General features: G+C 69.1%; 55 protein-coding genes and 1 tRNA gene (1 of these 56 running past the window's edge). 39 read left to right on the forward strand and 17 right to left on the reverse strand.

Annotated features, from left to right (window positions below; translation table 11 throughout):
- Window positions 1–270: 270 nt before the first annotated feature.
- The 6 genes from ACSVC7_RS23920 (at window position 271) to ACSVC7_RS23945 (ending at window position 6,114) form a co-directional block, all read left to right on the forward strand.
- Window positions 271–1,161, forward strand: coding sequence for a peptidylprolyl isomerase (locus tag ACSVC7_RS23920; protein ID WP_448207257.1), 891 nt, complete (start codon window positions 271–273; stop codon window positions 1,159–1,161).
- Window positions 1,162–1,294: 133 nt separating this feature from the next.
- Window positions 1,295–2,533: a bifunctional glutamate N-acetyltransferase/amino-acid acetyltransferase ArgJ gene (argJ, locus tag ACSVC7_RS23925; RefSeq protein ID WP_448207258.1), complete on the forward strand. Its 1,239-nt coding sequence runs from the start codon at window positions 1,295–1,297 to the stop codon at window positions 2,531–2,533.
- A gap of 22 nt (window positions 2,534–2,555) precedes the next feature.
- Entirely contained in the window at window positions 2,556–3,071 is a 516-nt protein-coding gene (locus ACSVC7_RS23930; RefSeq protein ID WP_448207259.1) for a GNAT family N-acetyltransferase, read from the forward strand.
- On the forward strand, window positions 3,071–3,514 hold the full coding sequence (locus tag ACSVC7_RS23935) for a (deoxy)nucleoside triphosphate pyrophosphohydrolase (protein ID WP_448207260.1): 444 nt from the start codon (window positions 3,071–3,073) through the stop codon (window positions 3,512–3,514). The genes ACSVC7_RS23930 and ACSVC7_RS23935 overlap by 1 nt, the downstream gene beginning before the upstream one ends.
- Before the next feature lie 523 nt (window positions 3,515–4,037).
- Window positions 4,038–5,954: a DNA helicase RecQ gene (recQ, locus tag ACSVC7_RS23940; RefSeq protein ID WP_448207320.1), complete on the forward strand. Its 1,917-nt coding sequence runs from the start codon at window positions 4,038–4,040 to the stop codon at window positions 5,952–5,954.
- A gap of 85 nt (window positions 5,955–6,039) precedes the next feature.
- Window positions 6,040–6,114, forward strand: a tRNA-Thr gene (locus ACSVC7_RS23945).
- Between the two features lie 84 nt (window positions 6,115–6,198).
- Here the strand turns inward: ACSVC7_RS23945 and ACSVC7_RS23950 are convergent.
- The 7 genes from ACSVC7_RS23950 to ACSVC7_RS23980 all read right to left on the reverse strand — a co-directional run bounded on the left by ACSVC7_RS23950 (window position 6,199) and on the right by ACSVC7_RS23980 (window position 11,836).
- A complete protein-coding gene (locus tag ACSVC7_RS23950; RefSeq protein WP_448207261.1) occupies window positions 6,199–6,459 on the reverse strand; it encodes a hypothetical protein in 261 nt (86 codons plus the stop codon).
- Between the two features lie 3 nt (window positions 6,460–6,462).
- Window positions 6,463–7,821 (reverse strand): helix-turn-helix domain-containing protein, encoded by a 1,359-nt coding sequence (locus tag ACSVC7_RS23955; protein WP_448207262.1) that lies wholly within the window; start codon window positions 7,819–7,821, stop codon window positions 6,463–6,465.
- A 565-nt stretch (window positions 7,822–8,386) separates the two neighbouring features.
- Entirely contained in the window at window positions 8,387–8,713 is a 327-nt protein-coding gene (locus ACSVC7_RS23960) for a hypothetical protein (protein ID WP_483508749.1), read from the reverse strand.
- 84 nt (window positions 8,714–8,797) lie between these two features.
- Complete coding sequence (locus tag ACSVC7_RS23965; protein WP_448207264.1) at window positions 8,798–10,903, reverse strand: ParB/RepB/Spo0J family partition protein; 2,106 nt, start codon at window positions 10,901–10,903, stop codon at window positions 8,798–8,800.
- Window positions 10,904–10,905: 2 nt separating this feature from the next.
- Window positions 10,906–11,088: a phage regulatory CII family protein gene (locus ACSVC7_RS23970; RefSeq protein WP_448207265.1), complete on the reverse strand. Its 183-nt coding sequence runs from the start codon at window positions 11,086–11,088 to the stop codon at window positions 10,906–10,908.
- 6 nt (window positions 11,089–11,094) lie between these two features.
- Complete coding sequence (locus ACSVC7_RS23975; RefSeq protein WP_448207266.1) at window positions 11,095–11,397, reverse strand: helix-turn-helix transcriptional regulator; 303 nt, start codon at window positions 11,395–11,397, stop codon at window positions 11,095–11,097.
- 112 nt (window positions 11,398–11,509) lie between these two features.
- Window positions 11,510–11,836 carry a LexA family protein gene (locus tag ACSVC7_RS23980; RefSeq protein WP_448207267.1) on the reverse strand — a complete coding sequence of 109 codons (327 nt, stop codon included), beginning with the start codon at window positions 11,834–11,836 and terminating at the stop codon, window positions 11,510–11,512.
- Between the two features lie 160 nt (window positions 11,837–11,996).
- Here ACSVC7_RS23980 and ACSVC7_RS23985 point away from each other — a divergent pair, with 160 nt between their 5' ends.
- Entirely contained in the window at window positions 11,997–12,284 is a 288-nt protein-coding gene (locus ACSVC7_RS23985) for a hypothetical protein (RefSeq protein WP_448207268.1), read from the forward strand.
- Window positions 12,285–12,295: 11 nt separating this feature from the next.
- Here the strand turns inward: ACSVC7_RS23985 and ACSVC7_RS23990 are convergent, their stop codons facing one another.
- Both ACSVC7_RS23990 and ACSVC7_RS23995 read right to left on the reverse strand, forming a co-directional pair.
- The gene (locus ACSVC7_RS23990) at window positions 12,296–12,649 is read right to left on the reverse strand and encodes a hypothetical protein (protein ID WP_448207269.1); all 354 of its coding nucleotides are present in this window, start codon (window positions 12,647–12,649) and stop codon (window positions 12,296–12,298) included.
- A 192-nt stretch (window positions 12,650–12,841) separates the two neighbouring features.
- Complete coding sequence (locus ACSVC7_RS23995) at window positions 12,842–13,258, reverse strand: helix-turn-helix domain-containing protein (RefSeq protein ID WP_448207270.1); 417 nt, start codon at window positions 13,256–13,258, stop codon at window positions 12,842–12,844.
- A 92-nt stretch (window positions 13,259–13,350) separates the two neighbouring features.
- Here ACSVC7_RS23995 and ACSVC7_RS24000 point away from each other — a divergent pair, with 92 nt between their 5' ends.
- The 30 genes from ACSVC7_RS24000 (at window position 13,351) to ACSVC7_RS24145 (ending at window position 45,163) form a co-directional block, all read left to right on the forward strand.
- Window positions 13,351–13,674 (forward strand): hypothetical protein, encoded by a 324-nt coding sequence (locus tag ACSVC7_RS24000; protein ID WP_448207271.1) that lies wholly within the window; start codon window positions 13,351–13,353, stop codon window positions 13,672–13,674.
- Window positions 13,671–13,916: a hypothetical protein gene (locus ACSVC7_RS24005; protein WP_448207272.1), complete on the forward strand. Its 246-nt coding sequence runs from the start codon at window positions 13,671–13,673 to the stop codon at window positions 13,914–13,916. Before ACSVC7_RS24000 ends, ACSVC7_RS24005 begins: the two co-directional genes overlap by 4 nt.
- 157 nt (window positions 13,917–14,073) lie before the next feature.
- Window positions 14,074–14,415, forward strand: coding sequence for a hypothetical protein (locus tag ACSVC7_RS24010; RefSeq protein WP_448207273.1), 342 nt, complete (start codon window positions 14,074–14,076; stop codon window positions 14,413–14,415).
- Window positions 14,412–14,741: a hypothetical protein gene (locus ACSVC7_RS24015; RefSeq protein ID WP_448207274.1), complete on the forward strand. Its 330-nt coding sequence runs from the start codon at window positions 14,412–14,414 to the stop codon at window positions 14,739–14,741. Before ACSVC7_RS24010 ends, ACSVC7_RS24015 begins: the two co-directional genes overlap by 4 nt.
- An 86-nt stretch (window positions 14,742–14,827) precedes the next feature.
- Window positions 14,828–15,241 carry a hypothetical protein gene (locus ACSVC7_RS24020; protein ID WP_448207275.1) on the forward strand — a complete coding sequence of 138 codons (414 nt, stop codon included), beginning with the start codon at window positions 14,828–14,830 and terminating at the stop codon, window positions 15,239–15,241.
- A complete protein-coding gene (locus ACSVC7_RS24025) occupies window positions 15,238–15,636 on the forward strand; it encodes a hypothetical protein (protein WP_448207276.1) in 399 nt (132 codons plus the stop codon). Before ACSVC7_RS24020 ends, ACSVC7_RS24025 begins: the two co-directional genes overlap by 4 nt.
- Window positions 15,633–16,730 carry a DUF7146 domain-containing protein gene (locus ACSVC7_RS24030; RefSeq protein ID WP_448207277.1) on the forward strand — a complete coding sequence of 366 codons (1,098 nt, stop codon included), beginning with the start codon at window positions 15,633–15,635 and terminating at the stop codon, window positions 16,728–16,730. The genes ACSVC7_RS24025 and ACSVC7_RS24030 overlap by 4 nt, the downstream gene beginning before the upstream one ends.
- Window positions 16,731–16,738: 8 nt before the next feature.
- Window positions 16,739–18,625, forward strand: a complete 1,887-nt coding sequence (locus ACSVC7_RS24035) for a hypothetical protein (protein ID WP_448207278.1) — start codon at window positions 16,739–16,741, stop codon at window positions 18,623–18,625.
- Between the two features lie 393 nt (window positions 18,626–19,018).
- Window positions 19,019–19,690: a hypothetical protein gene (locus ACSVC7_RS24040; RefSeq protein ID WP_448207279.1), complete on the forward strand. Its 672-nt coding sequence runs from the start codon at window positions 19,019–19,021 to the stop codon at window positions 19,688–19,690.
- Window positions 19,687–21,117: a hypothetical protein gene (locus ACSVC7_RS24045; RefSeq protein WP_448207280.1), complete on the forward strand. Its 1,431-nt coding sequence runs from the start codon at window positions 19,687–19,689 to the stop codon at window positions 21,115–21,117. The genes ACSVC7_RS24040 and ACSVC7_RS24045 overlap by 4 nt, the downstream gene beginning before the upstream one ends.
- Window positions 21,118–21,122: 5 nt before the next feature.
- A complete protein-coding gene (locus ACSVC7_RS24050) occupies window positions 21,123–21,764 on the forward strand; it encodes a hypothetical protein (RefSeq protein ID WP_448207281.1) in 642 nt (213 codons plus the stop codon).
- Entirely contained in the window at window positions 21,764–23,368 is a 1,605-nt protein-coding gene (locus ACSVC7_RS24055; RefSeq protein ID WP_448207282.1) for a portal protein, read from the forward strand. The genes ACSVC7_RS24050 and ACSVC7_RS24055 overlap by 1 nt, the downstream gene beginning before the upstream one ends.
- Complete coding sequence (locus ACSVC7_RS24060) at window positions 23,365–23,673, forward strand: Bbp19 family protein (RefSeq protein WP_448207283.1); 309 nt, start codon at window positions 23,365–23,367, stop codon at window positions 23,671–23,673. The genes ACSVC7_RS24055 and ACSVC7_RS24060 overlap by 4 nt, the downstream gene beginning before the upstream one ends.
- Window positions 23,657–24,535 carry a hypothetical protein gene (locus tag ACSVC7_RS24065; protein WP_448207284.1) on the forward strand — a complete coding sequence of 293 codons (879 nt, stop codon included), beginning with the start codon at window positions 23,657–23,659 and terminating at the stop codon, window positions 24,533–24,535. The genes ACSVC7_RS24060 and ACSVC7_RS24065 overlap by 17 nt, the downstream gene beginning before the upstream one ends.
- 138 nt (window positions 24,536–24,673) lie before the next feature.
- Complete coding sequence (locus tag ACSVC7_RS24070; protein WP_448207285.1) at window positions 24,674–25,579, forward strand: phage capsid protein; 906 nt, start codon at window positions 24,674–24,676, stop codon at window positions 25,577–25,579.
- Window positions 25,580–26,008 (forward strand): hypothetical protein, encoded by a 429-nt coding sequence (locus tag ACSVC7_RS24075; RefSeq protein ID WP_448207286.1) that lies wholly within the window; start codon window positions 25,580–25,582, stop codon window positions 26,006–26,008. It abuts the gene before it with no gap.
- 3 nt (window positions 26,009–26,011) lie between these two features.
- Window positions 26,012–26,584, forward strand: a complete 573-nt coding sequence (locus ACSVC7_RS24080) for a phage connector family protein (protein WP_448207287.1) — start codon at window positions 26,012–26,014, stop codon at window positions 26,582–26,584.
- On the forward strand, window positions 26,581–28,557 hold the full coding sequence (locus ACSVC7_RS24085; protein ID WP_448207288.1) for a phage nozzle protein: 1,977 nt from the start codon (window positions 26,581–26,583) through the stop codon (window positions 28,555–28,557). The genes ACSVC7_RS24080 and ACSVC7_RS24085 overlap by 4 nt, the downstream gene beginning before the upstream one ends.
- A 41-nt stretch (window positions 28,558–28,598) precedes the next feature.
- The gene (locus tag ACSVC7_RS24090; RefSeq protein ID WP_448207289.1) at window positions 28,599–29,666 is read left to right on the forward strand and encodes a GNAT family N-acetyltransferase; all 1,068 of its coding nucleotides are present in this window, start codon (window positions 28,599–28,601) and stop codon (window positions 29,664–29,666) included.
- A gap of 7 nt (window positions 29,667–29,673) precedes the next feature.
- On the forward strand, window positions 29,674–30,942 hold the full coding sequence (locus tag ACSVC7_RS24095; RefSeq protein WP_448207290.1) for a hypothetical protein: 1,269 nt from the start codon (window positions 29,674–29,676) through the stop codon (window positions 30,940–30,942).
- 1 nt (window position 30,943) lies between these two features.
- The gene (locus ACSVC7_RS24100) at window positions 30,944–33,091 is read left to right on the forward strand and encodes a hypothetical protein (protein WP_448207291.1); all 2,148 of its coding nucleotides are present in this window, start codon (window positions 30,944–30,946) and stop codon (window positions 33,089–33,091) included.
- Complete coding sequence (locus tag ACSVC7_RS24105) at window positions 33,088–35,913, forward strand: hypothetical protein (RefSeq protein WP_448207292.1); 2,826 nt, start codon at window positions 33,088–33,090, stop codon at window positions 35,911–35,913. Before ACSVC7_RS24100 ends, ACSVC7_RS24105 begins: the two co-directional genes overlap by 4 nt.
- Complete coding sequence (locus ACSVC7_RS24110; RefSeq protein ID WP_448207293.1) at window positions 35,910–38,888, forward strand: hypothetical protein; 2,979 nt, start codon at window positions 35,910–35,912, stop codon at window positions 38,886–38,888. The genes ACSVC7_RS24105 and ACSVC7_RS24110 overlap by 4 nt, the downstream gene beginning before the upstream one ends.
- Window positions 38,885–41,287: a hypothetical protein gene (locus ACSVC7_RS24115; protein ID WP_448207294.1), complete on the forward strand. Its 2,403-nt coding sequence runs from the start codon at window positions 38,885–38,887 to the stop codon at window positions 41,285–41,287. The genes ACSVC7_RS24110 and ACSVC7_RS24115 overlap by 4 nt, the downstream gene beginning before the upstream one ends.
- A 9-nt stretch (window positions 41,288–41,296) precedes the next feature.
- On the forward strand, window positions 41,297–41,602 hold the full coding sequence (locus tag ACSVC7_RS24120; RefSeq protein ID WP_448207295.1) for a hypothetical protein: 306 nt from the start codon (window positions 41,297–41,299) through the stop codon (window positions 41,600–41,602).
- A gap of 43 nt (window positions 41,603–41,645) precedes the next feature.
- A complete protein-coding gene (locus ACSVC7_RS24125) occupies window positions 41,646–41,837 on the forward strand; it encodes a hypothetical protein (protein WP_448207296.1) in 192 nt (63 codons plus the stop codon).
- Window positions 41,830–42,675: a lysozyme gene (locus ACSVC7_RS24130; protein ID WP_448207297.1), complete on the forward strand. Its 846-nt coding sequence runs from the start codon at window positions 41,830–41,832 to the stop codon at window positions 42,673–42,675. The genes ACSVC7_RS24125 and ACSVC7_RS24130 overlap by 8 nt, the downstream gene beginning before the upstream one ends.
- Before the next feature lie 395 nt (window positions 42,676–43,070).
- Complete coding sequence (locus ACSVC7_RS24135) at window positions 43,071–43,457, forward strand: hypothetical protein (protein ID WP_448207298.1); 387 nt, start codon at window positions 43,071–43,073, stop codon at window positions 43,455–43,457.
- A 32-nt stretch (window positions 43,458–43,489) separates the two neighbouring features.
- Complete coding sequence (locus ACSVC7_RS24140; RefSeq protein WP_448207299.1) at window positions 43,490–44,404, forward strand: DMT family transporter; 915 nt, start codon at window positions 43,490–43,492, stop codon at window positions 44,402–44,404.
- Window positions 44,405–44,476: 72 nt separating this feature from the next.
- Window positions 44,477–45,163, forward strand: coding sequence for an OmpA family protein (locus tag ACSVC7_RS24145; protein ID WP_448207300.1), 687 nt, complete (start codon window positions 44,477–44,479; stop codon window positions 45,161–45,163).
- Window positions 45,164–45,190: 27 nt separating this feature from the next.
- Here the strand turns inward: ACSVC7_RS24145 and ACSVC7_RS24150 are convergent, their stop codons facing one another.
- From ACSVC7_RS24150 to icmH, 4 genes are all read right to left on the reverse strand, one after another.
- A complete protein-coding gene (locus tag ACSVC7_RS24150; protein ID WP_448207301.1) occupies window positions 45,191–47,026 on the reverse strand; it encodes a peroxidase family protein in 1,836 nt (611 codons plus the stop codon).
- Window positions 47,027–47,663: 637 nt separating this feature from the next.
- Window positions 47,664–48,308: a type VI secretion system-associated protein TagF gene (gene tagF / locus ACSVC7_RS24155; protein WP_448207302.1), complete on the reverse strand. Its 645-nt coding sequence runs from the start codon at window positions 48,306–48,308 to the stop codon at window positions 47,664–47,666.
- Window positions 48,305–50,407 carry a type VI secretion system membrane subunit TssM gene (tssM, locus tag ACSVC7_RS24160; RefSeq protein WP_448207303.1) on the reverse strand — a complete coding sequence of 701 codons (2,103 nt, stop codon included), beginning with the start codon at window positions 50,405–50,407 and terminating at the stop codon, window positions 48,305–48,307. The genes tagF and tssM overlap by 4 nt, the downstream gene beginning before the upstream one ends.
- Window positions 50,408–50,417: 10 nt before the next feature.
- A complete protein-coding gene (icmH, locus tag ACSVC7_RS24165) occupies window positions 50,418–51,794 on the reverse strand; it encodes a type IVB secretion system protein IcmH/DotU (RefSeq protein WP_448207304.1) in 1,377 nt (458 codons plus the stop codon).
- 186 nt (window positions 51,795–51,980) lie between these two features.
- Between icmH and ACSVC7_RS24170 the strand changes: the two genes are divergently transcribed.
- Window positions 51,981–52,319, forward strand: a complete 339-nt coding sequence (locus tag ACSVC7_RS24170) for an STAS domain-containing protein (RefSeq protein WP_448207305.1) — start codon at window positions 51,981–51,983, stop codon at window positions 52,317–52,319.
- A gap of 26 nt (window positions 52,320–52,345) precedes the next feature.
- Here the strand turns inward: ACSVC7_RS24170 and ACSVC7_RS24175 are convergent, their stop codons facing one another.
- The 3 genes from ACSVC7_RS24175 to msrB form a co-directional block, all read right to left on the reverse strand.
- A complete protein-coding gene (locus ACSVC7_RS24175; RefSeq protein ID WP_448207306.1) occupies window positions 52,346–52,516 on the reverse strand; it encodes a hypothetical protein in 171 nt (56 codons plus the stop codon).
- Between the two features lie 333 nt (window positions 52,517–52,849).
- Window positions 52,850–53,887, reverse strand: coding sequence for an LLM class flavin-dependent oxidoreductase (locus tag ACSVC7_RS24180; RefSeq protein WP_448207307.1), 1,038 nt, complete (start codon window positions 53,885–53,887; stop codon window positions 52,850–52,852).
- 12 nt (window positions 53,888–53,899) lie between these two features.
- On the reverse strand, window positions 53,900–54,403 hold the full coding sequence (msrB, locus tag ACSVC7_RS24185) for a peptide-methionine (R)-S-oxide reductase MsrB (RefSeq protein WP_448207308.1): 504 nt from the start codon (window positions 54,401–54,403) through the stop codon (window positions 53,900–53,902).
- Between the two features lie 162 nt (window positions 54,404–54,565).
- Here msrB and ACSVC7_RS24190 point away from each other — a divergent pair, with 162 nt between their 5' ends.
- Window positions 54,566–55,240, forward strand: a complete 675-nt coding sequence (locus ACSVC7_RS24190; RefSeq protein ID WP_448207309.1) for a dienelactone hydrolase family protein — start codon at window positions 54,566–54,568, stop codon at window positions 55,238–55,240.
- Between the two features lie 202 nt (window positions 55,241–55,442).
- On the opposite strand, the gene ACSVC7_RS24195 is transcribed toward ACSVC7_RS24190, so the two are convergent.
- Window positions 55,443–55,565, reverse strand: the end of a protein-coding gene (locus tag ACSVC7_RS24195; RefSeq protein WP_448207310.1) for an alpha-D-glucose phosphate-specific phosphoglucomutase. 1,509 nt of this gene lie beyond the right edge of the window; only the last 123 of its 1,632 coding nucleotides appear in the window; its start codon lies off the right edge, out of view; its stop codon occupies window positions 55,443–55,445.

Consider the following 55,565-nt stretch of genomic DNA (forward strand, 5'->3'; position numbering starts at 1 on the left):
CAATCTCTTCGGCGCCCCACTCCCCGCCGTCCGCATGGCCTGCGCCGAAGATCGCTGTGCCACCATTGCAACCGTCAAGAACGGCTTTCTTTGAATGGCCCTGTGCGGAGCGTCAGGACCGCTTGCCCCGCGCGCCGAACCCATGCTTAATCCCCCGCGGATTCGGGCGCGAGGCGAAGGACGGCCCCGCCAGCAACAGCCAACAGCACCGGCTGGAAGCCAGCCACAACAACCGAAACAAGACACACCCGCCGGAAGGAAGAGACCACCATGGTGAATCGAGTGTTCCGCGCCGCCCTTCTGTCCATGGCCGCCTGCGGGATGGCCCTGGCCGCTCACGCCCAGAGCCCGGCCCCCGCGTCGACCCCGGCGGCCGGCGACCCGGTCGTGGCCCGCGTCAACGGCGACGAGATCCACCGCTCCGACGTCCAGCGCATGGTCGGCCAGCTTCCGCCGCAGGTCCAGCAGATGCCGCTGGAGATGATCTACCCGGCGGTGATCGAGCAGCTCGTGAACTCCAAGCTGGTCTCGGCGGCCGGCTACAAGGCCAACCTCGCCGGCACGCCCGAGGTGAAGGACGAGATCAAGCGCGCCGAGGAGCGCGCGGTCCAGCGCGCCTACATCCAGAAGGAAGTGCAGGCCCGCATCACCCCGGCCAAGCTGGACGAGGCTTACAAGGACTTCCTGAAGCAGAACCCGCCGCAGGAGGAGGTGAAGGCCTCCCACATCCTGGTGGAGAAGGAAGACGAGGCCAAGGCCATCATCGCCGAGCTGAAGAAGGGCGGCGACTTCGCCAAGATCGCCAAGGAGAAGTCGAAGGACCCCGTCGCGGCCCAGCAGGGCGGCGACCTCGGCTACTTCACCAAGGACACGATGGTGGAGCCCTTCGCCAACGCCGCCTTCGCCATGCAGAAGGGCGAGATCAGCAAGGAGCCGGTGAAGACCCAGTTCGGCTGGCACGTCATCAAGGTCGAGGACAAGCGCACCCAGCCGCAGCCGACGCTTGAGGAAGTGAAGCCGCAGCTTGAACAGCAGCTCAGCAAGGACATCGTCACGACGGTGGTGGAAGACCTGCGCAAGAACGCGAAGGTCGAGACCTACCAGCTCGACGGCTCGCCGATGCCGAAGGAAGAGCCGAAGGCCGAGACGCCGAAGAAGTAAGGCGCGGGCATACTTGCCCCCACCCTCCCCACGTCGTGGGTCCCCTCCCCTGCGAGAGCGGGGGAGGGTTAGGGTGGGGGCAACACGCCACCAACCCCAGCACTCCCCACACCCCCACGGACTCGCAGCAGCCATGGCCACGACCGTTTCTCCCCTGGCACCCGCAGGCTTCCCGACGCTCCCGCCCGTGGCGGGTGTGCGCATCGCCACGACGAACAGCGGCATCCGATACAAGGGCCGCGACGACCTGATGCTGGCCGTGCTCGATCCGGGCACCACGGTCGCCGGCGTGCTGACGCGCTCGCTGACCTGCTCCGCCCCGGTCATCTGGTGCCGCGACAGCCTTCCCAAGGGCTCGGCCCGCGCGGTGGTGGTCAACGCCGGCAACGCCAACGCCTTCACCGGCAAGGCCGGTGACGCGACCGTGCAGGCGACCGTCAAGGCCGCCGCCGAGATCGCCGGCTGCGCCCCGGACGAGGTCTATGTCGCCTCCACCGGCGTGATCGGCATCCCGCTGCCCCCCGACGCCATCGCCAAGGTGCTGCCGGGCATGACCGGCGCGCTGAAGGACGATTCCGCGGCGCTGGAGGCCGGTGCGCGCGCCATCATGACCACCGACACCTTCCCGAAGGGCTCGACCCGCACCGCGACGATCGGCGGGACGACGGTGACCATCAGCGGCTTCGCCAAGGGCTCCGGCATGATCGCGCCGGACATGGCGACGATGCTGGGCTTCATCTTCACCGACGCGGCCATCGCCGCCCCGGCGCTGCAAGCCATGATGTCGGAGTTCACGGAGCGCACCTTCAACGCCATCACCGTGGACGGCGACACCTCCACCAGCGACACGCTGCTGCTGTTCGCCACCGGCAAGGCCGGCAACGCCCCGGTCAGCAACGCCGACGCGCCGGAACTGGCCGAGTTCCGCAAGGCGCTGGAGGAGGTCATGCTCGACCTCGCCCTCCAGGTCGTGCGCGACGGCGAGGGGGCGACCAAGTTCGTCTCCATCACGCTGGTCGGCGCCGACAGCGATGCCGCCGCCAAGCGCATCGCGCTGACCGTCGCCAACTCCCCGCTGGTGAAAACCGCCGTGGCCGGCGAGGACGCCAACTGGGGCCGCATCGTTGCCGCCATCGGCCGGGCCGGCGAGCGCGCCGACCGCGACCTCATCAAGATCACCATCGGCGGCACGCTGATCTGCGCCGAGGGCATGGAGGTTCCGGGCTACGACGAGGCGCCGGTCGCCGCCCACATGAAGGGCAAGGAGATCGACGTGCACATCGACCTGGGCCTGGGCAGCGGCAAGGCGAAGGTGTGGACCTGCGACCTGACCCACGGCTACATCGACATCAACGGGTCCTATCGCAGTTGATGGGGTCGCAGCTAAGGCCACGATGGGCGCGCCCCTGCCCGACCTGATCCGCGCAGCGCGGCTGACGCTCCGCAGCTTCCGCGAGGAGGATGTGGAGCGTTTCGCCCCGCTGATCGGGGACTGGGAGGTGGCGCGCTGGCTCGCCCGCGTGCCGCACCCCTACAGCCTGGAGGACGGCCGGTCCTGGGTCGCCACCACCGCACGCAACCGGGCGGAGCGCGCCTCGCTGGACCTGCTGGTGGTTCGCACCGACGATGGGCAGCCGGTCGGCGGCGTCGGCGTGAGCCTAAAGGACGGGGAGTTGGGCTATTGGCTCGGCCTGCCCTACCAGGGCATCGGCTATGGGACGGAGATGGTGCGGGCGCTTCTGCCCGTTGCCTTTTCCCTTGGACTTCCCCGCCTGTGGGCCAGGATCGTGCCGGGCAACGACCGCTCCCGCCGCGTTCTGGAGAAGGCGGGCTTCGTGGCTTTCGACCAGCCCCACCATTATGAACTGACCGCCGACCGCTGGCGGAGCATCACCGAGGAGAGCGCCTGATGTCGGCCTGCTTCGACCCCACCTCCACGCCCGCACCGGGTTCCCTGCCGACCCTGCTGGTGGTCGCGGTGGCGCTGGTGGACGCCGATGGGCGTGTTCTGCTGGCCCAGCGCCCGCCCGGCAAGTCGCTGGCCGGCCTGTGGGAGTTCCCCGGCGGCAAGGTCCACGCCGACGAGACCCCGGAAGCCGCCCTGGTCCGCGAACTGAAGGAGGAACTGGGCATCGACACGGCGGCCAGCTGCCTCGCCCCCTTCACCTTCGCCTCGCACAGCTACGAAAAGTTTCACCTGCTGATGCCGCTGTACGTCTGCCGCGTCTGGGAAGGCACGGTGACGGCGTTGGAGGGCCAGACGCTCGCCTGGGTCTACCCGAACCGCATGGGCGACTACCCCATGCCGCCCGCCGACGTGCCGCTGGTGGCGATGCTGCGCGACCTGCTGTAACCGGAAGGGGATTTGCACGGGCGGGGATTTGCGCTACCTTATCGGGAGTGGCCGGTGGGTGTGCTACCACCCACCGGCACGCTCCTAGTGCTTAGCGCACAGAGATGCGGATCTCGATCCGCCATCTCCGCCACTGGAGCACCAGGAAAAAGGGCATTTTCGACATGCCGCTTTCTCCTTCGAAACGGCGGGTGGCCAATTCCACCCGCCGTTTTCACTTTACACACGATCATGCCGTCGACGCCTGAAGGCGCCGTCGGCATGCCCCTTTCAATCAATGCTAACGCATTGATCTGTCGGGTTTGACGGCCGGAAAATGATGGAGGCGATCATTTTCCGGCCGTATCGGATGCATAAGCGCCACAGTTTTTCCCGTGTCGCGCGATGGGCCACGCTTGTCCCCCCGCCCATGCCGGATTGCGTCTTCCCGAATCGGGCGATCTGTGCCACATCATAGGCCTTGAGTTCGGGGTCGCGCCCCGGACACCAGATCTAGAATCGCCCCTTCTTGACTCGCATCGGCGTGGACACGCTCTTTTCCTTCTCGGCCCGCCCGTCGGACCAGCCGCAGGACCAGGCGCTTGAGGTGCTGCGGTCGGTGTTCGGCTATTCCGCCTTCCGCGGGCAGCAGGCGGACATCATCGCCCACGTCATCCGTGGCGGCGACGCGCTGGTGCTTATGCCCACGGGCGGGGGCAAGTCGCTGTGCTATCAGGTGCCGGCGCTGGTGCGCGACGGCGTCACCGTCGTCGTCTCCCCGCTGATTGCCCTGATGCGCGACCAAGTGACGGCCCTGCGGGAACTGGGCGTGCGCGCGGCCTTCCTGAACTCCTCCCTCGACGCGGCGGAGGCGCGGGAGGTGGAGCGCGCCATGGTCCGGGGCGAGATCGACCTCGTCTACGTGGCGCCTGAACGGCTCGTCACCCCGCGCTTCCTCGACCTGCTGGACCGCACCAAACTCGCGCTGTTCGCGCTGGATGAGGCGCATTGCGTCAGCCAATGGGGCCACGACTTCCGGCCCGAGTACCTTCAACTCTCCATCCTGCACGAGCGCCACCCGACCGTGCCGCGCATCGCGCTGACGGCCACGGCCGACGCGCAGACCCGTGCGGAGATCAAGGAGAAGCTGGGCCTGACCGAGGCCCGCGTCTTCCTGTCCAGCTTCGACCGCCCGAACATCACCTACCGCGTCGTCCCGAAGAAGAGCGAACGGCAGCAGATGCTGGCCTTCCTGCGGGAAAACCACCCCGAGGACGCCGGCATCATCTACTGCATGTCGCGGGCGAAGGTGGAGGAGGTCGCCAACTGGCTGAACCAGCAGGGTCGCGAGGCCCTGCCCTACCACGCCGGCCTGCCGCCGGAGGTGCGCGAGGCGAACCAGGACCTGTTCATCAAGGGCGAAGGCATCGTCATGGTGGCGACCGTCGCCTTCGGCATGGGCATCGACAAGCCGAACGTCCGCTTCGTCTGCCACCTCGACCCGCCCAAGAGCCTGGAAGCCTACTACCAGGAAACCGGCCGCGCCGGCCGCGACGGCCTGCCCGCCAACGCCTGGATGAGCTACGGCATGGCCGACGTGGTATCCTTGCGCCAGATGCTGGAGCAGTCGGAGGCCGGCGAGACCCACCGCCGGGTGGAGCGCTCCAAGCTGGAATCGCTGCTGGGCTTCTGCGAGACCTCGACCTGCCGCCGCCAGGTGCTGCTGAACTATTTCAGCGAGACGCTGGCCGAGCCCTGCGGCAACTGCGACACCTGCCTGGAGCCGGTGGAGACCTGGGACGGCACCATCGCCGCGCAGAAGGCCCTGTCGGCGGTCTACCGCACCGGCCAGCGCTATGGCGCCGGGCACCTGATCGACGTGCTGCTGGGCAACGCCACGGAAAAGGTGGCGCAGCAGGCCCACGACGCGCTGAAGACCTTCGGCTGCGGCAAGGAACTGTCCAAGGCGGAATGGCAGTCGGTCTACCGCCAGCTCGTCGCCGCCGGTTACCTGACGGTGGATCTGGAAGGCTACGGCGGCTTCCGCCTGACCGATGCGGGCGTCCCGGTCATCAAGGGCCAGACGACCGTGAAGCTGCGCAAGGACCCCGTCGTGGAGAAGCGCCGGGGCGTGCACGACGCGCTGCACCGCCACACCGCGCGCAACGGCGGTTCGGCGGGGAGCGGCCTGTCCGGCGAAGGCGTGTCCCGTTCCGGCGCGCGCGGGGCGCTGTCCCCGGCCGACGACGCGCTGTGGCACGCGCTGAAGGACTGCCGCACCGAACTGGCCCGCGCGCAGGGGGTTCCGCCCTACGTCATCTTCCACGACAGCACGCTGCTGGAGATGGTCGCCTCGCGCCCGACCAACCGCTCCGCCTTCGCCCGCCTGCCCGGCGTCGGCGCCCGCAAGCTGGAGCGCTACGCGGACGCTTTCCTCGACGTCATCCGCCAGAACGGATAATCGTACACATCCGAAAAAAGTCCTCTTGCATCGCCCGAACCATGCGGTTATGTTCCGCGCCCACGACGACGGAAACGACGTCAGTGCCGCAGTAGCTCAGGGGTAGAGCAACTGATTCGTAATCAGTAGGTCCGGGGTTCAAATCCCTGTTGCGGCACCACTCTAAGGCCCTGAAACCTAACCGGTTTCAGGGCCTTTCCATATCCGGCAGAACGGCACTGTCAGAGTTTCCGCAACTCTGACGTCAGAGTTTGGTTAGTGGCTTGTTCCCCGCACGAGCCGCATTCGTTCCCAAACGATGGACGTGGGCGTTCGGCAGAAGCCACATCTTCGGCCGATCGCAGCGGTAGTCCGCACAGCTCTCGGCATCGGCCTCCCGCTCGCGCCGGATCACCTCCGGTTCGGGAATCTCCATCTTGGCGTAGGCTTCCGACCGGCCAAGATGGTGGGCGCACGACACGCCGGCCGGGCACGCCCAGTCATCGCAGAGGGTGTTGGCCGCCATGCTCTACTCCTCCGCCGCGGCCCGCTTCCTTTTAACTTCCTCATGGGCCACCAGCTTGGCCACGGCCGAGCTGGCCATCTCCCCGTTGAGCGCGAGGTAGTGCTTGAGGATCTGGTAGCAGCTCGCCTCATCATGGCCGGTCAGGCTGCAGATCTCGGGAACGGTGCAGCCGGCTTCGGCGTAGCGGGTCACCGCCGTGTCGCGGGTGTCCATGAACCACACGTCGTGGATCGAATGGAGAAGCGAACCGAGTTCGCAGTCCAGAGCCTTCGCGATTCGCTCCAAGTGCTCCATCGTCGGGACGACGTCGCCGGCCTCAATGGCCTTCAGCGGCACCTTGCTGCCCAGGCGATGGGCGAGATCGGCGCAGGAGACACCCTTGCTCTCCCGCACCAGGATGATGCGGTGGTTCTCTCGGGCGATTTCGTCGCGCAGCTCGGCAAACACGGCCCGGAAATAATCCGCTGACCACGCGGCCCCTGAGTTGTCGTTCCACAGCACCGTGGCCACCCGCACTCCCCTGTCCGCCCGTCTCTTCCGCGCGGCCTCCCAACGCGTCGCGGCGCGCGGGTGGAGCGGGATCGCCACGCGGGCGCCGCGCTTGGACTGTCGCACATGAATGCGCCAACCGGCTTGATCGGGCTGGATCGCAAGGGCCGTCACGGACAGGAGATCGCCCTGGCGCTGTCCGATGTAGCAGCCGTACACGACCGCGTCGGCGACGTTGTACCAGCCGCGCGCGTCCGCCTTGGCGACGAACAGATCAATCTCCTCATCGGACCAGATGCGGAGCCGCGGCTTGGTGGAGATCATGCCCGGCTTTTCAGCCGCGTTGTAGGTGACCTTGCCCGCGCCGCGGGCGAAGCTCAGCAGAAGGCGGAGTACCCGCAGCACGGCGTTGGCCTTGGCGTGCTTGCCGGTGGACATCAGGCTTTTATAGTAGGTCTGCACTTCGACAGGCGTGATCGCACGGATCGGCGCGTCGCCGGACCAAGCTTCAATGATCTTCAGATTGAGCGCGTATTCGTATCGCGTCTTCTCGGCCAGCAGCAGAAAGCGCGCGTCTTCCTTGTAAAGCCGGATGACGTCTGCAACGGTATCGGGCCTCACCTCCTTCGGTGGTGGCGGCGCCGAGGATCTGGCGGCCACCGCACCGCCGTTGCGCCAAGCATCCAACTCCGCGTTCCGCGCCTTGGCCAGCTCCACCGCTTCATCCAGCGTAGCGGCCGGGCGCCCGTCGGAATGCACCAAGCGCGCCGGGCGCCAGCCCAGCTTGCGCAGCTCGGACGACGGCTGCCAGAAATAGCGCGTGGTGCCGTTCGCTCCCGGCTTCGAGATGAGATAGGGCACCTTGATCTTCATGGCCGTGTCCTGCGTGCGTGCGCTGATATTCAGAAGCGCAACCGGAGCTGCGTCAATGGCGCCTGTGGGCGCGGTGGAGGAGCCGGAGGTGGAGGAGTGGGCGCCGGAGCTGGCGGAGGTGGAGCGGACAGGGCGGCCCGCTTGGCCACCGTCCGATCGCGCAACTCCGCCCAGAGGTCCGGGGCGACCTGTTGCAGCCGGTCAATCACCGGCCGGTTGGCTTTCAGGCATTCGTTCAGATCATCGACCGCCCGGGCCAGGTCGGTTGCCATGCAGAGACCAGCGTAGATCGCACGGACGGCGGGGTGGACCATGGTCAGAACGGCGGCTCTTCATGTTGCAGGAGCAGCATTTGGATTTCTGCCGGGCACTCAGTGCGCAGGAATCCTCCGCATGTTCGCGTGCGTCCGCTGCGGTATCGAAATCTTTGAACACGCGCCCACAGATTTGAAAGGAGACAGACCACGAACGCGTGCGTGAACAGCGGTCGACCACGACGAAACCGCCGTGGTGATCCGCCTCCCATCCCTTGCCGAGTTTCTTCCACTGGAGTGCCATGTTCGCCTCACTCCGGATCGGCTTCACCGGGCTCGAACGGAATTTCCACGGCCGCACGGTCGAGGCGTTCGACCTCGGCGACCAGCAGCGCGGCAGCCTTGATGTAGCGGGTCCGATCGTCGGGTTCCGGAGACAGAGGCCCGAACTCCAGCCCCAACTCCAGAAGCATCTGCAAGCCGAGGTAATCGTCTTGCTTCAGCCCAGGCACCTTGTACGGGATCGCGTAGAGGGCGGCGGCTAGGGCCAGCTCGCCCGAGCCGTGATGGTCGTCGTGGTCAGGGCCACCCCACTTGGCATCCTGCCGGCGCCGCTCGACGGCAATCTCCTCTAACACGCTCATATTGTCCTCTCTTCGGAATTAGGGACTGGCGTCCCATTTCTGCGTTGCGAAAGCCTGGACTGCGCTCGCTCTTCACCATCACTCCGCCGCTAGTTCGGCGTCGTCTTGAGGTTCAAAGAGTGTGGGATCATCGAGAAAATCACTGACGAAGCTGTGCAACTCGGCAGGCACGGCTTCCGCCACTGTCACCTTCTTGAAACCATCGTCGTAATTGTAAGCTTCATACACGACCTTCCCGATTGCCTCGGCTTTCATGAAGCTGAGGCTCCGACCGGAAGCGTCTGCCGGTTCCAAGATGAGCATCAGCCGACCGAAGTGGGGATGGTTGGGCAATGCCGCGGCCAACTCCTCAATGACTTCCGGAAACAGCACGCCGTCCAGACCACGCAACGTGCACGACGGGGAAGGAGCCGATTGCACCTCCTCCTGTCCGCCCTCCTCCGCCACGGCCGGCGCCGGTGCGGCGTTCACCGCGTCCACCAGGTCGCGTTGTCCTGCGGGCTGCAGGCACTCCGGGATGGCGAGGCCGTAGCCGCGGGCCATCTCCACCAGAACCGGGTGCATGCCTGGGCTGTGCGGGCGGTACCAGATGGCCAGCCGCTCAACGATGCTGCGTTCCATGGCTTGGCGGATGTTGACGCCGGGCAGGCGGCGCATCTTCGCCCAAGCGGTGGTGATCTGATCGTTGCTCTTCACAGGCCGGGTAATGTCATGGAAGTTATCGGGCTCCACCAGATCGGCCAGGGCATGGAGCGGCGCGGCGGGCGCATACAGGTCGGATGGCAGGCCGCGACGGTAGGAGTGCGTCAGGATGCTGTCCCCATAGTCGTCGCGCTTCAGTCCGTCGGCGAGCGCTAGCAACAGGGCCGCGCCGGGGTCGGCAAGGATGGCCGTCTGGAGCTGGGCCTTGAAGGTGGCCACATCCTGTTCGTGGCGTTGCGCTACGACGCGCTCCGTCTCGCGCTGTTTGGCGGCGGCTTCCTCCGCGACCGCGTCGGCGACCCGTTCGGCCAGCCGCTCATACACCACCACGGCGCCGTCATACGGGTTGTAGTGGACGACACAGCCGGCCCGCTGGCGATCGTCGCAGTCCGTGTCCAGGCCGAGGTGGCGCGGGTGGAAGCTGTAACCTTCATAGATGCGCGCCCACGCCCACGTCGCCTTCAGCGCCTCCACCTTGGCGAGGGCGGTGAAGGCCTGATGCTTCAGGAAGGTGTCTTTGTTGCCGAAGAACCGCTCTCCGGTCTCCGGGTTCTCGACGATGTCGCCGGGATAGGTGGCCGGATCGAAAATCGCGCGGTCGACCGGCACCAGCTTCCAGGTCACTTGATCGCGGAGCCGTGGCGCCGGAGGGAGCTTGTCCGGATCCTTCACCAGCTTGGCCTGTTCGGCCGACGGCACCATGGTCAACACGCGGGCTTGGCTGAAGGTGATCTTGCCGTCGCGGAGCGCGGCTTGCGCGGGTTCGCCAAGCTTTTCCACCAGGGCGAGGCGTTGCTGGATGTGCCGTTGGGTGCAGCCGAGCTGATCGGCGATGGCCTTGGTCGACCATTTCGACGGGTCCAACGCGATCAAGCTGGCGAAGGCTTCGGCCTCCTCCATCGCGTTGACGTCCTTGCGCTGCAGGTTTTCCAGCAGCGCGAGGGCCAAGTGCTTGGCGTCGTCCGCCTCGATGAGCTTGCCGGGCACGTTGGCCTTGGTGATGTCCCACTGCCCACGTTCCGCCAGGATGTGGAGGGCGCGGTAGCGGCGTTCGCCGGCAACGACTTCGTACCAGGTGATGCCGTCCTCCTCGACGGCGCGCAGCACCAGGTTCTGCAGCAAGCCGTTGGCGGCGATCGACGCGGCCAGCTCCTCCAACGCTTCCGGATCGAAGGTCTTGCGCGGGTTGAGCACGGAGCGGCGAATTTCGGGCAGGCGGAACAGGTTCTGTTCGGACGCCGGCGCCGTGATCGGAACGGGCGTGGCGGGCTCCGCTTCGCCGGTCAGGTCGGAGATGGAGTAGCACTCCAAAGCGGTGGCCAGCCGTTGCAACACTTCGCGGTCGACCAGTTGCTGGACGCCGTTCTCAACGCGGGTGATGAGCGCCGCCGGCACGTCGGCTTTCTTGGCGAGCTCGGGCCGCGTGAGGCCGCAGGATGTGCGGTGCCGTTCGAGGTTGCGGCCGAGGGTGGACACGACCATTGCTACCTCCTCCCCTTCGATTTGACTTCGATCATCACAACCCCGTGCGTTTCGGTCGCGGCCATGATCGCGTCGGACATGGCGGTGATCGTTTCGCTTTCCTTTTCAGAATTCTTCTCTGGAGCGGGCGCGCATCCGTAGAAAAGCTCGACAGTAAAAAGGCGGGAATGATTCTTGTTCTCCATTGGTCCTCACAGGTTCACTTGCTGCGCGCGGGCGCGCAGCTTGGCGCCCCAGCCGGTCAGGTCGTCATCGTCGGGGAGCGGCGCGGCGGAAGCGTCATCATCCGCCCTGTCTGCCCCCTGCCCCGCCGGGGCGGAGGTGCCGCCGGCGGAAATCCAGCGGTCCACCTCCTCCTCCACCCAGCGATTGCTGAACGGGGCGCGCGGCGCGGGAAAGCCGGAGGCTTCCAGCTTCGGGCGGAGCGAGTAGAAGCGGGTGACGGTGACGCTCAGCTTGGCGGCGACGTCGCTGGTCTTGATCAGACGAGCCATGACAGCACCAGGGCGGACAGGAGAAGGGCGAGGCCGGCGGCCAGCGGCGCGTGCGGCCGGCGACGCCGGGGCGGCCGGCCGGCGACGAGCGCGCGGCCGAACGCCAGCCGGTTCAGCTGCACGGCCGGTAGACCGGGAAGGTCCGGTCGGACAGCACGAACTCGATCGGACCGAAATCGGGCATCAGCGGGCGGTGCAGCACCGTCACGCCGCGCCGGCGGCCCGGCGCCATGGTGATCCAGCCCTTTTCGGCCAGCGTGGACAGCATGGCGTGGGCGGTGCTGGGGCCGGCCCACTCCATCTCCTCCGCCAATTCGCGGGTGGTCGGGGCGTAGCCGTGTTCGTCGATGAATTCACAGACGACGCGCAGCACGTCGAGTTGCGGGCGCGTCAGGGGGATCGGGAGCGAACCGGGTTCGCTGGAATTTTTCGAGGGCATGGGGGTACCTCGTTCGTTAGGCGCCCCGAAATCTGTATCACACACAGAATTTCGTCAACGGAAATTTCCTGGAGAGAAAATTCACCTGCGCCACCGAGCATGGACGTCCCGGCGAACATACAGGAACAATCTTTGCGAGATCACGTGATGGGGAAATGCAATGTCGGCCGGACTGACGGTAGCAACGTTTGCGGTCGGCGTTCTGGCATCAGCCTTCGACCCGCTCATTTTGACAATGAATGCGTTCATTGGCTGGAAGGTAGCTCGCTTCCAAACAATGGCAGTTGCAGGCGCAGCATGCTTCATCGCACTTGAAGCGATGACAATCATTATTGCCGCACACGAACAAGCAGTCGTGCATCCACGTTCCATATTGTACCAACTCGTCGCAAGCTCGATAATTCTGCTCACGGCAAGGTCTCTGAGAAGAGCGGTTAACAATAATTAACTATTGGGACCTTATTGCAGTTTGCGAACTGCTATTTTCAAAGCGCTTCGCACTTTGGCGCTGGAAGCCTCATTAATCGGACAACCGATCTCTTGCTCTATCTCAGATATGACATCAGAGGCGTTGGCTTTTCTTTTGTCAGCCACATCCTTTGCGAGAGCGACAACAGCCGCATATTCCTCGATAGGCGCTGATCCGAGATATTGACGCGCGTAATCGTCGACGGCAAGGGAGATGGTTGCCCCAAACATTAGTCCGGCCGCAAACATTCTCTTCCTAAGATTACTGGACACATTCGGAATAAGATTGTTAACAGATTGGAATACTCTGATCCGATCAACCATGGCACAGAAAGTGATTGGCATGCGTGCTGGCAACGACGGCCGAACACATGCGTACGGTGCGGTAGGGCGGTTTCCGGACCGCGGTGAAGGGCGCGCCAACGCCCGGATCCCCGTCGTGCCATCCAGCTCAACGAACGATCACGAACACACATACGCAATAAAATGCCAAGGCGCCAGCACTTTTTACACTCCATACTTGCGTATTCGTTAGTGTTATAATCGCTTGCGTCGCAGTTCCCATCTGGTGATCGCGTCTGCTTCGGTGCTAGCACGCTCAATTCGTTGATCCGGTGCGACTTCTTGCGCCTCCTGGTACACATGCACCACAAGATCGGCCACTGCGCGCTTCGGCATTTCCATCACCACCGGCCCTAGCCGGTCGAGCACAGCCTCTAGGACCGTTCCGAGCAGTTCCGCGTCTAGGGTGCCGCTGCCACTACCTTCATCAATCAAATCAATAACTCGGCAGCCAAGTTCGCGAGCCAAGCTTTCAAGAGTGGGCTGCGTCCAGGCAATTTGCCCTCTTTCCAAGCGGCTGAGATTGCCGTTGGACATGCCAATGCGCGCGGCAAGCTCTTCCAGCGTTAGCCCTGCAAGTTTTCGAAAGTGGCGGATACGATTCGGCGTCATGCGCAATGAGTGACACGTTGCTCTAAGCGCCACGATGAGCCGTGGCAAAATTTCTCTTGACGAAAATCTGCGTCAGATACAGAAAATTTGGCATGACGCTATCCGAATGGCTTACGCTGACTGGAACGAAGCAGACCGACTTTGCGGTAGCAATCGGTGCATCTGAGCCCGTCGTGTCGCGCATTAAGCGCGGGTCGGCGCTCGCTTCCACTGAAGTGGTGGAAGAAATTTTGCGGGTGACCGACGGTGCCGTTACCCCGAACGATTTGCACGCCACACGTTGCGCCTACCTGCGATCACGCGGCCTTTTGGGACAAAAAGCGGACGACACCGAAGGACATGCCGCCCGGCACCGCGCGCTGTCTCCATCCACCCTGTCCGCCCCCACCTTTCCGATGGAGGGCTTAGCCGCATGAATCGCGCGCGTGCCCAACTGATCGCGCTGACCGCCATGGAAATGTCCGGCAAGACCGTCGGGCAGATGTGGGCGGAATTGCGCGAGCAGAGCGGGCACCCGCCGTCGAAGCGGCAACGGCCGACGTGGTCGGATGTGCATGATTGGGTGACGGCGCTGGTCTTGGACGCGGCGGCGGAAGACCTGAAGCGCAAGCCGCAATGGGTGCTGGTCGTGATCCAGCGGGAGCTGGCCCATGCCTAAGCGTCCCATCCCCGGCCAGATGAACCTGTTCTATCGGACGGCGACCGTCGGCACCCCCATGCCGACGGCTGCCCAGAGTTCCTTCTTCGACAGAGATCCAACCTTCGCTCCTCCCTCCTTCCGCATTCCAGGTTGGCGGATGGAGGCACGCAAAGCGATGAGCGAGATACGAAGCGGTTTGCAGTCCGCGCCGGATGGCGTGGGCGAGCGTTGGGCGGCGGCCCTGGACGTCCGGTATCCCGGCGCCCACAAGGACAAGCGGGTAGCCCAGGCCTTCGGCGTCGACGTCCGGACGGCGCAGAGCTGGCGAGCTGGCACGGCGCCCAGCTGCAAGCATCTGTGCCGGGCGGCGCTGATCCATGGGCCGGCCATCGTGCTGGAGGTGCTGTTGCCCGGCACGGAGCTGGAGCGCCACGCCCGCATTGACGACGGTTTGCGCGACCTGGAGAGCCGGCTGGACGGGCTGCGTCGGCAGATCGCGGATCTGAAGGGGGCATGATGGCACAGCTCAGCCCCTCCACCGAATTGCTGATGGCCACCTTCCGCGCGGAGGACGGCGACGTGCTGCGCCTCGCGCGGGCGGTGGCCTCGCTGGACGGGCTGATGCTGCCCCCGCACGTCGCCGACCTGCGCGACGCGGCGCAGGCGTGGCTGGACGACCGGACGAACGAGGTCGCCCAGCGGCGCCTTCACAGCGCGATGCAGGCCTATTGCCGGGCCACGACGCCGGAGCGCCGCGCCCGCGTGGCCCGCGCGATCGCGGCCGAGGACTTGGCCGCCCTGGCGGACGCGCCCGGCTGGATGGAAAGGGCCGACCTGCAATGACGGAGACGCGCGGTGGTGGATCGGGTGTTGCTGACGCTGGCGACCGTCTGCGCCTGGGCGGGCGAGCGGCTGGCGGAGCTGGTGGCGTGGCGGCGATCGCGGAAGAGCGCGCCGAGCTGATCCGGTTCCAGCACCATCGCCTGGGCACGTCGGTCAAGATGATCGCGGCCATCATGAACATGACGCAGGCCGAGGTGAAGGCCGTGCTGGCGGAACCGCCGCGCGCCCCGGAACCCAAGCCGGCGAAATCCCCTCCCCCCCCGGCGCCGCGGGCGCGCCGGAAGCGGGAGCGTAACAGCTTAGCCCCGCCCCACCTTAACGGCCCCGCGGCGGGGCCGAGTGACCCAACGGAACCTGAAGCGCCGGCGCGGGCGCGTGGCGGACAGAGCGGGACGCCACGCGTGAAAGAGGTGAAGGTTCCGGACGCCGCCCCCCGTTTCGCCACGCCCACCGGGTATGTGCCGCTCATGTCGGACACGTACCGGAGGCGCCCGGCATGATGACCGTTTCCTCCCTGACTGGCGAAGCCGGAGCTTCGGCCCCGGTTTCGCCACCTTTTCAGGCGGGGCGGCTGATCGTCACCGCCACGGTGGAGTGGTCGGGGGAATCGCTGCTGATCCACGCGGCCTTCGACGCCGACGGAGTGATCAAAGCCTGTCACGCGGGCGACGACACGCGCGTCATGGACAAGAGTTGCCGCATTCTGACGGAGATGCTGGCGGAGGGCGTGCCCGCCCGAGACCTCCCGGCCTCTCTGTCCGCCCACCTCGACAAGCCGGTGCTTCCGGTCGCGGCCATCGCGCGGACGCTGGCGGAGATGGAGCGGGACAGCGCCGACGCGGTGCGTCTGGCCTACGCCGCGCGCGCGAACCGGGTTCGCGGGGTTGCGGCATGACGAACCGCCTTCACACCGTGGACCAGATCGTGGACATGATGCGGGCGCGCATCGTGGACCTGATCCAGGGGCCGTGGGCGCTGAAAGGCCACATGGACGGCCGCGACTTCGTGTGTCCGTCGCCGCTTCGCGCCGATCGGCGCGCCGGATCGTTCCGCATCTGCTTGCAGGGCAGCTACAAAGGCATGGTGAAGGACTTCGCCAGCGGCGAGACCTGGACGCCGCTGTCCTTCACCGCCGCCCTGATGTTCCGGGGCGACAACAGCGAGGCGCTGCGCTGGACGCGCGCGTGGCTTGGCCTGGACGGCCGCGATCCAGAAGCAATCCGGCAGACACGGGTGGCGGTGGAGCAGGCGAAGGACGAGCCCGACGACGACGGGTCGCAGTACCGGGGCACGGCCCACCGCCGCTATCTGGAGGCGCGGGAGAGCATCCTCGACACGCCGGTGGAGGCGTACCTGCGCGGCCGCGGCCTCGACGTGCGGCGGTTCCTGTTTCCGATGAGGTCGTTGCGGTACCACCCGTCTCTGCACAACAAGGAATCGGGCCGGGCCTGGCCGGCGATGGTCGCGCCGATCGTGGGGGCGGACGGCAAGTTTCTGGGCTTGCACCGCACCTGGCTGGAGGTGCGGGCGGACGGCCGGGTGACCAAGGCGCCTCTGGAAGAGCCGAAGAAGGCGCTGGGCGGCTACCGGGGCGGCATGATCCGCCTGTGGAACGGCACGAGGTCGGACCCGAACACGGGCGAAATCCGCAAGGCGCCGAAGCTGGCCCAGGCCAAGCCGGGCGTGTGGATCGACATCACCGAGGGGATCGAGGACGGCATTTCCGTCGCGCTCGCCATGCAGGAGCTGCGCGTGGCCGCCGGCGTGTCGGTCGACAACATCTGCGCCCTCTCCCTGCCCCCGTGCGTCGCCGGCCTGACGCTCTGGGCCCAGAACGACGAGCCGGACAGCCCGGCCGACAAGCAGTTTCGCAAGACGGTGGACCGGCTGCTGGCCCGGGGGCTGCGGCTGCGCGTGCCCCGTCCGCCCGAAGGTTTCAAGGACGTGAACGAATGGCTGCAAGCCATGAATGAACGAGCGAGCGCGTAATGGACGGCATGGAAAGCATCCGTCGCCTGCGCGACACCGCCGAGGAGCTGGGGGGACCGCTGGACGAGGCGCCGCCCCCGCCCGAGGAGGAGGACGCACCGCCACGGCTTCCCCCCGGATGCCCGGTGGTGCCGCTGGGCGTGCATGGCGACATGGTCTTCTACCTGGACGAATTGCGCCAGCTCCGCGAGCTGAAGGCGGAGAAGCACAGCCGGCTGAACGTGCAGGCCCTGTTCGGGCGCCAGTCAGACCTGCTCTACGACTACTGGCCGCGCAAGGCCCAGGATAAGCAGACCGGCGAATGGATCATCACCGGGTGGCGGCCCGAGCTGGCGGCCGAAACGCTGATGGCGTCGGCGGCGGACAAGGGCGTGTGGTCGCCCCAGGACCGGGTGCGCGGCGCCGGCGCGTGGGTCGGTCCGGACGGCGAGCTGATCTGGCATTGCGGCGACGGCGTGCTGATCATGCCGACCGACCGCAAGAGCAAGGCCCAGATCGAGGAGCCGGGGCTGGTGGGTGAGATGGTGTACCCGGCGGCGCCCAGCATCCCACGCCCCCACCCCGAGGCGCAGGCCGCAGCCGACGCGGGGCCGGCGCAGACGCTTTTGGACCTGTTGGAGACCTGGAACTGGAAGCGCGGCGAGATCGACGCCTACTTGGCGTTGGGCTGGCTTGGGGCGGGCATGCTCGGAGGCGCGCTCAAATGGCGCCCCGTGGCCTGGATCACCGGCGGCCGTGGCACGGGCAAGTCCACGTTGCAGGATTTGATCAAGTGGCTGATGGGACGGTCCGGCCTGTTGCAGAGCGCCGACCCGACGCCGGCCGGCATTCGCCAGACCATCGGCTATGCCTCGCTCCCCGTGGCGATCGACGAGGCGGAGCCGGGGGACGACGGCAGCAACGCCAACATGGCCGGGCTGATCAAGCTGGCCCGCATCGCGGCCAGCGGAGGCGTCGCTCATCGTGGCGGCAGCGACCATGCCGCCAAGTCCTTCACCCTGCAGAGCTGCCTGCTGTTCTCGTCCATCTTGGTGCCGCCGCTTCTGCCCCAGGATCGCAGCCGCATGGCCATCCTTGAGCTTGGCGCGCTGCCCCCAGGCGCCGACGAGCCAGTGATTACCGAACGTGGCATGGGCGAGATGGGCCGGCGGTTGCGTCGGCGGCTGGTGGACCAGTGGCCACGCTGGACCAAGACGTTGGAAACGTACCGGCGCGCCATGCAGCGAGGCGGGCACAGCGCCCGTGGCCAGGACGTGTTCGGAACGTTGCTCGCTGTCGCCGACCTGATGCTGTTCGACCAATTGCCCGACCAAGCCAGCCTGGAGGCATGGTCGCAGAAGCTTGCGGCCGGCACGCTGGCGGAGTTGGAGGGCGACGTCAGCGACGAAAGCGCGTGCCTGAATCACCTGCTATCCACGACGTGGGAAGCGCCCCACGACCGCAGGCGCATGACGCTGGGGCGGTGGGTCAGCATCGCGTGCGGCCACATCGCCGGCGAGGTCGACCGGGAGGTGGCGGGCAAGCTGCTGATGGAAGCCGGGCTGAAGGTGCTCGACTTCGAGGGCGAGACCTGGTTGGCCGTGGCCAACCAGCATCGTGGCCTCAGCCGAATCTATGACGGAACGCAGTGGGCGGGACGACCAGGCGCAACCGGCACATGGGTGCAGGCATTGCGCCGGTTGCAGCACAAGGTGCCGGAGAAAGCCCTGTGGTTCGGCGTGACGGTCAAGGGCACGCTCCTGCCCATCGCCCTCTGTCTGCCCGGTGGCGGAGCCACCGATAAGAATGGTCCGGCGGGCGGCGGCGGCGCGGGCTCCGCGCCCGGCAACGCGACCACGCCCCGGCCCGCGACGGCGCCGGCCGGCGCTTCCGCATCCTCCTCCCTCATCGACTGAGCCCCCACCCGATGCTCCTGGCCCTCGCCCTCCTCTTCCCTCGCCCTGCCCCTGCCCCGACCCGGTTCGGTGGCGGACACGGAAGACGCGGGCGCGCGGGCGGAGCTTCGGCCACCGGGGCGGGGGTTAGGAAGCGGTTAGGCGGGCGGTTAGGCCGATTGCGCAAGCGGATCAACGGCTTAGCGCAGTTCCTAACCGCCTAACTGCCTAACCGCTCACTCTATATATGTGTGTGCGCGGGCGTGCGCGTGTGTGTGGTGGTGGTGTGGTTAGGTGGTTAGGTGGTTAGGAAGAGAGTTAGAGGACTGTAATCACACGCTTTTCCGGCTAACCGCGCGCCTAACCAGCGCCTAACCAGCCGGGCGAATTGAATAATGGGGGTTTATTCGCACCATGACGGGTCCGGGGGAGAAGCAGGGGCTGGCGACGGTGTTGGACGCGGCGGTGGAGCCGCTGGCCAGCGACGACGGCGCGGCGCGTCAACTCGACCTCCTGTCCGCTGACGAGGAGCCCGGCGCGTCGCCGTTGGATGCGGCGCTGGAGCGGATGGCCGAAGGCTTCTCGACGCCGCGCCGGGGCCGGGGCCGCCCCGCCGGTTCCAGGAACCGCCGGACGGAGGACTGGCAGCGGCTGGTGCTGTCGACGCACCGTTCGCCGCTGCTGGTGCTGGCCGATTTCTACAGCATGCCGGTGGAGGAGCTGGCGGCGCGGCTTCAGTGCAGCCGCCTGGACGCGGCGAAGCTCCAGATGGCCGCCGCGCGCGACCTGGCGCCGTACCTCCACCAGCGCCTGCCGCAGGCCTTGAGCCTCGACGTGAACGGCACTCTGCCCATCCTCCACCTCCACATGGGCGCGCCGGCCGGCGCCGTTCCGGCCGGTTCCAGCGGCTCGGACGTGCTGGAAATCGTCGCGACAGACATTGTTGAAAATCAAGGGCTTAGCATTCCGGCTCTGACGCACTCTGACGGCGTGCACTCTGACAGCGCAGCTGGAAGCGTTGGTAACTCTGGGGAAGTGGCGAGCGAGCCCACTGATTTAGGATCAGTCTCGGGGGGCGCGAAGTGAGCGGCCTGCAACTCTCCTTCGCCCCGCCGGGGCCGGTCTCCGCCGCCTTCCTGGCGGACCGCTCCTACGTCGCCGGCATCATGGGGCCGATCGGCTCCGCCAAGACCTCCACCGCGCTGATGAAGGTCATCGCCCACGCGGTGGAGATGCCCGAGCACCGGGGCACCCGCTACAGCCGCTTCGTCATCATCCGCGACACCTACCGGCGCTTGGGCCAGACGGTGCTGAAGTCCTGGCACAAGAGGGTGCCGCGCGAGTTCGGCAAGTTCAACGATGGCGGCACGCACGCGCCGTCCGTGCACCACCTGCGCTTTGCCCTGCAGGATCGGACCACGGTGGACTGTGAGGTGATCTTCGCGGCCGTCGGCGACCAGGACGTGGAAGACTTCTGCCGTGGCTTCGAGATCACCGGCGGCTACGTCAACGAGGCGGACCGCGTGGCGCCCGAGCTGCTGGTGCACCTGCCCGGCCGGTGTGGGCGCTACCCGGACAACACCATGGGCGGCTGCCCGTGGCGTGGCATCTGGCTGGACTTCAACGCCCCGGATACCGAAAGCCACCTCTACCGCGACTTCGTGGAGGCGCCCCTGCCCGGCTACCGGCTGTACGTACAGCCGTCCGGCCTGTCGCCCCAGGCGGAGAACGTCGGCAACCTGCCGCCCGGCTACTACGAGACCGAGGCGCGCGGCAAGCCGGACTGGTGGGTGCGCCGGTTCATCCGCAACGAGTGGGGCTACAGCCGCGAGGGCAAGCCGGTCTATCCGGAGTGGATTGACCAGCTGCACGTCGCGCGGGAGCCGCTGGAGCCCGTCCGCGGCGTCCAGCTGGTGATCGGCGGCGATGCCGGCCTGACGCCGGCCGCCGCGATCTGCCAGCACATGCCCACGGGCCAGCTGCGCGCACTGGACGAAGTGGTGTACGAGGGCGGCGCCGTCGGCTTCAGCGAGGCGCTGATGGGCCGGCTGCGGCTGCGCGGGTGGGACGGGATGGAAACCGTCGGCATCTGCGACCCCGCCGCCGCCGCCCGTGCCTCCACCGATGAACGCACCTGGATGGACGTGATGCGGGCGCGCACCCGGTTCCCGTGGCGCGTCGCCCCCACCAACGCCCTTGGCGCCCGCCTCGACGCGGTGCGGGTTCCCCTGACGCGCCTGATTGACGGCGCCCCCGGCCTCCTCCTCTCCCCGCGCTGCACCGTTCTGCGCAAGGGCTTCAACAGCGGCTACGCCTACAAGCGCATCCGCTCCGCCGGCGGCGAGACCTACACGGAGGAGCCGGCCAAGAACGCCTTCAGCCACCCCCACGACGCGCTGCAGTACGCCGCGCTGGGCGGCGGCGCCGGCTACGCCGCCCTCCTCGGGCGCGACCGGACCGCCCAGGCCGCCCGCCCTGCCCCGCCCTCCAACTACGACCCCTTCGACTGGTGACCACCATGCCCTACATCCTCCGCCCGAAAGGCGACGGCACGAACGAACTCCTGCAGTACGACGACGCCCCCAAAGGGTGGAACGAGAGCGCCTACCTCGCGACCAACGGCGACGTGGCCCAGGTCGTGCAGTCTGGCGGCATGCCCAGCGGCTGGTGGCACTACCTGCAGCATGGCCGCAAGGAAGGCCGCACCGGCGGCTGGGATACCCCGACGGACTTCAACGCGACGGAATACCTCACGGCCAACGCTGACGTGGCCCAGGCCGTGGCCCGCGGCGACCTGACGGCGGCCGAGCACTACGCCCGCTACGGCGCGGCGGAGGGCCGGCGCTACGCGGCACAGCCCCCGGCCCCGCCCCCGGCCGACGCCGCGCCCCAGGCGCCCGCCCCGTCGCCGGAGGTAGCGGCCCTGCGCCAGATGATCGACACCCTGTCCGCCCCCATGGCCGACGGTGGCGCCGCCGCCTCGCAGCAGGCCGGCCAGGCGGAGCGCCGGGCCACGCGCCGGGGCCGGGCGTCGATGATCCTGACGGGTGGGGAGACCGCGGCGGAGACGGGCTTGGCCCCGCTCCAACTCCTCCCCATGGGTGGTGCTGGCGGCATCGCCGGCGTGGCCCGTCGCATGCTCACGGCGAGGGCCGCCTGATGGCCGCGCCCAACGCCGACGACTTCCTGAAGCGCCGCGAGGCCCTGCGCTCCGAGCGCTCCCCGCACGAGGCGGTGTGGCAGCAGCTGGCGGAGTACGTCCGCCCCCTGCGAACCGGGTTCGCGTCGCCGCGGCGGGCGGGGGACAAGCCGGGCTCCCGCCTGTTCGACGGCACGGCCCCGCTCGCGGCCGACCGGCTTGCCGCCGGCCTCTACGGCCTGATCACCGCGCCGAGCAACGAGTGGTTCTCCCTGCGCCACCAGTACGACGACCTGAACGAGGTGCAGGAGGTCAAGCTGTGGATGGACGAGGTGGGGCGCCTGATGCGACAGGCCTTGCTGGGGCAGGGATTGGGCTTCTACAGCCGCATTCCCTCCTTCTACGCCGACCTGGTCACCTTCGGCACGGCGGTGTTCTACGTCGACGACAACGGCGGGCGCCCGTGGTTCTCGCACCGCCACCTCGCCGAATGCTACATCACGGAGAACGCGCGGGAGGAGGTGGACACGGTCTACCGCGTCTTCACCTGGCCCGCCCGCTCCGCCGTGGAACGCTGGGGCGACAAGGCCGGGGCGACGGCTCTGAAGGCGATGGAGAAGGGGGAACCCGACCGACGCATCGAATACCTGCACGTCGTGGAGCCGAACCCCGACGCGGACCCGAACAAGGTCGACGCCCGCGCCAAAGCGTTCCGCTCCGTCTACGTCTCCACCCAGGACCGCGCCGTGGTCGCGGTGGGCGGCTATGACGAGATGCCCTACATGGTCCCGCGCTGGGCTCACAACGAAGCCGGCCCCTACGGCGACGGCGCGGCCATCCTCGCGTTGCCCGACGTCAAGACCGTCAACGCCATGGCCAAGACGACGCTGATCGGCGCGCAGAAGGCCGTGGACCCGCCCCTGTTGGCGCCCGACGAATACGCGGTGCGCGGTCTCCGCACCACGCCGGGCGGCATCACCTACGGCGGCACGGACATGGCCGGCAATCCGGTCATCCGCCCCCTGACCACGGGCGGGCAGGTAGGGCTTGGGCTTGAAATGGAGCAGCAGCGCCGCGAATCGATCCGCGACGCCTTCCACTCCGGCCTCCTCCTGATGGTGGCCCAACCGGGACGCACGGCCACGGAGGTGCTGCAAAGCCAGGAGGAGAAGCTGCGCCTCATGGCGCCCCACCTGGGGCGCATCCAGTCGGAGTTCCTGGACCCGCTGTTGGATCGGCTGTTTGGCATCTTGTCGCGCGCCGGCCAGCTGCCCCAACCGCCCCAAGTGTTGCAGCAGTACCCGCAGCTCCGCGTGGAATACGTGTCTCCGCTTGCCCGGGCCGCGAAGGCCGCGGAAGGGGCGGCCCTGATGCGGACGATGGACGCGGTGCTGCCGCTGGCCGCACACAAGCCGGAAATCCTCGACAACTTCGACATGGATGAGATCGCGCGCACGCTGGCGGACGCCTACGGCACGTCCCCGAAATTGCTCCGTGACCGGAAGATGGTGGAGCAGGAACGCACCGCCCGCGCCCAGCAGACCGCGCAGCAACAGCAGCTCGCCGCGGCGACCATGGCCGCCGGCGCGGCGAAAGACCTGGCCGCCGCCGGAGCTGGCGCATGAAGTCCATCGCCGCGTTCCTGAAACGCCTGCACGGCCGCCGGCGGGCGCGCGCCGTGGCACAGGCCTTCCGCGAGCAGATCAACCCCGACGGCGCCAACGGCCGCGTCATGCTCGCCCACCTCGCGGCCTTTTGTTGCGTGACCCGCTCCGCCCATGTGCCGGGCGATCCTCACGCCACCGCCTTCAACTGCGGCAGGCAGGAGGTGTTCCACCACATCGTGGAACTCCTGGGCCTGAATCCCGACGACTTCACCCCCCAGATCCTGACGGAGCTGACCGATGAACCTGATGCTGAGTTCCCGTAACCGCGCCACCTTTGCCCCGGACGGCGGCGCCGCGTCCGATCTGGGCGCGCCCGACGCCGTCGGCACCACCCCCACGGCGCCCGCCGCTCCGGCGCAGGACCCCGCCGCCCCCCCCACCCTGCCTGCCCCTCCCCCCGCCCCGCCGGCGGAATTCGATTGGGCCGGCGCGCTGGGCGGCGACTACGACCAGCACAAGCCGGTGATCGAGGCGAAGGGCTGGAAGAGCCCCGGCGCGGCCCTCGCGGCCTATCGCGAGCTGGAGAAGCTGGTGGGCGCCAAGCCGGCTTCCGCCGACGCCTACAGCGCCTTCCAGCGCCCCGCCGACGTGACCGACGACCATTGGTCCGACAACCACGAAAAGGCGTTCCGCACCCTCGCGTTCGACGCCGGCTTGACCGACGCCCAGGCCCAGCGCCTGCGGCAATCCTACATCACGCAGGCCAAGGCTGGCCTGGACGTGATACGCCAGCAGCAGGAGCAAGCCGAACAGGCCCTGCGCACGGAGTGGGGGACCAACTACGACCGCAACATCGAGACCGCCCGCCGCGCGGTGCAGAAGTTCGGCGCCGGGTCCGGCGAACTCCTCGACGTGCTCGAAAAGCGGGTGGGCGGGGCGCAGATGATCCGACTGTTCCACTCGATCGGCTCGGCCATGTCGGAGGACACGCTGGCGGGCAGTGGTGGCGGCGCGTCGGCCGGTATGCCGCAGACGCCCGAGGCGGCGCGCGCCGAAATTGACCGGTTGCGTGGCGACCAAGACTTTCTCAAGTCGTGGATGGATCGCAGCCACTCCGGCCACGCTGACGCGAAGCGTCGTATGGATGCTCTCTACGGTCTTGCCTACCCCAACCAGAAGGGGTAAACCGGGAACAGCGACTGAGGGTCCGTGTAGGCGGCGGGCAACCCGGTGCGGCACAAGGCCGGACCGGGTCCGTGCAAACGGCGGGCAACCCCCGAAGCAGATGCAGAGCAATTCCGCAACTGTGGGCAAGGGGGAAGCATGTCCGCCCAGATTACCACCGCATTCGTTCAGCAGTACAGAGCCGGCTTTGAGACGCTGGTGGGTCAGAAGACCTCCCGCCTGCGCAAGGCCGTGCGCGAGGAAAGCGAGACCGGCAAGCGGATTTCGTTCGACCAGGTCGGACACATCCAGATGACCGAGAAGACCGGCCGCAACGTCGATATCCCCATCATCGAGACGCCGCATTTCCGCCGGTGGCTCGCGAACAAGGATTACATCGCCGGCCAGTATGTCGACGATTTCGACAAGCTGAAGGTCCTGACCGACCCGACCAACGCCTACAGTCAGGCGTTTTCCAGCGCGGGCGCCCGCAAGCTGGATCACCTCATCGTGCAGGCCGGTCTCGGCACCGCCTACTCTGGCGAGGAGGGCACGGTGCCGGTCCCCTTCCCCGACACCCAGAAGATCGAAGCGGACGGGACCGGCTTCACGCTGACGAAGCTGATGAAGGCCGTAGAGATGCTGAAGACGATGGAGGCGATCGGCGACGACGCGTCCGACGAAATTCACCTCGCGCTTACGGCCAAGCTGGAAACCGGCTTCATCAACACGAACGAGGTCAAGTCCAGCGACTTCACCACCGTGCGGGTGCTGGAGCAGGGCGGCGTGGAGAAGTTCTACCGCGTCATCTTCCATCGCTTCGAGGACTTCCGCGACAAGAAGACCAACGCCGTCACCACCATGCTGCCCAAGGCCGGCACCGTGCGGTCCTGCATGCTGTGGGTCAAGTCCGGCATCCTCCTGAACGTCACCAAGGACGTGAAGGCGAACGTCGACTGGATCGCCCAAAAGCAGTCCTATCTGGTCTCCGCCGGCCTGTCGGCCGGTGCGGTCCGCATGGAGGAGGAGAAGGTGGTGCAGATCGACTGCGAGGAGGGCGCGTAAATGACGACGCTGTACGGTACCAACCACGCGAAGACGGTCGCGGTTCCGGCGCAGATGGTCGACGGTGCCGACTGGGGCGGCCGCGTGTCGCTGACCTACGACGAATACACGGCGCTGGGGACGGAGGTCGCCGGCGACGTCATCAAGATGGGCCGCGTGGCCCCCGGCGAACGGGTGATCGGCGGCACCATCGTGTTCGAGGCCATGGGCGCCGGCCGGACGCTGACCGTGGGCGACACGGGCGCTGCCGCCCGCTATCTGGCGGCCACGTCCTGCGCCGCGACCGGTTCGGCGACCCTGACCGACGTGGCCGGGTTCGGCTTCCGCAACGCCACCGGTGCGGCGCTTGACCTGATCGTCACCGTGGGAGGCGGCGCGCTCGCGGCGGGCAAGATGATCAAGATCGCCCTCCTGACCGCCCGGCTCTGAGCCATGGCGTCGCGCGTCGGCATCTTCAATGTGGCGCTCGGCTGGTGCCGGGCGGACGCGGTGGTGTCCCCGGAAGAGGACAGCGCCGCCGCCCGCTCCTGCCGTCGCTACTACGATGGCGCGCGCGACGCCGTTTTGCGGGCCTATCCCTGGAATTGCGCCACCCGGCGGGCGCACCTCGCGGCCCTCTCCCCGCCGCCGCCCTTCGGGTTCGACCAACGCTACCGATTGCCCGACGACTGCCTGACGGTGCGCGCCATCTGGGGGGCGCCCGACGCGCCGTGGCAGATCGAGGGGCGCGAGCTGCTGACCAACGTGGCCGCGCCTCTACCCATCGTCTACACCGCGCGCCTCGACGATGAATCGCTGTTTGATCCGTCGCTGGCCGCCGCCGTCGCGGCGCGGTTGGCCTGGGACATGGCCTCGACCCTGATCGACAGCCAGACCGCCATGGACGCGCTGGAGGCGCGCTACCGCCGGACCCTGCAGGAGGCGCGACAGACCGACGCCGCCGAAGGGCAGCTGCCCCAGCCCGACGACGCCACGTCCCTGTCTTGGCTGGAGGACCGGCTGTGACCGTCCGCCCCGGCCAATTCAGCTTCGCCGCCGGCGAGTTGTCGCCGCTCTTCCGCAACCGCCGGGACCTGGAGCGTGTGGCCACCGGCGCGCGCGAGCTCACGAACATGGTGGCCCTGCCCCAAGGCCCCGCCGTTCGGCGCCCCGGAACCCGGTTCGCCGCCGCCGCCAAGGCCGACGGCATCCTGATCCCCTTCCAGTTCAGCGTGGAGCAGGCTTATGTGATCGAGGCCACGCCGGGCGCCTTCCGGTTCTACATGGACGGCGGGCGGATCGAGACCGGCGGCGTGCCCTACGAGGTGGCCACCCCCTACCAGGCGGAGGACCTGACGCGTCTGCGCTGGGCCCAGTCCGCCGACGTGCTGTTTCTCGCTGCCCCCGGCCACCCGCCGCGCACCTTGTCGCGGACCGGGCACACCGCCTGGACGCTCGCCCCGTGGGTGACCAGGGATGGCCCCTACCGCGACGTCAACACCACCTCCACCACCCTCACCCTGTCCGCCACCACCGGCACCGTCACCGTCACCACGTCGGCGGCGGTTTTCCACGCCGGCGACGTGGGCGGTCCTCTGCGGATCCAGCACGGCACCGTGTGGGGCTGGGCGCGCATCACCGCGGTGACCGACGCCCAGCACGCCACCGCCGAGGTGCAGAGCCCCTTCGCGGCCGTCGCCGCCTCGACGGAATGGCGGATGGGGGAGTGGACGGCGGAGCGCGGCTACCCGGTCGCCGTGTCGTTCCACCAGAACCGGCTGTGCTGGGCGCGGGGGCAGACGGTGTGGATGTCGTGCAGCGCCGACTTCGACCGGCACTCGCCGTCCAACGCGGCCGGCGTGGTGGCCGCCGACGACGCGGTGACGGTCACGGCGAGCGACGACCAGGTCAACGTGATCCGGTGGCTGAGCGGCGCCAACGGCGCGCTGTTCGCCGGCACCTCGGGTGGCCCGTTCCGGATCGCCGGCAGCGATGGGCCGATCACCCCCGCCAGCGTCAGCATGACGCGCCTGCACGTCTCCGGCGCCGGGGACACGGCCCCGGCGCGCATCGGCTCCGGCGTGGTGTTCGCCAGCCGCACGCGGCGCCGCGTGCTGCAGCTCGCCTATGACTACTCCACCGACGGCTACAACGCGCCGGACCTGTCGCTGATGGCCGACCACATCGCCCGCGTCGGCGTCCGTGGCATGGCGTGGCAGGCCGAGCCGTGGTCCATCCTGTGGGCGGTGCTGGACGACGGCCGGCTGGCCGGCCTGACCCTCTCCGCCGAAAGCGAGGCCCTGGCGTGGCACCGCCACACCATCGGCGGCACGGGCACCCGCGTGCGGTCGATCACCTGCATTCCGGGTGCCGATCGGGACGAGCTGTGGATGCTGGTCATCCGACGCGTGGGCGGGCAAGACCGCGCCCAAGTCGAGGTGATGGAAGCCCACTTCGACCCGGTCGACCCCGCCGACCGCTCCGGCCTGTGGTACGTCGACGCCGGACTGTTCTACTCCGGGTCTCCAGCCGCCGCCATGACCGGCCTGGATCACCTGGAAGGAGAGACGGTGCAGGTGGTGGCCGATGATGTGCCGCACCCCTCCCGCGTCGTAACGGGCGGGCAGGTGGAGTTGCAGGCCCCGGCCAGCCGGGTGCTGGTGGGTCTCGGCAGCACGGCCCGGCTGGTGTCCCTCGACATCCAGCCGCCGACCGCGCAGGGCAGCTCTGGCGGCCAGCCCCGCCGCGTCAGCGCCGTGTCCGTCGGCTTGCTGCACGCGGCCGGGGCGGACGTGGGCGTGGAGGGAAGCCCGCTGGAAAGCATCCCGCAACGCATGGACGGCGACGCGCTGGGCGCTCCACCCGCCCTGTTCACCGGCGCCAAGTCCATCCGGACTGACGCCGGCACCCGCAAGGCCGCCCTGCATGTGGTGGTGGAGCAAGCCAAGCCGTTGCCCCTCGCGGTCACGGCCCTGATCCCTGACGTAGCCGTGGGGTGACCGATGACCGTACCAGGACCGTCCATGGAGGTGTCCGTCTGATGTCCCCTCCCTTCGTCATCTTCGGCATGCCCCGTTCCCGGACGGCATGGCTGGCGCGCTTCCTCTCCTACGGCAATTGGACATGCGGCCATGAGGAACTACGCCACGCTCGCAGCCTCGACGATGTCCGGTCGTGGCTGGCCCAGCCCCACACGGGCACGGCGGAGACCGCGGCGGCGCCATGGTGGCGGCTGGCGCGGCATCTCCAGCCCGATCTGCGGGTGGTGGTGGTGCGGCGTGACCCGATGGCGTCCACGGACAGTCTGATGCGCTTGGGGCTGTTCACTGACCCAGCGGCGATGGAACGCCTCATGATCCGCCTGGACCGCAAGCTGGAGCAGATCACTAAGCGGATCCCCGACGCGCTGTCCGTGCGCTTCGAGGATTTGGCGCGGGAGAATGTCTGCGCCTCGGTGTTCGAACACTGCCTCGGCCTCCCGCATGATCCGGAGTGGTGGCGGCATTGGGCGCCCGTCAACGTCCAATGCGACATGCGCCACATCGTCCGGTATTGCCATGCCCACGGGCCGCAGATGGACAAGCTGACGGCCATTGCCAAACACCAGACGCTGGCATTGATGTCTTGCCGGGCGTCGAACGACTTGGACGGCATGACGATCCAATCCGAGCCCTTCGACGTGTGTTTGCGGGACGCAGAGAAGCTGCTCAACGCGCATCTGGTCGCCGTGGGGGAGGCTCCTGGCGACTGGCGCCGCAAGAACCTGCCGCTCCTACGCGCGCTGGACGACCTCGGAGCCCTGCAGATCATGACGGCCCGCTGCAACGGCCGTATGTTCGGATACTTGATGTCCATCATCGCGCCGTCACTGGAGTCCCCTGACGTTCTGTCGGCGCAACACCTAACCTTCTACGCCGACCCGGATTGCAAGGGCTTGGGCATCCGCCTGCAACGCGCATCCATCGAGGCGCTGCGGAAGCGCGGCGTCCACGAGGTGTTTCTTCGGGCAGGCATTCGCGCCGACGGACCGCGCATGGCCCCGCTGTATCGCCGACTGGGCGCCGTGGATTTCGGCCAGCTTTTCCGCATCGATCTGACGGAGGCATGACATGGGAATGGCGGCAGTTTCCGCCGGCGCCGCCGTCGTCGCCGCTGGCGCATCGGTCTATTCGTCGGCACAGCAATCTTCGCAAGCCAAAAAGGCGGCGGCGCAGCAGGAACAGAATGCCGGCGTCGCCCAGCAGAACGCCGAAGAGCAGGCGCGGCTCATCCAGCAGACCGGAGACTACAACGTCTCCGAAATCCGGCGCGACGCGGCCAACGTATCCGAGGCGGGGCGCTTGCAGGTCGAAGCCATCGACCGGCAGGCGGCCTTCGACGCGGCGACGTACGACCGCTCGATCGCGGACGCGATGCGCACCGCGGCCTACCAAGCCGACAAGGTGCGGTCGCAGGCGGCTTTCGAAGCCGGCTCCCTGTCGCGCAGAGCCGATCACACCCTGTCCGCCGCGACCGACGCCGTGGCCACGGTGATGGCGAAGGCCGCGCATGACGAAGCGGACGCCCTGTTGGTGGCGGCCGATGCTGACGCGCAGGAAGCGGCATCGACCCGACGCGCCAAGGCGGAGCTGGCCACCACGCTCATGGACGAAACCCTGGCGCGGCGCAAGCGGGACCAGATGCTGGGCGGGGTGCGCGCCGGGACGGCCGCGGCCGGGGTGGAGCTGTCGGGCTCCGCCCTGGACGTGCTGGCGGACCAGGCCGCCGCGTCGGAGCTGGAGGTGCTGAAGGGCCGCCTGCAGGGGTTGGTGCAGGTGGATGCGTACGTGGAGGACGCCCGCAGCGCCGGCGTGCGGGCCGTCCGCGCCCGCGCGACCGCCGCGAACGTTCGGGACTTGGCCGACCGGGACGCGCGCAGCATCCTGACGGACGCCACGTTCCAGGCCGGGGAGTACCGGGCACAGGCCACCCACATCAGCACGCAGGCGGGCAAGGACCTCGCGGAGATCGACGCCGCGGCCGCCACGCGGCGGGACGCCCTGGCGGCCGAAAAGGCCTACACCGGAACCAACCTCGCGGTGCTGCGCGACACCACCGCGCGAGAAACCGCCGATCACGTCGCCACGCTGCAGAGGGAAGCCGACTTCACGCAATGGCGGGCGGAGGTCGAGGCTCGCAACATGAGCCTCTACGGGCAGAGTCAGGCCGGCGACCTGATGGCGCGCGCGGCACTGTCCCGCAGCCAGGGTCGGTCGGCGCTGACGTCCGGACTGCTGCAGGCATCGGCGACGGCCATGAACTCCGGCCTCAAGATTTACGACCGGTGGGGCACCACCACGACCGGCAGCGGCACCACCTCCGCCGCGTCCACGACGGGAGGGTGACATGGCCGAAGAGAACGCCCGCGCCGCCATCCGACTGCGCCCGCAGGGCCTCCGCTTCGGCGTGCCACACGCCGTCGGGCAGCCGATCAACACGCCGGTGGTGGACCAGACCGCCGGCGTCGGCATGGCCCAGGTCGCGAAGACGGCCACGGGGCTGATCGACACCATCGACGCGCGCGTTGCCGCCGACGAACGGCTGACGGCGGCGAAATGGCGGGCGGAGGACCGCACGCAGTGGGCGGAGCGCTTCCAGCAGGCGAAGGAGCAGGCCCCTCCCGGAGCGCCCGACTTCACCAAGGGCATGCTGGAGCAGTACGACCAGTGGGCCGCCACGCGGCTGGACGGCGTCAGCTCCCGCACGATGCGGCAAGAGGTGGAGCTGGGGCTGGTCAACCTGCGCGGCCAGATCGCCGAACAGGCGATGGCGCATGAGGCCGGCGCCCGCGTCGCCAAGCGCCGCACCGACATCGAGGACGTGCGGCGCCTCAACGGCCACGCCGTCGCCGGCGACCTGACGAAGTTCGACAGCCTGTTGTCCGAGACCGAGAACGCCATCCGCGCGTCCGGCCTTCCGGCCGAAATCCAGGCGGACGAGATCAAGCGGACGCGAACCGAGTTCGCCACCGCCGGCCTGACCGGCCTGACGCTCCGTGACCCCGCCGCCGCGATCGGCGTGCTGCAGTCGGGCGCCTTCGCGCCCTTCGTGGATCCGGACCGCGCCATGCGGCTGCAGGAACACGCCACGGTGGAGCTGCGCCGGCGCGAGGCCGAGGCGCGGCGCCAGCAGGAAGAGGCCCGCGCCACGCTGCGCGTGCAGGTGGAGGGCGCCGTGCGGGACGAGCTGACCGCCTACCAGCGGGGCGACAGCTTCGCCAAGCCGGTGACCGACGAGAAAATCCTCGCAGCCTACGGCCCGGAGCGCGGCTCCTCCCTCATCGACGAGCGGCGCCAGTGGCGCCAGTTCGGTGCCGACGTCGCGACCGTCGCCATGCTCCCGCCCCAACAGCAGGCGGAGTTGCTGAAGCGCTACCGACCGGAAGGGGAGGGCTACGCGAATGAGGCGGACCGCTACGACCGCCTCACGCGCGCGATCACCGCCGACGCCAAACGCCGCGCCGACGATCCGGCGCAATATGTCCTGGACCACTCGCCCGTCCTGCGCGACCTCACGGGCCGCAGCGTGTCCGACCCGCAGGCCGGCGCCCAGGCCGTGGCTCTGTCCTTGGACCTGCAGGCGCGCGCCGGCATTCCGGAAGCGGACCGTCGCGTGCTGCCCAAGCCGATGGCCGAAAACGTCGTCACCCGCATCCTGTCCGCCCCAGCGGAGCAGCGCGCTGACGTGATGGAGCAACTGGCCACGGGGTTCGGCTCGCATTGGCCCAAGGTCTACGGCGAGTTGGTGGAGCAGAAGCTTCCCCCGGATATGGAGGTGCTGGCCACCGTGCCGCATCCAGTGGCGCGCCGCGAGTTGGCGGAGGCCCAGGCTATGGGCAAAGACCCGTTGCGCAAAACGGTGGGCGACGACGCGAAAGCGGTGGACCAGGGCGTGCGCGATGTCCTCGATCCGCTCCGCCGTTCATTGGCGCTGGTTCCGGACGGGGCCGCCAAAGCAGCGCAATGGGAAGAACAAACACGCCTCCTGGCCTATCGCAAGGCCCAGTATTTGCCGCCCGACGAAGCTGTGAAGCGAGCGGCCGAAGAGATGGTGATCGGCAAATACGACTGGGTTCCGCAGGGCGACTTGATGGCCCGCACGCCGAAGGGCGAGGGGCAGAGGGCAACCGAGTACGCGATCACGCTGCTGTCCAAGCTGACGCCCCAGGACCTCGCGGACCCTGGTGGCATGCCAACCCTCACCGCCGAACAGCGGCGCGGACAGATGCTTGCCGTTGCCAGAAACGGAAGCGCGTGGGTGACGAATGGCACGGATGACGGATGGGTGTTGGTTGACCGGCGCCGGGAACCGGTGTTGCGCGCTGACGGCCGCCGCGTGGAGTTCCGCTTCGCTGATATTCCGACGGCGGCGAGCCCAGGCGCATCGTCCGCCTCACCGACTCAGGACGTCGAAGCCATTGCGCGCCGTGCAGGCCTAACGCCGGAGCAGGTGCGCGCGAACGCCGCGCGGCGCCGCGCCGCCGAGGAGGAATGATGGTCGGCATCATCACTCAGGAGATATCGCCAACCCGCCGCCTGCAGGCGCAGGGCCTCGACGCCATCCCCGCCACCACCGGCGAAGTCCTGGGGGCCACCTGGGACGACGCATGGGCGCGCAACCCTGGTGCATCGGCGGCCCGTTGGTTGGGGCGGGAACTCACCATTCCGACGGAACGCTACCTGACGAAGGACCAAGCGAACGAGCGGTTTGGCATCGAGGGGCAACTGACCTTCGACGGACCGACGCCAGTCCACGTCGCGCGCGACCTGCACGACCTGAAGCGGGCGGAGCTGGAGCGCCGCTCCATCCTTCAGCGCGCCGAGGGCGGAATCGGCGAGGGTGCGGCGCAGATCGGCGTGGGGCTGGTGGCGAGCGTCCTAGACCCCGTTAACGTGGCGTCCGCCTTCATCCCCGTGGTGGGCGAGGCCCGTTACGCGCAGATGCTCGCCAACGCCGGATCGGCCGCCGGCCGGGCGGCGGTGCGCGCTGGGGTGGGCGCGGTCGAAGGCGCGGTGGGCGCGGCTGTGGTGGAACCTCTCGTCTACGGCGTCGCACGCCAGGAACAGGCCGACTACCACGCGGTGGACAGCCTGATGAACCTCACCTTCGGCGCCGCCCTGGGCGGCGGCCTGCACGTCGTGGGCGGCGGCGTCCGCGACTTGACGACGCCCGGCCGCTGGCACGCGCCGATGCAGGACCGCGTGGAGGCGGCGCCCTTCGGCGACGTCGAGACCGCCACCCGCGCGTCCATCGCCGCCGTCGCCGACGATCGCCCGGTGCCGGACACCGTGGACCTGCTGCTGCGCGACCAGGAACGCCGAGACCTCGGACGTTCCTACGACACGGTGCGCGCGGCGCCCGCCGGCCCGCCTGCCGATCCGCTGGTAGGACTGCTGTCGGAGAGTGAACAACCGCTGTTCATGCGCCGCGGCGCGGTGGAGGAGAAGGACGGCGCCGTCACCATCCCCGGCCGTGGCGACGGCATGGTCAAGATCATCTTCAAGGACGGGGAAGGATCGGCCCGCCCGGCCGCCCAGCAGGTGACGCGCGACGACGTGCTGCGCCTGCCCGATTGGCTGCGCGACCTGGAACCGCGCGTCGAAGACCAGCCAGGCAAGGACCGCTACCACCGCATCTGGGTCGTGGACACCGAAGACGGGCGGCAGATCAAGATCGTCGCCAGCCGCTTTTCCGCCGACCAGCAGCACTATGTGGTCAAGATGGGGGTGAACGGCCCGGAGCGCCTGGAACCGCCGTCGCCGCCCCGCCAGCCCGGATCGGGCGAGGCTGGTTCCCCCGGCGGCGTTAGCCGCGTCGCCGGGGATACCGCCCAGGGGACTTCGGATCGTCCGTCCGGGGGCCAGTCGCCGGAGGTCTCCCGCCCGGCTCCCAGAAATATGGGCCGCCGCCGGACCGAAAGCAACCTCGGGGAAGTCTACGACACCGCCGGCCGGCGGCTGAACGTGCGCTACGAGGTGACCGAGTTGGGCAGCCTGACGCTGTCCCACGGCGACGATCTGTCGGTGAACCCCCACTTCCCCCAGGAATTGCAGCCTCGCGACCGCACCCGCGCGGCGGCGGAGGAGCAAATCCGCGCCATCGTCTCCGGTTTCGAGCCGGCCTTGCTCGGACGCTCCCGCGACGCCGCGACCGGTGCCCCGATCGTCGGTCCCGACGGTGTGGTGGAATCGGGCAACGGCCGCTCGCTGTCCCTGCGCCGCATCTACCGGGAGCGGCCGGACCTGGCGACCCGCTATCAGGCGATGATGGTCCGCGAGGGCTTCAAGATCGACGGGATCAAGGAACCGGTGCTGATTGCCCGCCGCATCACAGACCTGTCGCCGGAGGAACGGCGCGGCTTCACGGTCGACGCGCAGAAGGCCCGCACGCTGGAGCTGTCGGCGAGCGAGCGCGCCATGGCCGACGCCCGCGTGATGGACGGCATTCTCCACCTCTATGCCGGCGGTGACCCCAATTCCGCCGCGAACGCGCCCCTGCGCCGCGCCTTCCTGTCCGCCCTGCCCCAGGGCGAGCAAGGCGCTTTGCTGGACGGCGCCGGCGTCTTTTCTGCCCAGGGGACCGCCCGCTTCCGCAACGCCCTTCTGGCCCGCGCCTTCGACGACGCCGGCCTGATCGGCACGATGGTCGAGAAGATGGACGACAGCTCGCGCTCCCTCTCCGGCGCGCTGTTCGACGTCGCGCCCGCTTGGGCACGGATGCGCGCCGCCGCCGCCGGCGGCGAGATCGCGCCGGGTGTGGACGCCACCGCCGACCTGTTGGACGCCGTGCGCCTGATCCGCGATGCGCGCGCGGCGGGCCGCCCGCTGGATCACCTGCTGGCGCAGATGGACGCCTTCAGCCGCCCGTCGCCGGCGACGGAGATGTTCCTGGCCGAAATGATCCGCGGCAAGACCACGGCCAGCCGCGACGCCATCGCCGCCGCCCTGAACCGCTACGTGGACGAGGCGATGAAATCCAGCCCGACCCCGGACCTGTTCGGGGCGGAACCGCCGCGCTCGCGGGACATCCTCTCCGCCCTGCGGCGCGACGATCCCACGGCGCCGCCGCCCGACGCCGCCGCCACCGTCGCCGCGGTGGAACGCTCGGTGGCGGACCTGCCCGAACATCCCACGGCGCCCGAAGCCCTCGACGCGGCGGAGGCGCTGACGGAGGCCCGCCTGGACGAGCTGCGCCGCGCCGGCCGGCTGACCGGCGAGGAGCCGGAGCTGGCGCAGGCCGCCCGCATGGCCGAGGAGGCCAACACCTATTCCCGCGCTGCCGAGGCCGGCGCCTTCTGCATGGCGAGGAGCGCATGAGCTGGGACGACTGCCTCGACACGATCCGCAAGGCCGCCGGCAAGGCGCTGTCCGACGACGACATCCACCAGCTGCTGGAGGATGTGCAGCTGCGCGCCGATCGCATGTCGCGGGAGCGCGTCGACCTGTCGCGGGCGGAGCTGCTGGTGGCGGCCGCGCGCGAGGCCGGGGACGAGGCGCGCATGGCCGCGCGCATCGAGACGCGCAACGCCAAGATGAACCTGGTCAAGCGCGTGACGCGGCGGGAGTTCTACAACGCCGCCCCGACCACCGGCAGCACGCCCGGCATCATCATGGGCCTGGAGGCGAAGCTGGTGGGCGTCAACACCCCGTTCGCCGGGTCGCGGCTGTCCGTCGCCGCCCAGCAGCACGCCCTGCGCCGCGACTATGCCGTGGGGCTGACGACGGAGCTGGAGCGCGCCGGCCTGTACAACGCCCTGCGCAACGGCACGATCGACCGGGAGATCGCGCGCGAGCTGTTCGCGGCGTCGATGCCCGATGGGCGTCCCGGCATCACCGGCGTGCAGGCCGCCCAGCAGGCCGCGGAGATCATCCGCAAGTATCAGCAGCTCGCGGTGCACGCCTTGAACAAGGAAGGGGCCTGGATCGGCCAGTACGACGGCTACATCAGCCGCACCGTCCACGACAGCGACCGCATCCTAGCGGCTCAGTTCGAGGGGTGGCGGGACACCGTTCTGCCGCTGTTGGACGAGCGGACCTTCGAAGGCGTCGCCGACCGGGAGGGCTTCCTGCGCGGCGTGTGGCATGCGCTCGCCACCGGCGTGCACCTGACGCCGGAGGGCGGACAGGGGCTGAAGGACCCGGCGTTCAAGGGGCCGGCCAACATCGCCAAGAAAGCCTCGCAGGGGCGCGTGCTCCACTGGAAGGACGCCGACGCCTGGATGGACTACCAGGCGAAGTTCGGCGAGCCGAACCTGATCCACGCCGTCCTGCGCAGCCTCGACAACGCCGCCCGCAACGCGGCGCTGATGCGCGAATTCGGCACGAACCCCCGCGCCGAATTCGAGGCGGACCTGCGGGCGCTCGCGGAGCAGCACCGGGACACCGCTCCGGAGGTGGTGGTGCAGCTTCAGCAAGCCCGCGGCTGGCTGTCCAACCGCTTCGACGAGCTGGACGGGCGCGCGTCCATGCCGGTACACCGCCTGGGTGCCCAGGTCGGTGCCGCCGTCCGGACGTGGGAGAGCATGTCAAAACTCGGGGGCGTCACCCTGTCCGCCGTCACCGACGTGCCGCTGAAGGCGTCCGAGCTGCGGTACCAGGGCATCGGCCTGTTGGAAGGCTACGCCGACGGCCTGACGGCGCTGGTGCGCGGTCGCGGCAAGGGCGAGGAAGGCGAGATCATCGACCTGTTGCGCGCCGGCGCGGAGGGTATGACCGGCAATCTGGCGTCGCGCTTTGAGGCCGGCGACACCGTGCCGGGCACCCTGTCGAAGCTGGCCAACACCTTCTTCCGCTGGTCGGGTATCAGCTATTGGACCGATGCCCAGCGGGCCGGTGCCGAGTTCGTCATGTCCCGCCACCTGGGGCGGCAGGTCGACCAAGCGTGGGACGGGCTGCAAGAGCAGACGCGCCGCATCCTGTCCATGTTCGACATCAAGCCCGAGGATTGGGAGATGATCCGGACGGCGGAGCTGCGCCAGGTCGACGGCCGCCCCTTCGTCACGCCGGACGCCGCCTTGCGCCTCGCGGACGAGGCGGTGGACGCGCGCATTGCGCCGGAACTGGACGCCATCCGCAGCGCCATCATGGACCGCCTGGAAACCCACGCCGGCGCGCTGGAGCGGCTGGAGGAGCGCTCGCGCAAGCTGGAGGCCGAGCTGGCCAAGGCCGGCCCGACCATGGACGACGCGGAGCGCGCGGCCATGGAGGCGACCGTGGCGGGCGTGCGGCGCTATCAAGACACCATCTCCTCCCTGCGCGAGGCCCTGCGCGACCACCGCGACAGCGCCCGCTCCACCACCGAGGTGGGGCAGCGCATCGCCCGCGAGATTGGCGCCCTCGCGCGCGCCGAACGCGATCTGGCGACCAAGGCCGCGAACCGGGTTCGCCGCATCACCGAAGGCATCCCGAAGGCGGAAGCCGCGCGGGCGGAGCTGGCGGCCAAGCTGGAGCGCGCGCAGGTGGAGATGGTGGAGCGCATCGACGCCATCGCGGCGCTGCCCGGCCGCCTGGACGAGCAGGTGGCCCGCGCCCGCGACGGCTTCCGCGAGGATCTGGCGCTGAAGCTGCACGCCTACTTCGCCGACCGCGGGGAATACGCGGTGCTCAACCCCGGCGCTCGAGAACGCGCCATGCTGCGCCAGGGCACTCAGGCGGGCACGGTGGCGGGCGAGGCCCTGCGGTTCGTGACGCAGTTCAAGGCGTTCCCGGTGGCCATGGTCACCAAGGTGTGGGGCCGCGAGGTCTACGGCGGCCAGGACGCCGGCGCCCGCGCCGCCGGCATCGTCCATATGATGCTGGGCAGCACCGTGTTCGGCTATGTGGCCGGGGCGCTGAAGGACTTGGCGAAGGGCCGCACGCCGCGCGACCCGGCTGACCCCGAGACATGGGCGGCCGCCTGGACCCAGGGCGGCGCGTTGGGCATCTACGGCGACTACCTGTTCGGCCACTACAGCCGCTTTGGCAACGTGCCGCTGGAAACCGCCGCCGGCCCCACAGCCTCCTCGGTCGCCGATCTCTTGGCCATCTGGTCCGGACTGCGCAACGGCGACGACAAGCGCGCCGGCATGCTGCGCTGGGCGGTGTCCAACACCCCCTTCGCCAACCTTTTCTACACCCGGATCGGCCTCGACTACCTGTTCCTCTACCAGGTGCAGGAAGCGCTCAACCCCGGCTTCCTCCGGCGCTTCGAAAAGCGCGTGAAGGAAGAGAACGCCCAGAAGTTCATTTTCTCCCCCGCCGCCGCCATCCCCTACGGCGGCGGCAACCGCTTCGCGGAGGGCTTGCGCTCATGACCGTCACCACCACCCGCACGCAGTCGGACGTGTACGCCGGCGACGGGATCACCACGTCGTTCCCCGTGCCGTTCCAGTTCCTCGCCGCCACCGACATCGCGGTGTACGAGATGGCCGCCGATGGCGGGCTGAGACGGCTCAGCATGGGGGAGCATTACGCCGTCACGGGGGGGAATGGCGGCACCGGCGCCGTGAACGCGACCACCCCTCCGGCGCCGGGGAAGAGGTGGGCGATCACCAGGGAAACGAAGGCGCTGCAAGGCATCGACTGGCAGGACGGCGACCGGATGCCGGCCAAGCGCATCGAGGAGGCCGCCGATCGGCTGACCATGCTGGCGCAAGAAGCGTCGGCTTGGGCGGCGCGCAGCCTGCACCTGCCACCCGGGGACGCTTCCGCCACCCAGTTGCCGCCGATATTGCTGCGCGCGCACAGGCTGCTGGGGTTCGACGGAGCCGGCACACCGGTCGCGGTGGAAAACCCCGCAGCGGCAGCTGCGGCGACGATGGCCACGGCGACCGAGGCCGCCACCACGGCCACGGCCATGGCGCAAGAGGCCGTGGCCGCGGCGGCCCAGGCCCGTGAGGCGTCCATCGCAACGGCTGAGAACACTGACGCAATCAAGATCAAGGCCAAAGGCTCCCCGGTCCCGCGGTCTCTGGCCGAGCGATTCGGCGAGATCGGCAACGTCATGGACTACGGTGCCGTCGCCGACGGAACGTCCCACCCTCTGTCGGAGCGATACTCCACCCTGTCCGCCGCTCGCGAGGTGTACCCCCACGCCACCGCGCTGACGGACGAGATCGATTGGGCCGCCATACAGGGTGTGGTGACAAAAGCCGAAGCTGTGCTTCTGCCCGCCGGTCGGTATGTGGTCAACCGCCCCATCCAGGTGCCATCCGACACCCACATTGCCGGCGAGGCCCGGGGCGCGACCAAGGTTGTGCTCAGCGCCGCAACGACGGACGGCTTTGTGTTCGGCTCCGCCACCGCCCATTCGTCCGTCAGCAGCCTGTCCATCACCGCTCCGGCGTCTGGCGCGAAGACGGCGGGAACGGCGATCTGGTTCAACGGGTGCACGTCCTGCACCGCCACGGATGTGCGCATCGACTATCAGCACCGCGGCATCGTTGCCACAGCAACATTCCTGACCAGGGTCAAGGACGTCGATATTTTCTACCCCACGCCGATCACCGGCATTGGCGTGGTGTTGGACGGACCGCTCGCATCCAACGCCGAGATTTACGTCCGCGATGTCTTCGTCGGCGGGCACCTCGACGATTCCCTCAAGCCGTGGGCCGGATGGTTGCTGCGGCAGACGGGGGGCGCCTACCTTGACACCTGCGGCGCTCTGTACTGCCAGCGGGGCATGGTCATCGCGCCGCAGGCCGGACAGGAGGTGGCCCATCTCTTCACCACGCGCTGCGCGATGGACACCGGATCGAAGGACGGGTGGATCATCGCGCCCGAGGCTGGAGGCACGGTCAAGCGCTGTGAGTCCATGCAGGATTGGTCCAGCAGCCACAAGGGCCGCGGCCTGTTGGTGGATAATACGGGCGGTCGGATCCATGCCTACGATTTCTGGGGGTTCCGCGCCCTCTCCAATGAGCAGGATGGGGGGTGTGTCAGGGCCGGCGCCTACGTGCGCATCCACGGCGGCCACTGGCTTGGCAATGGCCGCGCCGCGGCCAACACCTATGATGGCCTGCATTTTGCGGCAGGTGTGTGCGATTTCTCCATCCAAGGCGCCCTGAGCGGAAACATACCGGAAAGCGAGTTGCCGGCCGAACTGGCGGCGCTCGCCCACACTCAACGCTACGGGGTGTGCGTGGAGCCCGGCCCGAGCAATCGCTATCGGATTAGGGCGTGCGACCTCGATCACAACGAAGCCGGCCCGCTGTTTGACGGCGGCGCCGGACCGGAGAAAGATGTCGGCGGCAATCTTCCACTCATGGCCGGACTGCGACAGACGCAATCCGGCCTGTCCGGGCCGGCCGGCCAGAACATCCAGATCGGCTTGGCCGCCCCGACGGCGGGGCCGCATCAACCCACCAACGTCGGCAGCGTCGGCCTGACCTTCCAGGACGGTGCTGCGCCGAGCGGCGTCTTCGTCGTCAACGAGCACAACGGCTTCTACTCGTCCCAGAAAGTGGAAGTCCGGGTGGCGCAGGGTGGCGTCTACCCGACAACGACACGCTTTAGGATTGAGGCAGACGGCACAATTACGAATGGCGCGCGCACGCTGTTCCTCGCCGACGGGCGCGCCGTGTGGCCGTCCTACACCACGACCACCATGCCGTCCCCCTCGGTTGGGGCAACCATGATCTTCATTACCGGTGCAGGGCCGGCCTATTCGGACGGGGTGGCGTGGCGCCGCACCGCCGACAACTCCGTGATTTAGGAGCCCCCCATGCAGACGACCAAGCACCCCTATGAGTTCCTGGTGCGCTGGGACCGCAACGGCCACCTTGCCGGCGCGCACGCGCAGTTTCGCTATGTGACGCGGGGCGACGACGGTGCCTTCGCCGGCGAGTTCGTCAGCCCCGCCGAGCCGGTAGCCGTGGCCGGGGCGTCCGGCTTTCCGCTCGCCGACCTCCTGTCGGAGGTGCAGGCGTCCGCGCTCGCCGCGCTGGAGACCGCCCGCGCCGATCTGGAGGCCGCCCGCGCCGAAATCGCCGAGTTGCGCGCTCAACACGGCACGCCACCGGCCACCTAGCCGAGCGGCCAACCAGCCCCTGTCCGCCCCCACGGAGCAGATCATGCCTCACCGAGCCATTGCAGATTTCACCACGGCCGCCGCGGCAGGTACCGCACCGTGGTGGCTGACGCTCGTCAATTACGGATACCAGAGCGTCATGGCCGTCGGGGCGCTTGCTCTCCTCATCCTGCGCATCGCCATTGCATGGCGGGAATGGCGCGCCACCAGAGAAAGGTACAGCACCGATGAATAGGACGGAAACCCAGCCCCACGTCTCCGTGGTCGAGCTGGTGAAAAATCGCGAAGACCTGGAATTGGACGCCTATCAGTGTCCGGCCGGGATATGGACGATCGGCTACGGCCACACGCGCAACGTCGCGCCCGGCGACCGGATAACTGCGGAACGCGCCGAACAGCTGCTGATCGACGACTTGCGGGAAGCCCAGACGATTGTGGAGCGGGCCGTAAAAGCGCCTCTCGACGCCTGCCAGCTGGCCGCGCTCGCGTCCTTCGTCTTCAACGTCGGTTCGGGGCGGAAAGGCGAGAAAGACGGGTTCGTCACGTTGAAGAACGGTCAACCGTCGACGATGCTGCGCAAGCTGAACGCGGGCGACTACCAGGGAGCCGCCGAGGAGTTCGGCAAGTGGAATAAGGCGAAGGGCCGCGTGATGGCCGGGCTTGTGATCCGCCGCCGGATGGAGCGCCTGCTGTTTGAGGGCTGCGACTGGCGCGCCGCCCTGGAACCGGAGCGCATGCCCCAGGCCGTGGATGCGCCGGCCGAGATGAAGCCGCTGGCCAAGTCGACCACCGCGCAGGCGGCGGCGGGCATCGGTGTGGTCAGCGTGGCCAGTGCGGCGGTGCAGGCGATTGCACCGGCGGCGCAGATGGCGCAGCAGGTGCAGGATGCCGCGCGCCAAGCCCAGGACATCATGGCCCAGGTCCATCAGGCGCAGAACCAGGTGCAAGATGCGGTCGCTGGGGTGAAGCAAATGACGGCCATCGCCCCCGTCGCAAGCGCGATCGTGGGCGTGTCGCTCGCGGTTTTCGTGCTGTATCGGCTGTGGCGCGACCGGCATCCGGCCCAGGCGTGACGTCCTATCGGCCGGATTCGCGGGGGTGATCGTCCAAGAGAATTTCCGTCAGAGAAACGCAGAAATCAGTGGGTTCTTGGACGCATGCCGTCTGACAACCCATTGATTTTTCTGGAGCAACACGAATTCGTAATCAGTAGGTCCGGGGTTCAAATCCCTGTTGCGGCACCACTCTAAGGCCCTGGAAGGGAAACCTTCCGGGGCCTTTCCATGTCCGGGCTCCGGGTTTGACCACGGGTGTCCGCCGGCCCGCGTCAACCGCTTTATCGCACAGCCTAAGCAAACTCCCGGCTTGCGTCGGGGGATGTGCCCTTTCAATAATCCGGCCTTCCCGACCGGGCGTCCGACAGGGCGCCGCGGCCGGCATCCTATTTTCTGAAACGAGGACTTTTTCCATGCGCGCCTTCGACGGCCAGCATTCCGACAACGTCGCCATCAAGCGCACGCGGGAGCAGAAGCAGCTCCAGCTCCAGCAGTTGAAGGAGCAGCTCGCCACGCTGAAGTCCCACGCGGCTCCGGCGATCCGCGAGGCGTTGGTGAAGCGCATCGCCGAGTTGGACGCCGAACTGCGCCAACCCCCGAAGCCCCCCCGTGAAGGCAGGGGCGAGGGCCGGGGTGAAGGTCGCGGCGACGGTCCGCGCGGCCCCCGTGGGGAAGGGCGCCGTGAGGGCGGCTTCCGCAGCGACGGTCCCCGTGGCGAGGGCCGTGGAGAGGGTCGCGGCGATGGCCCGCGCGGCGAGGGCGCGCGCAGCCCCTTCGCCTCGCCGCGCCGGCGCGGCTGAGCGCCCGTGAGCAACCGTTCGGGCGATCGTTCATGAGTGGGAACGCCGCAGCGCCGGCCGGACGCCGCCTGATCGACCAGGCGTGGCTCCTGATGATGTTGCCGCCCCTCTTCTGGGCCAGCAACGCCGTCCTGGGCCGCGCCGTGGCCGGCGAGGTGCCGCCGGTCGGCCTCGCCTTCTGGCGCTGGACGCTGGGCGTGCTGCTGGTGCTGCCGCTGGCGTGGCGGCACCTGCGGCAGGACCTGCCGGCCCTGCTGGCGCAGTGGAAGGTGGTGGGCCTGCTGTCCCTGCTGGGCATCGCGGTCTTCAACACCTTCCTCTATGTCGGGCTGCACACCACCACGGCGCTGAACGCCGTGATGATGCAGTCCTCCATGCCCGTGCTGATCGTGCTGATGAGCCTCGCCCTGTTCGGCGATCGCGTGTCGGCGGTGCAGGCGCTGGGCATCGCGGTGTCGCTGGCGGGGGCCTCCACCCTGATCGCGCGCGGCGACCCCGCGGTGCTGCTGGGGCTGCAGCTGAACGCGGGCGACCTGTGGATCTTCGCGGCGGTGCTGAGCTACGCGGCCTACACCGCGCTGCTGCGCCGACGGCCGGCGGTGCACGCCTTCAGCTTCATCGTCGCGACCTTCGCGGGCGGGATGCTGATGCTGCTGCCCTTCTATCTGTGGGAGTCCTTCGGCGGGCATCCCATGCCGCTCAGCACAACGGCGATGGGGGCGGTCGTCTATGTGGCGCTGTTCCCGTCGATCCTCGCCTATCTGTGCTTCAACCGCTCGGTCGCGCTGGTCGGGGCCAACACGGCGGGGCTGGCGATCCACCTGATCCCGGTGTTCGGCAGCCTGCTTGCCATCCTGTTCCTGGGCGAGCAGCCGCACCTCTACCACGCCGTCGGCATCGGGCTGATCGCCGTCGGCATCGTCCTGGCGACGCGTCGTCGGGGGTGACGGGGCGTGACCAGCGGGAGGCGGGCGCACGCGGCATTTGACGCGCCGCCTGCGCCCCCCGACAATGCGACCATGCGCATCGCGACCACTCTTTGGCGCCCGTCCTACTGGACGGCGGCGCTGCTGCTGGGGACGGCCCTCGCCGTGCCGCCGCTGCCGTCCGCCCGGGCGGAGGCGGTGCGGCTCGGCCCGAACCCGAGCGAGTGCGAAATCCAGGCCGCCCTGCTGGGCTCCAGCGGAGCCGGTTGCCCGCCGGTCCTGCTGAAGCGGCCGCCGCCCCCGCTCCCCTCGCCGGAGCCGGCCACGGCGATCGTCACCCTCCCCACTCCGGTCCAGAAGCCGGCCCAGCCGGCGCCGGAGGTGGTGACGCAGACCGACCGGACGACGACCACCGGAACGACCTCCGCCGCCGTGGCCCTCAGCGCCGCTTTCCGCATCGGCTTCGACTTCAACTCCGCGCGCATCCGGCCGGAATCGCGGGCGGTGCTCGACCGCGTCGGCGCGGTGATGGCGGGGCCGGAGGCCGGCAACACCCGCTTCCGCGTGGTCGGCCACACCGACGCGGTCGGCAGCGACGCCGCCAACCTCGCCTTGTCGCAGCGCCGGGCCAAGGCGGTGGTGGACTATCTGGTGGAGCATCACCGCATCCCGAACGACCGGCTGGACGCCGCCGGCCTGGGCGCGCGGGAGTTGCTGGTCCCCGCCGACCCCAGGGCGGCGGAGAACCGCCGCGTGGAGATCATCAATCTGGGCGGGTGACGCACAGACCGCCGGTGGTCCCGTCGATCAGTCGTCGAAGAAATAGCTCCCCCGGGTCAACTGGTCGGCCCGCACGCCGGGCATCTCGATGCGGTGCCCGCCGGCCTGCACCACCGCCGTGCCATTTTTCTCGCTCACCGTCACGTCGTCGAAGCGGAGGCCACGGCCGTCGTGGAACTCCACGCTGTCCTGGCCGGGCCGGAAATCGGTGATCGTCGCGTCCTGGTTCGGGGCCGTGAAGACGAACAGGTCGCGCCCGCCCTTTCCCGTCATGGTCTGCTGGTCCCGCCCCGCCAGGATTGCGTCGCCCGCCGGCCCGCCGACGAGATCGTCGCTGCCGTCGGTGCCGACCAGAAGCTGCGGCGCGTCGGGATGTTCGGACTCGGTGCCCGCCTTGTGCCGGTCGAAGTAGGTGAACACGTCGTTCTGCAGGTAGGTCGTGTCGGTGTTGCGCTCGATGATGTCGGCCAGCGTCGTGCCCTGGATGGCCTTCAGCGTTTCCGCGTCGAAGCCCTGGTTCTGGTACCAGAGCCGGTCGCCGTCGCGCAGGGCTTCGAACTGGTCGGCGATGATCGCCGCGAAGGTCGGCCCGACGACCCCGCCGGACACATGGTTTTCCGAAATGCCCCCGGTCCACAGGTCGACGCTGTCCACGATACCGAAGGCGTCCTTCAGGGCCGCGGCCGTGGCCTTGTCGTTCGTGATCTGGTCGAAGCTCGTGTAGGGCTTCAGCCCCAGCGCGGCGCGCGCCTGGTTGAGCGTCGGCAGGCCCAGGTCGCGCCCCCGCTGGATGTTGATGGCGGCGAGATCCTGGGCGACCGGCGGATCGAACAGAAAGTTCCGCAGGTCGTCGACGATCCGCGCGTCCATCGCCTGCGACAGGTCCGACCCGAGATGGCGCAGGAAGCCGTCGGCGCCGGAATCGGCCGCGAAGCTCTTCGGGTCCATGAAGAAGGCGTCGCGAAGCTCCAGCGCCGGGCCGTCCACCTCGCCGTCGTTTCCCAGCCTTTCCGTTTCCGCCGAGACCATGGAATGGCCGAAGCGGTAGGCGGCCCCGGCAAATTCAACGGAAATGCGCGGATCGGCTGTCGGGTCGTAGCCCTTGTAGGCCGACAGGGCGTTGGGGCCGAGCAGGTGCGGCAGGAATTCGTCGTGCGTGACGTGCTCGATCTCCGCCGTGACGATGGCGCGGGCGCGGTCGTAGAGCTGGTCGCCCGAAAGCTTCGGGTCGTCCTTGCGCAGCCGCTCGACCTGATGGTTGTGCTCGCGCACGAACAGCGTCTGGAGCGACGTCAGCGAGGCGTTCTCCGCCGCGCGGACGTCGCCGGCCGCATAGGCGCCACCGACGATGGGCAGGTTGCCGCCGGCCGATGTCTTCATCCGCCCGTCCGACAGGCGCAGGCTGTCCGCGGTCTTGGCGTCCGAGCCGTAGACCATGGACGCGTCCTCCCACCCCGTAACCGTGTTGGTCGCGGTGGCGGGATTGTCGGGGCCGGTGCCCGTGCCCTTCGCGGTCACCGCCCGCGTCATGGCGATCGTGCTGCCCGACGGAAGGTCGGGATCGCCCTTGGGCACCGTGACGCCGAATTTGGTCTTGCCGTCCGACGCCATCAGGTCGAGGTCGTGGTCGATGAACTGCCCCCAGGCGTACATCATCCCGGACAGCCCTTCCCGGTTCGCGACGGCGGCATCCCCCTGCCCCACGACCATGTTGCTGATCATGCGGGGGTTGGGGCCGTCAACCGGGACCGAGACGCCGTCGTCGAAACGCGCGTCCATGCTGCGGGCGAGGGCCGAACCCGGCGTGTTCAGGCCGGGTTCCGACCGGCTGTTCTTCGAGCCGTCGATCGTGCGGAATTCCATGGCGTGCTCCTCCAGGGCTCCTCTTCGGGCATCCCTTCGGGCGAGCATGGAAAACGACGAACGTCGGCGGGGCCACACTCAGGCCAAGGAAGCTCCTTCAGCCCCGTGGTCCGAGACATCAAGAACGAAGAGAGGCGGTTGCGAGCGCTGCCTGCTCTGCAAGGAAAGATGATGGGATGGAAGGAAGGAAGAAATCGAGCGGGCAGCCATACGTCGAGCGGGACATCGGTGGTGATCCGATGTCATCTGGCTGGGCACCATAGGGCTCGACTCCGTCCTGGTCTCGCCCTCATTCGGCATGTTGACGGCGCATGTGGGAGAGGCCCCTGCCTGGACAGGCAGGCGGCATGCCCCTTAAGGACCACATGAATGTCCCGGTACTTTGGACCGATGCCGTTCAATTTTTAAAGCGGCGGACAGCCTCATCGGCGCTGGGTTTAGTCGTTCTGTGCGGTCTGCCAAGGGCAACCACTCTTCCGTTCCGTCATCCCCGCGAAGGCGGGGATCCAGACCGATCAAGCAGTGAGACGCGAAGCCTTCTGGATCCCCGCCTTCGCGGGGATGACGATGGAGAGGCGACAGAAGCCCGGTTCGGTCGCACACCGGTTTATCCTACCGCCTTTGAAGGAACAGCCCCTTACCCCTCCAGATCCTCCCAGCCCCAGCGGGTCCAGGCGCCGTCGAACAGGGCGGGGACGCGGCTGGCGCGGGGCAGGCCGCAGCAGGTCACCAGCGACGGCGCGACGCGCCCTCCGCCCCGGCTCCACCACAGGCTGGCGAGCGGTGGCAGGGGGCCGAGCAGTTCCTCCACCACCTCGGCCAGCATGGGGTCGGCGTCCTCCACGTCGGGGCGGCCGAGGATCGCCATGCGGGCGGGCAAGGCCTCCACGTCGGCGCCGGCGTGGCAGGCGTCCTCGGCGACCGCCTCGGCGCGGGCGAACCACTCGATGCAGGCGGCTGGCACGGTGGCGAGGTCCATGTCGCCCGGCAGCGCCGTCACGATGGTGAAGGGGTAGTGGCGCCCCACCCGGTCGGCGCTGGGCATCAGGATTCCGGCCAGCGGCGCGTCCCCGCACAGCCCCGCCGACAGGGCGAAGCGCCAGACCGGCGCCTGCAGGAACAGCCCCGCCCAGGAGGTGCCCAGGTGCCGGAGCGCGCTGTCCAGCATCGCCGACAGCCAGGCGTCCCAGGGCAGCAGCACCCCGCGCGGCAGGCCGTAGCCGACGAAGTCGCCACGCGCCGGCACCTTGCCATGAAACCCGACCGCGAAACCCGCGCTCATGGGGCCGTCGAAGCGGGGGAAGTCGAAGGGGGGGACGGCGGAGTCGCGGAGGAACCGCCGGGCGCCGGGGACGGCTGGCCGGTCGGCTGGGGCTGGCTCAGCACCTCCACCACGCGGGCGACCAGCGCCTCGTCCATCGGAACCGGCGCGAAGCCGACCTCGAACAGGGCCGCCAGATGGTCGCCCAGCGCGCGGCGCCGGTCCTCATGGGCCGGGCCGGCCAGCGTGCGCTGCCAGTCGGCAGCCAGCCATTCCGCCAGGAAGGGCGGGTTCATCGCCTCCTCCCCGCCGATCATCCGGTAGGCGTGCAGCGCCAGCCGCAGCAGGTCGCGCCGCGCCCAGCTGGTGCGCAGCTGTTCCTCCAGCCGCAGCACGATGCGCGACAGGAAGACGCTGCGCAGCGCCCGGCGGTAGGCGTCCTCCGCCGGGGAGCCGATGGCCTCCCCCTTGGAGAGCCCGCCCGCCATAGCGACCGACGGCCAGGATCCGCGCGCCGTCCAGCCGCCGGGCAGCGCGCGCAGCGCGTCCAGGGCGGGCAGCACGGCGGCGAAGTCGGAATCCTCCACGCGGGTCAGCGAGCGGCCGGCGGAATCGAGCGCCCGGATGCGGTCCTCCGCCTGGGCGACGGCGGCTTCGGCGCTCACCAGCAAGGCGCTGTTGGCGCGGTAGCTGTTCAGCCAGAACAGGCCCAGCGCCAGCCCGGCCGCCACGGCGCCGCCCACCGCCCAGGCATCGCGGCGGTGGCGCGTGCGTTCCAGCGCGCGGTCCACGCCGACCATGTTCGCCTCGGGGAACACCACGTCGGGCAGCACCCGTTCCAGGAAGAAGGTCTGCGCCGAATCCTCGCCCGACGCGCCGTACTGGGTGGCGCTGGTCAGGTAGATGCCGCGCAGCAGCGGGGTTTCCTCCTCCGCCTCCGCCGCGAAGGCGGTGTCGACGAGGTCGGCCAGCGCCGGTTCGAACTCCGCCAGCCGCAGGGGGAAGGCGAAGGCCTCGCTGCGGCGCTGGATGTCCGGCTCCTGGTGCAGGCGTTCCGGGATCCATTCGTCGAGCCGGCGCAGCAGGGCCGCGAACTCCGCGTGGAAGGCGGCGAGTGGCCCCTGCCCCGTCGGCGCGCCCTTCTCCTGGGCTGGACCCTGGGCTGGGAAGGTCATGCCCCAGACCTGGGCGCGCTCCCCCCGGTCCAGCGGGTCGAAGAAGGTGGAGAAGCCGTCCACGAGGTCGGCCTTGGTGCACAGCAAATAAACCGGCACCCGCAGGCCGAGGTGCCCGCGCAGCTCCGCAAGGCGCTGGCGAATGGTGATGGCGTGGTTGTGCCGCTCCTCGTCGCTCCAGACCGCAAGGTCGGTCAGGCTGATGGTCAGCAGCACGCCGTTCACCGGCTGGCGCGGCCGATGCTCCTTCAGCAGGTCGAGCAGGCCGGACCACACCCGCCCGTCCACGGCGCGGCGGCTGTCCTGTGTGGTGTAGCGCCCGGCGGTGTCGATCAGCACGGCGTGGTCGGTGAACCACCAGTCGCAGTTTCGCGTACCGCCCAGGTTCTGCACCGGCATGCCGTCCACCCCGGCCCCCAGCGCCGCGCCCAGCCGCGCGTTGGCCAGCGCCGTCGTCTTGCCGGAGCCGGGCGCCCCGATCACCAGATACCAGGGCAGCTGGTACAGGTACCGCCCGCCCCAGCGCGCGCCGAAGCGCTGCGTCTTCAGCTGGCCCAGCACGGCGTCCAGCCGCTCGCGCACCGTGCCCAGCTCTTCCAGGGAGGCCTTCAGTTCCGGATCGCGCGAGGCGGCCAGCGCCTCCACGAGGCGGGCGTTGGCCGCGGCTTCGCGCTGGTCCTCGCGGCGGTTCAGCAGCAGCCAGACGACGAGCGCCAGCAGCGCCGGCAGCAGCCGCACGGGCGCCCCCGTCAGCCCCAGCAGCGGCGTCACCGACCAGCCGAGCAGACCCACCGACAGGGCGACGGCCAGCGTGGCGCCCCAGCGCAGACGCGGCGTGATGGCCGCCGCGGCGTTCGGGCGCCGGCGGCGCGGGCCGTTGACCGGCGGTGTCTGCTTTTGCGTGTCGCGGCGGAACGGGAGGCGTGGGCGGATGGGGGGGCGCATGAGTCCGGCCCTATTCCGGGTAGAGCCGGACATCGACGCGCCGGTTGGCGCCCCGGTTGACCGGCGAGGTGTTGGGGGCGACCGGCTCGCGGTCGCCGTGCCCTTCGGAGGACAGGCGCGCCGGGCCGACCGTGCGTTCCAGGATCTTGCGCACCGCCAGCGCCCGCGCCTCGGTCAGCGCCTGCGGCGTGGCGAGCGGCCCGCTGTTCGGCGTCTGGTCGTCGGTGTGGCCGACCACCACGACGCGCCCGGCCTCGGGACCCAGCGCCTGCCCGACGCGGTCCACCACGGCGCGGTAGCGCGCCTTGATCTGGTCGCTGCCGGTGGGGAACATGCCCGCCCCCTCGACCCGGATGACCAGCGCCCCGTCGTCGCCGGCCAGCACCGCCACGGCGCCGGAGCGGATTTCCGGCTGCAACAGGCTGGTGATGCGCGCGGCCAGCGCCGGCCCGGCGTTGGGCGGGGGCGGCGGGGCGGCGCGGACGATCTCGATGGGCCGGTCGGGCAGCAGGGCGCCCAGCCGCGCCACCACCGGCTCCGCCCGCTCGGTCAGCGACACGTTCAGCTCCACATAGAGGCCGCCGAGCAGCGCCGCGACGCCCACCGCCGCCAGCCAGGGCGGCATCACGAAGCCCAGCGGCCGGAACCGCTCCGCCACGCCGCGCCAGTGGGGCGACAGGCCGCGTTCCCGCTCCCCGCGCAGGCGGCGCAGCACGCGGTACAGCTCGTCCCGCAAGTGGGCGAGGTCGTGGGCGCCGCGCGGCTTGTCGCGGAACTTGCCCTCGAAGCCCAGCGACAGGCAGGCGTAGAACAGCTCCAGCTCCAGCCGGTGCAGGCGCGGGTCGCTGAGCATGGTGTCGAGAAGGTCGAAGAAGCGGTCCGGCCCGCCGGCCTCGCGGTCCACGGCGGCGATCAGCCCTTCCCGCGCCCAGCGGCAGCGCGCTCCCCAGGGGGTCGCCCGCACCACATCATCGAGCGTGATGCACAGCGCGAAGCGGGCGACGCGCACCTCCTCCGGCGGCAGGCCGGCGGCGGCGGCTTCCTCCTCGAACCCGCGCAGGTCGGCGAGGATCCGGTCGCGCAGGCTTTCCGCGTCCTCCACGCTGACCCGCTCGCGCAGCCGGGACGCGAGGTCGAGCAGCGGCCCCGCCGCGGCCAGCAGCGGGTTCACCGCCCCGCGCAGCCGCGCCGGCAGAACCGGCGCCGCCTCCGCCGCCTCGCGCGCGGCCGGGCCGGCGGCCAGGAAGGCCGGCAGCGCGCGCAGCCCCACATCCGGCGCCCCCACATCCGGCGCAAAGTCCGGAGCCATCTCCGGAGCGATTCCGCGCCCCAGGGAGCCCTCGCCGTCCTGCACGGTCGCCTCGCCGAAGCGCTCGTCCGTCCCCATGCCCGTGCCGCCGCCCTATATGTTGAAAGACCCGTTCCCGTCACCCGTTCCCAAAAGAGGTATAGCAGGCCCGGCCGGGGGAAGAAATCCAAGGGACCACCCCGGCGGCAAGAATCCCGCCTAAAATTGCGCAAAAGGCCGGATTGTCACAGCACGGCACCCGGAAACCCGTCAAAGGAAGCACCCATGCAGATCGAGGAGGAGACTCACGGCGGCGTCACCGTCCTGCGCGCCGCCGGCCGCATCGACAGCGCCAGCGCCCGCGCCTTCGAGGCCCGGCTGGTCGCCGCGGTGGAGCCCGGCCCGATTAAGCTGGTGCTCGACCTCGGCGGGGTGACGCTGCTGACCTCGGCGGGGTTGCGGTCGCTGCTGAAGGCGGCCAAGCGCGCCAAGCCGGCGGGCAGCCGCATCGTGCTGGCCGCCATCCCGGCCCCGGTGCGCGGGGTGTTCGACGCCAGCGGCTTTTCCTCCCTGTTCGAGAGTCACGCCACCACCGACGCCGCCGTCGCCGCGCTCAGCCGGTAAGCGCCTCAAGCCGCCTCTTGGGGGCCTCAGTCCATGTTGCGGAGGCTGGAGTCGTAGAGCTGCTGCGCCAGGATGATCTTCACCAGGGCATCGACCGTCACGCTCATGTAGCGCGCCCGCCGCTCCAGCCTCTTGTAGACGTCGAGCGGCAGTTCCAGGGTGACGTTGACCCTGCTGGCGTGGGGATAGTCCGACATCGCCCCCTCCCTCTCCATCGGACCGGGTCGTTGTACGGTAAATCAGGCCCCCCACACGGTCCATGGCGCACACCGCGAGGCGCTTTGCGCCGTTGCGCCGCGCGGCTCCCCCTATTTGGAGAAGCGCACTTCTGACCCCTCGCCCATCTCCGATGGGAGAGGGAGGGACCCGCGCCAACGGCGCGGGAGGGTGAGGGCAAGGTCAGCCCGAGAATCCTGATGAAGCATAGGAAGGATTTTCGGCTAAACCTTGCCCTCACCCTCCCATGGCTCCGCCATGGGCTCCTCCCTCTCCCAGCGGGGCTGGGCGAGGGGAAAGAGTCCCCAATTTGCTCAGCCGCCATGCGCCGGCTGCATGGTCCCGACGACCTCCGCCAGGATCTCGTAAGACCGCAGCCGCGCCGCGTGGTCGAAAATGGCCGAGGCCACCATCACCTCGTCGGCTCCCGTCCGCTCCACGAAGGCCGCCAGTTCCCGCCGGATGGTGTCCGGCGACCCGACGAAGGAGCAGGACAGCATGTTGGAGGCCTGCGCCTTTTCCATCGGCGACCAGTAGCTTTCCATGTCGTCGATGGGCGGCGGCAGTTGCCCGCGCGTGCCGCGCACCAGATTGGCGAAGCTCTGCTGGGCCGAGGTAAACAGCCGGCGCGCCGCCGCGTCCGTTTCCGCCGCGAACACGTTCACCCCGACCATCGCGTGGGGCCGGTCGAGCTGTGCGGAGGGGTTGAAGCCGGCCCGGTAGACCTCCAGCGCGTGCATCAGCGCGTCCGGCGCGAAGTGCGAGGCGAAGGCGTAGGGCAGCCCGAGGTGGGCGGCCAACTGCGCGCCGAACAGGCTGGACCCCAGGATCCACAACGGCACGTTCGTTCCCGTGCCCGGAACCGCCTGCACCCGCTGGCCGGGCTGGAGCGGGCCGAACAGGGCCTGCAGCTCCAGCACGTCGTGGGGGAAGTTCTCGGCCACCGACGGGTCGCGGCGCAGGGCGCGCAGGGTCAGCTGGTCGGTGCCGGGCGCCCGCCCCAGGCCGAGGTCGATGCGGCCGGGGAACAGCGATTCCAGCGTGCCGAACTGCTCCGCGATCACCAGCGGGGAATGGTTCGGCAGCATGATCCCGCCGGCGCCGACGCGCATGGTGGTCGTCGCGGCGGCGACCTGCCCGATCACCACCGACGTGGCGGCGCTGGCGATGCCGACCATGTTGTGATGCTCGGCCAGCCAGTAGCGGCGGTAGCCCCACCGCTCCGCGTGCCGGGCGAGGTCGATGGTGTTGCGCAGCGCGTCCCCCGGCGTGCTGCCCTTCGGCACGGGTGCCAGATCCAAGACCGAGATGGGGACGGAGAAGGGCGGGAAGCCGGTGTGGTCGGAAGCCATGAGAACGCTCACTCACTCAAAATGATCGATGGTGTCCTGCACCGTCCTGGGCAGGTCCGCCCCCTCCGGTTCGAACCGCAGGGACACGGAGTTGATGCAGAAGCGCATGCCGGTCGGCGGCGGCCCGTCCGGGAAGACGTGGCCCTGGTGTCCGCCGCAGCGCGCGCACAGCGTCTCCACGCGGACCATGCCGTAGCTGTTGTCCTGCACCAGCTTCAGGTGCGCCTTGTCGTAGGGGGCCGTGAAGCTGGGCCAGCCGGTGCCGGATTCGAACTTGGTGTCGGCCCGGAACAGCGGCAGCCCGCACAGGCGGCAGCCGTAGGTCCCCGGCTCCTTGTTGTTCAGCAGGCCCCCGCAGAAGGGCGCCTCCGTCCCGTGGCGAAGCAGCACCTCGCGCTCCTCCCCGGTCAGCCGCGATTCCAGCGTGCGGCGCTGCTCCGCCGTGGGCGGCGTCAGGTCGAAGCCGGAGGGGGACGTCCGCGCGGACTCAGCCGGCGTTTGGGATGGCGTCGTCATGGGTGGGGTCCTTTCGGCGACGGTTTGGCCCGATGATATCGGCCCCTAGATATCGGTCATGTCGAGCCGGATGACACCCGTCGCCCGTTCGCTATCATCAATGCATGGATGGAATGTGCAGTGATGGAATGGGCAGTGACGGAATGGAGAGAGAGCCCGGTCATGAGTGATGTCGAGAGCAACTGGCTGGACCTGACGGTGTCCGACGGGCACGGCTTCCGCGCCTTCGAGGCGCGGCCCCGCGGCCCCGAGAAAGGGCGGCTTCTGGTGATCCAGGAAATTTTCGGCGTGAACCGCCACATCCGCAACGTCTGCGAGGGCTACGCCGCCGCCGGCTACCACGCGCTCGCCCCCGCCCTGTTCGACCGGGTGGAGCGCGGCGTGGAACTGGCCTACGACGAGCCCGGCATCGCGCGGGGCCGCAGCCTGAAAGGCGCGGTCCCCATGGAGAACGCGCTGGCGGACACGGAGGCCGCGCTGCTCCATCTGGGCGGGGCCGGTTCGGCGGCCATCGTCGGCTATTGCTGGGGCGGCTCCATCGCCTGGATGGCGGCGGCCCGCCTGCCCGTGCGCGCCGCCATCGGCTATTACGGCGGCGAGATCGGCAACCGCCTGAACGAGACCCCGCGCGCCCCGGTCCTGCTGCATTTCGGCGAACAGGACCACGCGATCCCGCTGTCGGTGGCCGAAGGCGTACGCCGGCACCACCCCAGCGCCATCGTCCACACCTACGCGGCCGGCCACGGCTTCAACTGCGACGAACGCGGCGGCTACGACGCGGAAAGCGCAGCCGTGGCACGGGCGCGGTCGCTGGGGCTGCTGGCCGCGGTGTTCTGAGTGTCGCAAAGCCCCTCGCCCATCTCCGATGGGAGAGGGAGGGACCCATCGCTTCGCGATGGGAGGGTGAGGGCAAGGTTTTCCCGAGAGTCCTGAAAAACGCGAACGTATGATTCTCGGGCCAACCTTGCCCTCACCCTTCCCATGGCTGCGCCATGGGCTCCTTCCCTCTCCCGCTGAAAGCGGGAGAGGGGATCCCCCCTTACGTGGCGACGTCCGGCTTGGTCCGGCCGGTGTGGCGTTCGATGCCCGCCAGTTCGGCGGCGAGCGCGGCGAGGTCCTTCAGGGCGTCGGCGGCGTCCAGGCCATGCGCGCCGCCGACGGG

The organism is Azospirillum mesophilum, assembly GCF_053470405.2.

Excerpts from the sequence above, each read along its gene's own strand:
- ACSVC7_RS23920 (WP_448207257.1), top strand. The coding sequence starts at position 271 with ATGGTGAATCGAGTGTTCCGCGCCGCCCTTCTGTCCATGGCCGCCTGC.
- argJ (WP_448207258.1), top strand. The coding sequence starts at position 1,295 with ATGGCCACGACCGTTTCTCCCCTGGCACCCGCAGGCTTCCCGACGCTC.
- ACSVC7_RS23930 (WP_448207259.1), top strand. The coding sequence starts at position 2,556 with ATGGGCGCGCCCCTGCCCGACCTGATCCGCGCAGCGCGGCTGACGCTC.
- ACSVC7_RS23935 (WP_448207260.1), top strand. The coding sequence starts at position 3,071 with ATGTCGGCCTGCTTCGACCCCACCTCCACGCCCGCACCGGGTTCCCTG.
- ACSVC7_RS23950 (WP_448207261.1), bottom strand. The coding sequence starts at position 6,459 with ATGGCGGCCAACACCCTCTGCGATGACTGGGCGTGCCCGGCCGGCGTG.
- ACSVC7_RS23955 (WP_448207262.1), bottom strand. The coding sequence starts at position 7,821 with ATGAAGATCAAGGTGCCCTATCTCATCTCGAAGCCGGGAGCGAACGGC.
- ACSVC7_RS23965 (WP_448207264.1), bottom strand. The coding sequence starts at position 10,903 with ATGGTCGTGTCCACCCTCGGCCGCAACCTCGAACGGCACCGCACATCC.
- ACSVC7_RS23970 (WP_448207265.1), bottom strand. The coding sequence starts at position 11,088 with ATGGAGAACAAGAATCATTCCCGCCTTTTTACTGTCGAGCTTTTCTAC.
- ACSVC7_RS23975 (WP_448207266.1), bottom strand. The coding sequence starts at position 11,397 with ATGGCTCGTCTGATCAAGACCAGCGACGTCGCCGCCAAGCTGAGCGTC.
- ACSVC7_RS23980 (WP_448207267.1), bottom strand. The coding sequence starts at position 11,836 with ATGCCCTCGAAAAATTCCAGCGAACCCGGTTCGCTCCCGATCCCCCTG.
- ACSVC7_RS23985 (WP_448207268.1), top strand. The coding sequence starts at position 11,997 with ATGTCGGCCGGACTGACGGTAGCAACGTTTGCGGTCGGCGTTCTGGCA.
- ACSVC7_RS23990 (WP_448207269.1), bottom strand. The coding sequence starts at position 12,649 with ATGCCAATCACTTTCTGTGCCATGGTTGATCGGATCAGAGTATTCCAA.
- ACSVC7_RS23995 (WP_448207270.1), bottom strand. The coding sequence starts at position 13,258 with ATGACGCCGAATCGTATCCGCCACTTTCGAAAACTTGCAGGGCTAACG.
- ACSVC7_RS24000 (WP_448207271.1), top strand. The coding sequence starts at position 13,351 with ATGACGCTATCCGAATGGCTTACGCTGACTGGAACGAAGCAGACCGAC.
- ACSVC7_RS24005 (WP_448207272.1), top strand. The coding sequence starts at position 13,671 with ATGAATCGCGCGCGTGCCCAACTGATCGCGCTGACCGCCATGGAAATG.
- ACSVC7_RS24010 (WP_448207273.1), top strand. The coding sequence starts at position 14,074 with ATGAGCGAGATACGAAGCGGTTTGCAGTCCGCGCCGGATGGCGTGGGC.
- ACSVC7_RS24015 (WP_448207274.1), top strand. The coding sequence starts at position 14,412 with ATGATGGCACAGCTCAGCCCCTCCACCGAATTGCTGATGGCCACCTTC.
- ACSVC7_RS24025 (WP_448207276.1), top strand. The coding sequence starts at position 15,238 with ATGATGACCGTTTCCTCCCTGACTGGCGAAGCCGGAGCTTCGGCCCCG.
- ACSVC7_RS24030 (WP_448207277.1), top strand. The coding sequence starts at position 15,633 with ATGACGAACCGCCTTCACACCGTGGACCAGATCGTGGACATGATGCGG.
- ACSVC7_RS24035 (WP_448207278.1), top strand. The coding sequence starts at position 16,739 with ATGGAAAGCATCCGTCGCCTGCGCGACACCGCCGAGGAGCTGGGGGGA.
- ACSVC7_RS24040 (WP_448207279.1), top strand. The coding sequence starts at position 19,019 with ATGACGGGTCCGGGGGAGAAGCAGGGGCTGGCGACGGTGTTGGACGCG.
- ACSVC7_RS24050 (WP_448207281.1), top strand. The coding sequence starts at position 21,123 with ATGCCCTACATCCTCCGCCCGAAAGGCGACGGCACGAACGAACTCCTG.
- ACSVC7_RS24055 (WP_448207282.1), top strand. The coding sequence starts at position 21,764 with ATGGCCGCGCCCAACGCCGACGACTTCCTGAAGCGCCGCGAGGCCCTG.
- ACSVC7_RS24060 (WP_448207283.1), top strand. The coding sequence starts at position 23,365 with ATGAAGTCCATCGCCGCGTTCCTGAAACGCCTGCACGGCCGCCGGCGG.
- ACSVC7_RS24065 (WP_448207284.1), top strand. The coding sequence starts at position 23,657 with ATGCTGAGTTCCCGTAACCGCGCCACCTTTGCCCCGGACGGCGGCGCC.
- ACSVC7_RS24070 (WP_448207285.1), top strand. The coding sequence starts at position 24,674 with ATGTCCGCCCAGATTACCACCGCATTCGTTCAGCAGTACAGAGCCGGC.
- ACSVC7_RS24075 (WP_448207286.1), top strand. The coding sequence starts at position 25,580 with ATGACGACGCTGTACGGTACCAACCACGCGAAGACGGTCGCGGTTCCG.
- ACSVC7_RS24080 (WP_448207287.1), top strand. The coding sequence starts at position 26,012 with ATGGCGTCGCGCGTCGGCATCTTCAATGTGGCGCTCGGCTGGTGCCGG.
- ACSVC7_RS24090 (WP_448207289.1), top strand. The coding sequence starts at position 28,599 with ATGTCCCCTCCCTTCGTCATCTTCGGCATGCCCCGTTCCCGGACGGCA.
- ACSVC7_RS24095 (WP_448207290.1), top strand. The coding sequence starts at position 29,674 with ATGGCGGCAGTTTCCGCCGGCGCCGCCGTCGTCGCCGCTGGCGCATCG.
- ACSVC7_RS24100 (WP_448207291.1), top strand. The coding sequence starts at position 30,944 with ATGGCCGAAGAGAACGCCCGCGCCGCCATCCGACTGCGCCCGCAGGGC.
- ACSVC7_RS24105 (WP_448207292.1), top strand. The coding sequence starts at position 33,088 with ATGATGGTCGGCATCATCACTCAGGAGATATCGCCAACCCGCCGCCTG.
- ACSVC7_RS24110 (WP_448207293.1), top strand. The coding sequence starts at position 35,910 with ATGAGCTGGGACGACTGCCTCGACACGATCCGCAAGGCCGCCGGCAAG.
- ACSVC7_RS24115 (WP_448207294.1), top strand. The coding sequence starts at position 38,885 with ATGACCGTCACCACCACCCGCACGCAGTCGGACGTGTACGCCGGCGAC.
- ACSVC7_RS24120 (WP_448207295.1), top strand. The coding sequence starts at position 41,297 with ATGCAGACGACCAAGCACCCCTATGAGTTCCTGGTGCGCTGGGACCGC.
- ACSVC7_RS24125 (WP_448207296.1), top strand. The coding sequence starts at position 41,646 with ATGCCTCACCGAGCCATTGCAGATTTCACCACGGCCGCCGCGGCAGGT.
- ACSVC7_RS24130 (WP_448207297.1), top strand. The coding sequence starts at position 41,830 with ATGAATAGGACGGAAACCCAGCCCCACGTCTCCGTGGTCGAGCTGGTG.
- ACSVC7_RS24135 (WP_448207298.1), top strand. The coding sequence starts at position 43,071 with ATGCGCGCCTTCGACGGCCAGCATTCCGACAACGTCGCCATCAAGCGC.
- ACSVC7_RS24140 (WP_448207299.1), top strand. The coding sequence starts at position 43,490 with ATGAGTGGGAACGCCGCAGCGCCGGCCGGACGCCGCCTGATCGACCAG.
- ACSVC7_RS24145 (WP_448207300.1), top strand. The coding sequence starts at position 44,477 with ATGCGCATCGCGACCACTCTTTGGCGCCCGTCCTACTGGACGGCGGCG.
- ACSVC7_RS24150 (WP_448207301.1), bottom strand. The coding sequence starts at position 47,026 with ATGGAATTCCGCACGATCGACGGCTCGAAGAACAGCCGGTCGGAACCC.
- tagF (WP_448207302.1), bottom strand. The coding sequence starts at position 48,308 with ATGAGCGCGGGTTTCGCGGTCGGGTTTCATGGCAAGGTGCCGGCGCGT.
- tssM (WP_448207303.1), bottom strand. The coding sequence starts at position 50,407 with ATGCGCCCCCCCATCCGCCCACGCCTCCCGTTCCGCCGCGACACGCAA.
- icmH (WP_448207304.1), bottom strand. The coding sequence starts at position 51,794 with ATGGGGACGGACGAGCGCTTCGGCGAGGCGACCGTGCAGGACGGCGAG.
- ACSVC7_RS24170 (WP_448207305.1), top strand. The coding sequence starts at position 51,981 with ATGCAGATCGAGGAGGAGACTCACGGCGGCGTCACCGTCCTGCGCGCC.
- ACSVC7_RS24175 (WP_448207306.1), bottom strand. The coding sequence starts at position 52,516 with ATGTCGGACTATCCCCACGCCAGCAGGGTCAACGTCACCCTGGAACTG.
- ACSVC7_RS24180 (WP_448207307.1), bottom strand. The coding sequence starts at position 53,887 with ATGGCTTCCGACCACACCGGCTTCCCGCCCTTCTCCGTCCCCATCTCG.
- msrB (WP_448207308.1), bottom strand. The coding sequence starts at position 54,403 with ATGACGACGCCATCCCAAACGCCGGCTGAGTCCGCGCGGACGTCCCCC.
- ACSVC7_RS24190 (WP_448207309.1), top strand. The coding sequence starts at position 54,566 with ATGAGTGATGTCGAGAGCAACTGGCTGGACCTGACGGTGTCCGACGGG.